Annotated in this window: 56 protein-coding genes (2 of these 56 running past the window's edge); 18 read left to right on the forward strand and 38 right to left on the reverse strand. The window is 69.1% G+C overall.

The genetic code is table 11. From position 1 onward, the window contains the following. From C882_RS11350 to C882_RS11360, 4 genes are all read left to right on the forward strand, one after another. Window positions 1-251, forward strand: partial view of a glutamine synthetase family protein gene (locus C882_RS11350; RefSeq protein WP_009540747.1) — the 3' portion only. It extends 1120 nt beyond the left edge of the window; 251 of the gene's 1371 nt are visible here — the last part of the coding sequence; its start codon lies off the left edge, out of view; it ends in the stop codon at window positions 249-251. 110 nt (window positions 252-361) lie between these two features. Then, complete coding sequence (locus C882_RS11355; RefSeq protein ID WP_009540748.1) at window positions 362-601, forward strand: type II toxin-antitoxin system CcdA family antitoxin; 240 nt, start codon at window positions 362-364, stop codon at window positions 599-601. 4 nt (window positions 602-605) lie between these two features. Next, a complete protein-coding gene (locus C882_RS23995) occupies window positions 606-923 on the forward strand; it encodes a CcdB family protein (protein ID WP_160166787.1) in 318 nt (105 codons plus the stop codon). Between the two features lie 88 nt (window positions 924-1011). After that, on the forward strand, window positions 1012-1251 hold the full coding sequence (locus C882_RS11360; RefSeq protein ID WP_009540750.1) for a hypothetical protein: 240 nt from the start codon (window positions 1012-1014) through the stop codon (window positions 1249-1251). A 16-nt stretch (window positions 1252-1267) separates the two neighbouring features. Here C882_RS11360 and C882_RS11365 read toward each other — a convergent pair whose 3' ends face one another. The 14 genes from C882_RS11365 to C882_RS11430 form a co-directional block, all read right to left on the reverse strand. After that, complete coding sequence (locus C882_RS11365; RefSeq protein ID WP_009540751.1) at window positions 1268-2425, reverse strand: acetoin utilization protein AcuC; 1158 nt, start codon at window positions 2423-2425, stop codon at window positions 1268-1270. A 52-nt stretch (window positions 2426-2477) separates the two neighbouring features. Further along, entirely contained in the window at window positions 2478-3500 is a 1023-nt protein-coding gene (locus C882_RS11370) for an ABC transporter substrate-binding protein (protein ID WP_043645096.1), read from the reverse strand. 86 nt (window positions 3501-3586) lie between these two features. Further along, on the reverse strand, window positions 3587-4297 hold the full coding sequence (locus C882_RS11375) for a DUF4336 domain-containing protein (protein ID WP_009540753.1): 711 nt from the start codon (window positions 4295-4297) through the stop codon (window positions 3587-3589). An 18-nt stretch (window positions 4298-4315) separates the two neighbouring features. Next, entirely contained in the window at window positions 4316-5119 is an 804-nt protein-coding gene (locus C882_RS11380; RefSeq protein WP_009540754.1) for a glucose 1-dehydrogenase, read from the reverse strand. 6 nt (window positions 5120-5125) lie between these two features. Then, a complete protein-coding gene (locus tag C882_RS11385; protein ID WP_009540755.1) occupies window positions 5126-5548 on the reverse strand; it encodes a sensory rhodopsin transducer in 423 nt (140 codons plus the stop codon). Then, window positions 5548-6561 carry a polysaccharide lyase gene (locus tag C882_RS11390; protein WP_009540756.1) on the reverse strand — a complete coding sequence of 338 codons (1014 nt, stop codon included), beginning with the start codon at window positions 6559-6561 and terminating at the stop codon, window positions 5548-5550. The genes C882_RS11385 and C882_RS11390 overlap by 1 nt, the downstream gene beginning before the upstream one ends. A gap of 65 nt (window positions 6562-6626) precedes the next feature. Beyond that, the gene (locus C882_RS11395; RefSeq protein ID WP_009540757.1) at window positions 6627-7916 is read right to left on the reverse strand and encodes a M20 family metallopeptidase; all 1290 of its coding nucleotides are present in this window, start codon (window positions 7914-7916) and stop codon (window positions 6627-6629) included. 2 nt (window positions 7917-7918) lie between these two features. After that, complete coding sequence (locus C882_RS11400; protein WP_009540758.1) at window positions 7919-9055, reverse strand: NAD(P)/FAD-dependent oxidoreductase; 1137 nt, start codon at window positions 9053-9055, stop codon at window positions 7919-7921. 155 nt (window positions 9056-9210) lie between these two features. Beyond that, on the reverse strand, window positions 9211-10197 hold the full coding sequence (locus tag C882_RS11405; protein ID WP_009540759.1) for a BKACE family enzyme: 987 nt from the start codon (window positions 10195-10197) through the stop codon (window positions 9211-9213). 5 nt (window positions 10198-10202) lie between these two features. Next, window positions 10203-11594, reverse strand: a complete 1392-nt coding sequence (locus C882_RS11410; RefSeq protein WP_009540760.1) for an aminotransferase family protein — start codon at window positions 11592-11594, stop codon at window positions 10203-10205. A 29-nt stretch (window positions 11595-11623) separates the two neighbouring features. Continuing rightward, window positions 11624-12748, reverse strand: a complete 1125-nt coding sequence (locus C882_RS11415; RefSeq protein ID WP_009540761.1) for an ABC transporter ATP-binding protein — start codon at window positions 12746-12748, stop codon at window positions 11624-11626. A 103-nt stretch (window positions 12749-12851) separates the two neighbouring features. Next, entirely contained in the window at window positions 12852-14015 is a 1164-nt protein-coding gene (locus C882_RS11420) for an extracellular solute-binding protein (protein ID WP_009540762.1), read from the reverse strand. 195 nt (window positions 14016-14210) lie between these two features. Beyond that, a complete protein-coding gene (locus tag C882_RS11425; RefSeq protein WP_083875816.1) occupies window positions 14211-15116 on the reverse strand; it encodes an ABC transporter permease in 906 nt (301 codons plus the stop codon). A gap of 5 nt (window positions 15117-15121) precedes the next feature. Continuing rightward, entirely contained in the window at window positions 15122-15988 is an 867-nt protein-coding gene (locus C882_RS11430; RefSeq protein WP_009540764.1) for an ABC transporter permease, read from the reverse strand. A gap of 188 nt (window positions 15989-16176) precedes the next feature. On the opposite strand from C882_RS11430, the gene C882_RS11435 reads away from it, so the two are divergent. Continuing rightward, on the forward strand, window positions 16177-17211 hold the full coding sequence (locus C882_RS11435) for a LysR family transcriptional regulator (protein WP_009540765.1): 1035 nt from the start codon (window positions 16177-16179) through the stop codon (window positions 17209-17211). Between the two features lie 7 nt (window positions 17212-17218). On the opposite strand, the gene C882_RS11440 is transcribed toward C882_RS11435, so the two are convergent. Beyond that, window positions 17219-18217 (reverse strand): DUF3179 domain-containing protein, encoded by a 999-nt coding sequence (locus C882_RS11440; protein ID WP_009540766.1) that lies wholly within the window; start codon window positions 18215-18217, stop codon window positions 17219-17221. Between the two features lie 138 nt (window positions 18218-18355). Between C882_RS11440 and C882_RS11445 the strand changes: the two genes are divergently transcribed. Then, window positions 18356-20221, forward strand: coding sequence for a sensor histidine kinase (locus C882_RS11445; protein ID WP_009540767.1), 1866 nt, complete (start codon window positions 18356-18358; stop codon window positions 20219-20221). 215 nt (window positions 20222-20436) lie between these two features. Here C882_RS11445 and C882_RS11450 read toward each other — a convergent pair whose 3' ends face one another. From C882_RS11450 to C882_RS11475, 6 genes are all read right to left on the reverse strand, one after another. Next, window positions 20437-21534, reverse strand: coding sequence for an SDR family oxidoreductase (locus C882_RS11450; RefSeq protein ID WP_009540768.1), 1098 nt, complete (start codon window positions 21532-21534; stop codon window positions 20437-20439). Next, window positions 21531-22751 carry a zinc-dependent alcohol dehydrogenase gene (locus C882_RS11455; RefSeq protein ID WP_009540769.1) on the reverse strand — a complete coding sequence of 407 codons (1221 nt, stop codon included), beginning with the start codon at window positions 22749-22751 and terminating at the stop codon, window positions 21531-21533. Before C882_RS11455 ends, C882_RS11450 begins: the two co-directional genes overlap by 4 nt. A 139-nt stretch (window positions 22752-22890) precedes the next feature. Beyond that, a complete protein-coding gene (locus C882_RS11460; protein ID WP_009540770.1) occupies window positions 22891-23574 on the reverse strand; it encodes an SRPBCC family protein in 684 nt (227 codons plus the stop codon). A gap of 110 nt (window positions 23575-23684) precedes the next feature. Further along, complete coding sequence (locus C882_RS11465; RefSeq protein WP_009540771.1) at window positions 23685-24869, reverse strand: vWA domain-containing protein; 1185 nt, start codon at window positions 24867-24869, stop codon at window positions 23685-23687. Between the two features lie 22 nt (window positions 24870-24891). Further along, complete coding sequence (locus C882_RS11470; protein WP_009540772.1) at window positions 24892-25503, reverse strand: SEL1-like repeat protein; 612 nt, start codon at window positions 25501-25503, stop codon at window positions 24892-24894. A gap of 49 nt (window positions 25504-25552) precedes the next feature. Continuing rightward, window positions 25553-26398: an AAA family ATPase gene (locus C882_RS11475; protein ID WP_009540773.1), complete on the reverse strand. Its 846-nt coding sequence runs from the start codon at window positions 26396-26398 to the stop codon at window positions 25553-25555. A gap of 202 nt (window positions 26399-26600) precedes the next feature. Between C882_RS11475 and C882_RS11480 the strand changes: the two genes are divergently transcribed. Further along, complete coding sequence (locus tag C882_RS11480; RefSeq protein ID WP_009540774.1) at window positions 26601-26867, forward strand: hypothetical protein; 267 nt, start codon at window positions 26601-26603, stop codon at window positions 26865-26867. A gap of 6 nt (window positions 26868-26873) precedes the next feature. Here C882_RS11480 and C882_RS25460 read toward each other — a convergent pair whose 3' ends face one another. From C882_RS25460 to C882_RS11500, 4 genes are all read right to left on the reverse strand, one after another. After that, entirely contained in the window at window positions 26874-27689 is an 816-nt protein-coding gene (locus C882_RS25460) for a DnaJ domain-containing protein (RefSeq protein WP_009540775.1), read from the reverse strand. A gap of 13 nt (window positions 27690-27702) precedes the next feature. Next, window positions 27703-28419 (reverse strand): hypothetical protein, encoded by a 717-nt coding sequence (locus C882_RS11490; protein ID WP_009540776.1) that lies wholly within the window; start codon window positions 28417-28419, stop codon window positions 27703-27705. 303 nt (window positions 28420-28722) lie between these two features. After that, on the reverse strand, window positions 28723-29574 hold the full coding sequence (locus C882_RS11495) for a division plane positioning ATPase MipZ (protein WP_009540777.1): 852 nt from the start codon (window positions 29572-29574) through the stop codon (window positions 28723-28725). Between the two features lie 41 nt (window positions 29575-29615). Beyond that, window positions 29616-31691, reverse strand: coding sequence for a molybdopterin-containing oxidoreductase family protein (locus tag C882_RS11500; protein WP_043645198.1), 2076 nt, complete (start codon window positions 31689-31691; stop codon window positions 29616-29618). A 223-nt stretch (window positions 31692-31914) separates the two neighbouring features. On the opposite strand from C882_RS11500, the gene C882_RS11505 reads away from it, so the two are divergent. The 3 genes from C882_RS11505 (at window position 31915) to C882_RS11515 (ending at window position 34697) form a co-directional block, all read left to right on the forward strand. Beyond that, window positions 31915-32433, forward strand: a complete 519-nt coding sequence (locus tag C882_RS11505) for a queuosine precursor transporter (protein ID WP_009540779.1) — start codon at window positions 31915-31917, stop codon at window positions 32431-32433. A gap of 72 nt (window positions 32434-32505) precedes the next feature. Beyond that, entirely contained in the window at window positions 32506-33609 is a 1104-nt protein-coding gene (locus C882_RS11510; protein ID WP_009540780.1) for an NAD(P)/FAD-dependent oxidoreductase, read from the forward strand. Next, window positions 33606-34697, forward strand: coding sequence for a hypothetical protein (locus C882_RS11515; RefSeq protein WP_009540781.1), 1092 nt, complete (start codon window positions 33606-33608; stop codon window positions 34695-34697). Before C882_RS11510 ends, C882_RS11515 begins: the two co-directional genes overlap by 4 nt. Here C882_RS11515 and C882_RS11520 read toward each other — a convergent pair. The 5 genes from C882_RS11520 to C882_RS11540 all read right to left on the reverse strand — a co-directional run bounded on the left by C882_RS11520 (window position 34690) and on the right by C882_RS11540 (window position 36954). Then, entirely contained in the window at window positions 34690-35034 is a 345-nt protein-coding gene (locus tag C882_RS11520) for a type II toxin-antitoxin system RelE/ParE family toxin (RefSeq protein WP_043645100.1), read from the reverse strand. The genes C882_RS11515 and C882_RS11520 overlap by 8 nt on opposite strands. Continuing rightward, a complete protein-coding gene (locus tag C882_RS11525) occupies window positions 35031-35297 on the reverse strand; it encodes a type II toxin-antitoxin system ParD family antitoxin (RefSeq protein WP_009540783.1) in 267 nt (88 codons plus the stop codon). The genes C882_RS11520 and C882_RS11525 overlap by 4 nt, the downstream gene beginning before the upstream one ends. Before the next feature lie 71 nt (window positions 35298-35368). After that, a complete protein-coding gene (locus tag C882_RS11530; RefSeq protein ID WP_009540784.1) occupies window positions 35369-35602 on the reverse strand; it encodes an FmdB family zinc ribbon protein in 234 nt (77 codons plus the stop codon). A gap of 84 nt (window positions 35603-35686) precedes the next feature. Then, complete coding sequence (locus C882_RS11535; RefSeq protein ID WP_009540785.1) at window positions 35687-35983, reverse strand: hypothetical protein; 297 nt, start codon at window positions 35981-35983, stop codon at window positions 35687-35689. Window positions 35984-36021: 38 nt separating this feature from the next. Then, window positions 36022-36954 carry an NAD(P)H-dependent flavin oxidoreductase gene (locus tag C882_RS11540; RefSeq protein WP_009540786.1) on the reverse strand — a complete coding sequence of 311 codons (933 nt, stop codon included), beginning with the start codon at window positions 36952-36954 and terminating at the stop codon, window positions 36022-36024. A 158-nt stretch (window positions 36955-37112) separates the two neighbouring features. Between C882_RS11540 and C882_RS11545 the strand changes: the two genes are divergently transcribed. Then, complete coding sequence (locus C882_RS11545; protein WP_009540787.1) at window positions 37113-38753, forward strand: acyl-CoA synthetase; 1641 nt, start codon at window positions 37113-37115, stop codon at window positions 38751-38753. Window positions 38754-38828: 75 nt separating this feature from the next. Here C882_RS11545 and C882_RS11550 read toward each other — a convergent pair whose 3' ends face one another. Beyond that, a complete protein-coding gene (locus tag C882_RS11550; RefSeq protein WP_009540788.1) occupies window positions 38829-39089 on the reverse strand; it encodes a hypothetical protein in 261 nt (86 codons plus the stop codon). A gap of 260 nt (window positions 39090-39349) precedes the next feature. Between C882_RS11550 and C882_RS11555 the strand changes: the two genes are divergently transcribed. From C882_RS11555 to C882_RS23210, 3 genes are all read left to right on the forward strand, one after another. After that, window positions 39350-40393 carry a Fe(3+) ABC transporter substrate-binding protein gene (locus tag C882_RS11555; RefSeq protein WP_043645103.1) on the forward strand — a complete coding sequence of 348 codons (1044 nt, stop codon included), beginning with the start codon at window positions 39350-39352 and terminating at the stop codon, window positions 40391-40393. Between the two features lie 435 nt (window positions 40394-40828). Beyond that, window positions 40829-41782, forward strand: coding sequence for a lytic transglycosylase domain-containing protein (locus C882_RS24385; RefSeq protein WP_009540790.1), 954 nt, complete (start codon window positions 40829-40831; stop codon window positions 41780-41782). A gap of 652 nt (window positions 41783-42434) precedes the next feature. Further along, window positions 42435-43082 (forward strand): DUF4870 family protein, encoded by a 648-nt coding sequence (locus tag C882_RS23210; RefSeq protein WP_009540792.1) that lies wholly within the window; start codon window positions 42435-42437, stop codon window positions 43080-43082. Window positions 43083-43141: 59 nt separating this feature from the next. On the opposite strand, the gene C882_RS11575 is transcribed toward C882_RS23210, so the two are convergent. Both C882_RS11575 and C882_RS11580 read right to left on the reverse strand, forming a co-directional pair. Continuing rightward, window positions 43142-45205: an elongation factor G gene (locus tag C882_RS11575; protein WP_009540793.1), complete on the reverse strand. Its 2064-nt coding sequence runs from the start codon at window positions 45203-45205 to the stop codon at window positions 43142-43144. A 178-nt stretch (window positions 45206-45383) separates the two neighbouring features. Then, the gene (locus tag C882_RS11580) at window positions 45384-46805 is read right to left on the reverse strand and encodes a hypothetical protein (RefSeq protein ID WP_009540794.1); all 1422 of its coding nucleotides are present in this window, start codon (window positions 46803-46805) and stop codon (window positions 45384-45386) included. Between the two features lie 191 nt (window positions 46806-46996). Here C882_RS11580 and C882_RS11585 point away from each other — a divergent pair, with 191 nt between their 5' ends. Continuing rightward, on the forward strand, window positions 46997-47587 hold the full coding sequence (locus C882_RS11585) for a histidine phosphatase family protein (protein ID WP_009540795.1): 591 nt from the start codon (window positions 46997-46999) through the stop codon (window positions 47585-47587). A gap of 3 nt (window positions 47588-47590) precedes the next feature. Then, a complete protein-coding gene (locus tag C882_RS23215; protein WP_009540796.1) occupies window positions 47591-48391 on the forward strand; it encodes a gamma-glutamylcyclotransferase family protein in 801 nt (266 codons plus the stop codon). Here C882_RS23215 and C882_RS11595 read toward each other — a convergent pair. Together C882_RS11595 and C882_RS11600 are read right to left on the reverse strand one after the other, a co-directional pair. After that, entirely contained in the window at window positions 48379-48843 is a 465-nt protein-coding gene (locus tag C882_RS11595; protein WP_009540797.1) for a hypothetical protein, read from the reverse strand. The two genes, C882_RS23215 and C882_RS11595, sit on opposite strands and share 13 nt — an antisense overlap. A gap of 12 nt (window positions 48844-48855) precedes the next feature. After that, window positions 48856-49224 (reverse strand): DUF6152 family protein, encoded by a 369-nt coding sequence (locus tag C882_RS11600; RefSeq protein ID WP_009540798.1) that lies wholly within the window; start codon window positions 49222-49224, stop codon window positions 48856-48858. 91 nt (window positions 49225-49315) lie between these two features. On the opposite strand from C882_RS11600, the gene C882_RS11605 reads away from it, so the two are divergent. Continuing rightward, a complete protein-coding gene (locus tag C882_RS11605; RefSeq protein WP_052000133.1) occupies window positions 49316-50512 on the forward strand; it encodes an alpha/beta fold hydrolase domain-containing protein in 1197 nt (398 codons plus the stop codon). Here the strand turns inward: C882_RS11605 and ccoG are convergent. Then, window positions 50448-51875 (reverse strand): cytochrome c oxidase accessory protein CcoG, encoded by a 1428-nt coding sequence (gene ccoG / locus C882_RS11610; protein WP_083875814.1) that lies wholly within the window; start codon window positions 51873-51875, stop codon window positions 50448-50450. The genes C882_RS11605 and ccoG overlap by 65 nt on opposite strands. A 196-nt stretch (window positions 51876-52071) precedes the next feature. On the opposite strand from ccoG, the gene C882_RS11615 reads away from it, so the two are divergent. Further along, the gene (locus C882_RS11615; protein WP_043645109.1) at window positions 52072-53880 is read left to right on the forward strand and encodes an O-acetylhomoserine aminocarboxypropyltransferase; all 1809 of its coding nucleotides are present in this window, start codon (window positions 52072-52074) and stop codon (window positions 53878-53880) included. Window positions 53881-53895: 15 nt separating this feature from the next. Here C882_RS11615 and C882_RS11620 read toward each other — a convergent pair whose 3' ends face one another. Together C882_RS11620 and C882_RS11625 are read right to left on the reverse strand one after the other, a co-directional pair. After that, a complete protein-coding gene (locus C882_RS11620; RefSeq protein WP_009540802.1) occupies window positions 53896-54219 on the reverse strand; it encodes a hypothetical protein in 324 nt (107 codons plus the stop codon). 216 nt (window positions 54220-54435) lie between these two features. Beyond that, window positions 54436-55175: the 3' portion of a pyruvate carboxylase gene (locus C882_RS11625; RefSeq protein ID WP_009540803.1), read on the reverse strand. 2734 nt of this gene lie beyond the right edge of the window; only the last 740 of its 3474 coding nucleotides appear in the window; its start codon lies beyond the right edge, outside the window; its stop codon occupies window positions 54436-54438.

A 55175-nucleotide genomic window follows, 5' to 3' on the forward strand; every position in this document is an offset into this window, starting at 1 on the left:
TGCGCCACGGTCTGAAGGAAGGCCTCGCCCCGCCGCCGGCGGTGGATGGCAACGGCTACGACCAGCCGGGTGCGCCGCTGCCGACCTCGTGGGCCGACGCCGTGGCGCTGTTCGAGCAGTCGGCGGTTCTGCGGCGCGCCTTCGGGGACGATTTCGTGCGCATGTTCGCCTGCGTGAAGGCGCAGGAGTGCAACACCTTCAACACCGAGGTCTCCGACCGCGACCTGACCTGGTACTTGCGCGATGCCTGAGGGGGGAGACGCTGGCGCGCGGAACCTGTCACGTCGGCGGAAGGCGTTGACCCTACGCACAAACGGGCGCATCTTATGCGCATGGTTCATGCGCATGAAAGGTCTGCGCCATGCCCTATGACGGCAACGCGCCCAAGAAGGCGGTCAACCTGAGCATCAACGCCGACCTGCTTCGCGAGGCGCGGGCCCTGGGGCTGAACCTGTCCCGCACCCTGGAAGAGACGCTGGAGCAGGCCGTGAAGGCGGAACGGCTGCGTAAGCGGCAGGAAGAGCTGCGCCCTATTTATGAAAGCCAGAACGCCCACTTCGCACGGGTTGGGTATATCTCGGACGAGTGGAACAACCTCTAGCAAGATGCGGCAGTTCGACGTCTTCAGAAATCCCGGCCGGAGTGCGCGCGATATTCCCTATCTTGTCGTGGTGCAATCAAGTGCTCACAGACATTGGGCGCAACGTGTCGTAGTTCCGCTCGTGTTGACGAGCCCCGCCCTCATCCTTGAAAAGCGTGTCCAGCCCGTCTTGAGGGTGGAGGGGAAAGACGTGTTTCTGAACGCTTTGGACATCACGAACATCCCGAGCGGCGCCCTCCGGGACCACGTGACCAACCTCTCCGACCAGGCCGAGGCCATCATCGCGGCCATCGACGAGGTCATCACGCGCGCCTACGACTGATCGGGGCACCTTCGGCGTCCAGGCGGCGTTTCCTCCGAACCCCGACCATTCGGCCGGGGCGCCAAGAGGAAGCGAACGGAGGCCGATCATGGCGAAGCATCAGATCGAACCCTGCCCCGCCTGCGGCGGCGAGATGCGGCCCGTCGGCGAGAGCCAGGACATCCAGGGCTCCCCGGCGACGGTGGAGAGCCCCTCGGACACCGCCGTCACCACCCAGACCTGGAAATGCACCGACTGCGGGGCGACCGTCGAGCACACGGTGGACGCCGAAACGGTCGACGACACCGGCATCACCGACAGCGAGTTGCGGGACCGCGGGATGCCCTGAGCCGCGGCGCCCGCCCCTACTCCGCCGCCCACCGCCGCGCCCGGTCCGGTGCGTCCAGCACCGCGCGGGCGACGGAGCGCACCTCCTCGCGCACGGCGCCGGTCTTGGGCGCATCGGCGAGCGTCGTGAACCAGTGCTCCGGCGGGTTGCGGCCGCGCCGGTGCGCCCACCACAGTTCGCGCAGCAGGCTCTCGGCCGGCGCCGGCAGGACCTCGGGAATCGGACGGCCGTTGAGGGTCGCCCAAACGCCCGACCAGCAGCGCGCCACAGCCCAGGGATTATAGCCGCCACCGCCCAGGACGATGACCCGCGGCGCCAGCCCCTTGAGCACCGACACCGCCTGCCAGTATCCCCGGTTCGACAGCGACAGCCGCGCCTGCGGGTCGTCCTCCAGCCCGTCGCAACCGCATTGGATCATGATGGCCGCCGGCATCAGGCGCTCGGCCAGCGGCACCACAGCGTGCTCGATCAGGTAATCCAGTTCGCTGTCGTTGAAGCCGCGCGGCACCGGCAGGTTGCGCGCCGCCCCGCCGGCACGGTCCTCCACCGGGCCCGTGCGCGGCCAGCGGTTGGCTTCGTGGATGGAGATGGTGAATACCCGGTCGTCGTCGTGAAAGGCATCCTGCACGCCGTCGCCGTGGTGGGCGTCCAGGTCGACGTACAGCACCGGCGCCACACCCAGGTCCAGAAGCCGCAGCAGGCCCAGGACCGGATCGTTGAAGTAGCAGAACCCGCTCGCCCGGTCGGGCCGCCCGTGGTGGGTGCCGCCCGGCGGATGGTGAACGATACCCCCATCCTTCACCAGATCGGCGGCCAGGATCGAGCCGCCGCAGGCCGTGGCGGGACGGCGGAACACTTCCGTGTAGATGGGATTGTTGTTGATGCCGATATTGTGCCGCGCCTTCACGTCGGCCGGAGCGTCCTGATCCTCCTCCGCCCGCTTCAGGGCGGCAACGTAGGCGGGATCGTGAAACCGCGCCAGTTGCTCCGGCGTCGCCATCGGACTGTCCACGTACTGCGCGTCGGGCAGCCAGTCCAGCGCCCGGCACAGGTCGACCACCGTCGAGACGCGCGGGATGGACAGCGGGTGCGTGGTCCCGTAGCGGGACTTGCGGTAGATCTCGTTGGCGATGAGCAGCGGCGGGCGCGGCATGGCGTCGGTATGGGTCATCATGCCGCGAAGATGGGCTTCGCCGGCCGCCGGCGCAACGGCCGCGGGATGACGGCTACCGCAGGGCCGTCTGCAGGTATTCGCCGACGATCACCTGGCCGGACCGGTCCGGGCCCTGGATCAGCCCGGCGCGGCGCAGCAGGCGGTCGTGGTGGGCCACGGCCCGCTCCAGCGGTCCGCCCTGGGTGAACAGGAAGCGCTGCTCGGCCGAGCGCAGGATGCGGATGTGCGCTAGGCTTTCGGCGAAGGCACGGGTGGAGACGCCTTCGCGGGCGGCCATGACGGCCTCCGCCTCGCCGGCGTTCTCGCGCCAGTACTCCACGGCGCGGTCCCAGGCCCGCACCAGGGCGGCCACGGCCTCGTCCCGGTCTTCCGCCCAGGCCGGGGCGACGGCGACCACGTCCACCACCTCGCCCTCGATGTCGGCCGACGAGAAAATGGTGCGCAGACGCCCGGTGCGGGCAAGCTCCAGCGCCACCGGCGGATAGGTGGCGACCGCGTCCACCCGCCCGGCGCGCACGGCATCGGCCATGTCGGCCTGGGGCATCTGCACCACCTGGACATCGGCGAAGGACAGTCCCGCGGTTTCCAGCGCGCGGGACAGCAGGAACATGGTGGCCGTCCCGTCCTCCACGGCGACGCGCCGGCCGCGCAGGTCGGCGGGCGAGCGCAGGGGCGGCACCGCCATCAGCACGTCGGCGCCGTCGGAATAGTCGGCGGCCAGAACCACGCGCGGGCAGCGGTCGGGGAGTTCGTCGCAGGTGCGCAGGACCTCGGTCAGCGTCACCGTCATGGCGTCGGCCTCGCCGGCCACGAAGGCCGCCCTCACCCCGCCCAGGTCGGGCCGCTCCACGAAGTCGACCTTCAGGCCCTCCTCGGCCAGATAGCCGCGTTCCCGCGCCAGGTAGAGAAATTCGTAGCCCGGCCAGGGATTGATGGCCAGGCGCAGGACGTCGCCGTCGTCGCCCGAATCGCAGCCGGCCAGCGCAGCGGCGCCGATGCCGGACAGCAGCACCGCCGCCACGGCCGCCAGACGCCGCGCGCCCCTGCGCGCCGCCCGTTCCGCCCATGCAGACATGATCCCCCGCACCTCTACCGCTGTTGCCACCCACACGGCGGAAGCCTACCACTTTCCGGCGTGCGGGACATCCTTTTGCTCTCGCCTTAGGTCGCATGACCGAAGGCAGGGGACACGCGGGACAGGGCGTGGCGCAGGGCTGGCACCACACCGTTCGCCATGGGATCGCCATGGGCGACCACCAGCTGCTGGGGGTTCCGGGCGACGGCGGCGTTCAGGCTGGCGGCCAGGGCCTCGTCATCGGCAACGAGCAGCCGCAGCCACGCGGCGCTGCCCACCCGTCCGCTGGCGCCGGCCCCGTTGAGGCGGCTCCAGGCGCGCAGGAACCAGGGCTGCCGCGCCCCGACCCGCGCAGCCAGATCGGTGACGATCAGGGTGCCGCTGGGGCGGTGGAGGAACCAGACCTCGGACAGGCGCGGCATGCCGGCGATGGGCAAAGTGGCGAGCACCGGGTCCCAGGGCGGGGGCTGGCGGCCGAGACGGGCGTCGAAGAACAGGTCACGGCGCTTGTCCTCCAGCCCCGGCGCGGCCCACAGACGGGCGCTCGGCCAGGCCTCTTTCCAGTCGCCGGCGAACAGGTGATGGAAACGGTTGGGACAGACGATGTGCGCCGGCCACCCCAGCCAGTCCACGGCCTCGCGCAGGGGCCGGTCCAGGCGCGGCGGGTTGATGACCACCAACCCGCCGTCGGGCAGGCGCACCAGCGTCCCGCGCGAGGACACCGGAAGCCCCATGGTGCGGAACCGGCGCTCCACGGTCCACAGGCCGTCCGCCAGGGGTTCGGGCAGGCCGCTCACTGCCGCGCCCCGCCGGCCTCAGCCGCCCTCGCGGAAGGAGGGATAGAGCTTCATGCCGCCGTCGATGACCAGCGTGGCGCCGGTGATGTAGTCGCTGTCGTCGGACGCCAGCCAGACCACGGCCTCGGCCACGTCCTCGGGCTCGCCGATGCGCTGGTAGGGAATCATGCCCATCAGCTTCTCGCGGCCTTCCTCGGACTGCCAGACGTCCTCGTTGATGGCGGTCTTGATGGCGCCGGGGGCCAGGGTGTTGACGCGGATCTTGCGGGGTGCGAACTCCTGGGCGATGCTCTCCGCCAGCAGGTGCACGCCCCCCTTGGCGGCGGCGTAGTTCACATGGCCGGCCCAGGGGATGAACTGGTGGACGCTGGACATGCAGATGACCTTCCCGGCGGCCTTGGACACGCCTTCGCGCACGCCCTGCGCGCACATGACCTTCAGGCATTCCCGCGCACACAGGAACTGGCCCGTCAGGTTGACGGAGATCACCGCCTGCCAGTCCTTCAGGCTCATGTCCAGGAAGTCGGCGTCCTTCTGGATGCCCGAATTGCTGAGCAGAATGTCGACCGTGCCGAATTCGGACCGCGTGCGGGAGACGATCTCCGTCACGTCGCCCTCTTCCGCCACGTTGCCCTGAAGGACCTGCGCGCGCCCGCCGGCCTGCTCGATGGCGTGGGCGGCCTCCTCGCCGCCCTCCCTGTTGCCGTGGTAGACGACGGTCACCGCCGCCCCTTCCCGCCCCAGCGCGATGGCGGATGCCTTGCCGATGCCGGAACTGCCGCCGGTGACGATGGCGGCCTGGTCACGAAGCCTGTCGCTCATGGCGGGTCATCCTTCCGAAAAGGCGACGGTGGACAGCAGAGCCAGCTCCGCCTGCCGGCTGTCGAGCCGGGTGTGCTGGCAGACGATGGGCAGATCGCTCTCGATGATGCTGGCGAACCCCAGGCCCTTGGGGATTTCGGGGTTCTCGAAGCTGTTGAAGCGCACATGCACCGTCCGCCGCGCCGGCACCTCCACGCCGTAGGGGCCGACGGGGTCGCGGTCCTCGAAGAACAGGGTGATGCGCACCGCGGCCGGGGCATCGTTGGCGTTGAGGATGCACACCGTCTCGTGGCTCTCGAACTCCGGCCCCTCGCCGGTGGAGCCGGGCGGGATGAAGCCTTCCGCGATGGCCCAGCGCCGCTTGCCGATGGGGCCGGCCGGGGCGGCATCGGGGTTGGGCCGGATGGGATGGTCGACGCCGCCGGCCATCAGTCGTCACCCCCGCCCTGCGGCGTTTCCTGGCCGTAGCCGGAGCCTTCACCGTCGCCCTCGCCCCACTGCTTGCGCTCCTCGGCGGTCTGGCCGCCGGTGCCGCCGGCATAGAGGCGGATGTCGGTGAAGTAGAGACGCTCTTCCTCGGGCGTGGAGATGTTGGCCTTGCGGTCGTCGAAGAACACCTCGAACAGCAGGCCGTCGATCATGGTGTCGCCGGACTGGCGGAAGACGATATCGGTCTGTTCCACCATGGGCTGGCCGTCGACCCAGACGCGGGCGATGCCGTCCGGCTTGCCGGGTTCGTTCAGCACCACTTCCTGCTCCACCGTGTGCCAGCGCCCGGTGTCCCACATCCAGCGGTCGGAGCCGACGGAGAGGCCGTAGCGCGCATCGGCGCCGCCGTTGACGATGTATTCCACCAGTTCGCCCTGGCCGTCCTCGCGCCAGGCGGTGCGCAGGGTGAAGCCGCCCGACTCCTGTTCGTTCGCGCCGGTGGTGGCCGACCCGCCGTAGAGGCCCGGCAGACGGCCGCCGTTGGTGAAGCCGAAGGCGTCGGGGAAACGGACCTTGTAGTGCAGGCAGGCGCGATCCGCGCCGCCCTCGAACATGGGTGCGAGGAACCCGCCGCCGGCGCGCGGCGCGACGTCGCCGGCCGTGCCGGTGGGGTTCTGCGGGAACTTGACGCGGATGACGGGCTGGTCGGCGGGGTCGAGCGGATCGCCCTCGGGCTCGGTCACCACCGCCAGCGTCTCGCCCAGCGCCCAGGCCTGCGAGGGATTGAAGGCCTGCTTGATGGCCTCCTCCACCGGCTTGTCGGCCTCGGGCACCGGGTGGGCGACCTGCTCATAGCGCGTGGAGCACGGCGTCAGGCCGCTCTGCGGGTCGGTGGCGCGCAGGTTGGTGATGGGGTAGTCGGTGCTTTCGGGATAACTGGTCGCCGCACCGGCGGTGGCGGCGGGAAGGGCCACGGTCGCGGCGGCGGCGGCAAGAACGAGTCGACGGCGCATGAACCTCTCCGGCTTGGATGTCTCGTTGCCGGAGAAACGGCCCATGCGCCGCCGGTGTTGCCGGGTCAGCCGATCCGCTCCAGTCCACACCAGCGCGCGATGAACAGCGCCAGCACGCGGGAAACCGTCGCCATGCTCTCCAGGCCGACGCTTTCATCGATGCCGTGGATGCTGTCGGCTTCCGGGCCGTAGCAGGTGGCGGGCGTGTCGCCGTAGAGGACGAAGAACCGCGCGTCCGTGGTGGCGGTCGACGCCAAGTGCTCGATGGGCGAGCCTGCCACCGCCTCGTGGACGGCCGCCAGTTCCTTCATCATGGGCCAGTCGGGGTCCATCACCGCGCCCTCGGCCTGGAAGCCGCGGTAGGAGATGGTCACGCCCATGCCCTCGGGCGCGTGCTGGCGGATGGCGGCCTCCACCTCGGCCTTCACCTGGTCCATGTCGGCGCCGGGGAAGAAGCCGACGCGCAGGTCGAAGCGACAGGTGGCCGGCACCGAAGACGGCCAGTCGCCGCCCTGAATGCGGCCCAGGTTGAAGTTGATGGGGTGCGCGTGACCCTCATAGGCCGGATGGCGGTGCGTCGGTTCGTTCCAGCGCGCCTCAAGCTCCTTCAGCCCGCGCAGGATGGGATGCACGGCCTCGATGGCGTTGGAGCCCGCCGAGGTGTCCAGCACGTGCGCCGGCTTGCCCGCCAGGTCCACCGTGAACCACATGACGCCCAGCTGCGCCGTCATCAGGCTGTGGTTGAAGGGTTCGGGGATGATGGCGGCGTCGGCGCGGTAGCCGCGATGCAGGCACGACAGCGCCCCGTTACCGGTGCATTCCTCCTCGATCACGCTTTGCAGGAACACATCCGCCGCCGGGCGATAGCCCAGCCGCGCCAGCGCCCGCATGGCCGCCACATAGGCGACGATGCCCGCCTTCATGTCGCCCGAGCCGCGCCCGTAGAGCCGCCCGTCGCGCACCACTGGATGGAACGGCGGGTTGCTCCAGGCGGCCTCGTTCCCCACCGGCACCACGTCGATGTGGCCGTTGAGGATCAGCGACCGTCCCTTGGCTCCACCGGCCGGACGGCTGATGCCGACGACGTTCTCCCGCCCCGAATAGTCCACCAGCGGCGGCGAGAATCCCGGCAGGTGGGAGATCGCGTTCAGGTCCACCTCGAAGCGGTCCACCGTCAGGCCCAGCGATCCGAAGACGCCCGCCATGATGTCCTGCGCACCGCCCTCGTTGCCGAGCGTGGAGGGCTCGCGCACAAGATCCTTCAGAAGCTCCACCGCCTCGGCCTGTTCGGCATCGGCGGCGGCCAGGATGTCGGCGTCGGTGGGCAGCGTGTCGGCGGTGGGGGTGTCGGTCATGGTCAGGCGATGCGCTCCGGCGAAAGAGTGTCCTTGGTGATGCCGCGCTCGGCGATGTGGTCCGGCACGGGCTTGCCCTGGGCGAGCGCAGCGGACAGCGCGCCCATGGCGGCACAGGTCTGGATGCCGTACCCGCCCTGCCCGGCCAGCCAGAAGAAGCCCGGCTCGGCGGCGCGGAAGCCCACCACCGGCACGCCGTCGTCGACAAAGCTGCGCAGGCCCGCCCACTTGTGGTCGATGGTGCGGACATCGATGTTCAGCGCCGTCATCAGGCGGTCGATGGCGATGGCGACATCCATCTCCTCTGGCTGAACGTCGTGGGGCGGGACGGGTGTTGCGTCCGCCGGGCTGACCAGCAGCTTACCCGCATCCGGTTTGCAGTAGAAGTTTTCTTCCGCATCCAGCGTCATGGGCCAGCCGCTCGGGTCCATGCCCTCGGGCACGGAAACGAGGCACGCCGTCCGCCGCTTGGGCTGGATGCCGATGGGCGTGATGCCGGCCAGCTTGGCGACCTCGTCGGCCCAGGCCCCGGCGGCGTTGATGACCACCGGCGCGGTAAAGGCGCGGCCGTCGCGGCAGGTGACGGTCCAGTCGCCCGAGGCGCCGTCGCGGGCCAGGCCTTCCACCTCCGCGTGGGTCTCCACCACGCCGCCCTCGCGCTTCATCAGGCGCAGGAAGCCCTGGTGCAGGGCGTCCACGTCCAGGTCCTTGGCGCCCTCTTCCAGAAGCGCGCCCACGAGCCCCTCGCGGCGGAGCAACGGCTGCATGGCGCAGGCTTCATCGATGGAGATTTCCTTGAGCGGCGCCCCGGCGGCGCGGCCTTCCTCGGCGCACTTCTCCAGCGCCGCCTCCTGGCCCTCGGGGCAGAAGAACAGCACGCCGCGGTCGACGATGAGCGGATGCTCGCTCATGCCCTCCGGCGGGTTCTCGAAGAAGGCGCGGGAGGCGATGGACAACGCCCGGATGGCGCGCGGCCCGTAGTTTTCCGTAAAAAGCGCGGCGGAGCGGCCGGTGGAGTGGTATCCGGGCTGGGCCTCGCGCTCCAGCACCACCACCCGCTTGCCGTCGCGGGCGAGGAAATATCCCGCCGAGGCCCCGGCGATGCCGCCGCCGATGATGATGAAGTCGGTGTTGGTCATGTAACGGTCCCCCGGTGACTCTTTGCGTTCTGGCGCGGAGCGCCAGAACTTGCGTTCAAGCGCCACGCAGGCTCACGCGCCTGACCGGCGCGGGGTCGCAGTCGCGACCCTATTCGCGGTTCCCGTCCACAGGCGTGGCCGGAAACCGCTCCGCATTAAAAACTCACGGCATCGGCGCCCTTGAGCGCCAGCATCTCGCGGGCCTCGGCCGGCGTCGCCACCTCCAGCGACAGTGCCTCCAGCAGCCCGCGCACGTGGCGTACCTGAGCGGCGTTGTCCGGCGCAAGAACTCCCTTGCCGAGAGACAAGTTGTCCTCCAGCCCGACGCGCACGTTGCCGCCCATCACGGCCCCCATGGTCGCCAGGCCCATCTGGTGGCGTCCGCCGCCCAGCACGCTGAAACGATAGTCCTCGCCGAACAGCTTGTCGGCGACGGATTTCATGTGCGTCAGGTTGTCCGGGTCCGGCCCGATACCGCCCAGGATGCCGAAAATGAATTGCAGGAAGAACGGCGGCTTCACCAGCCCCTTGTCGACGAAATGCGCCAGCGTATACAGGTGCCCGACGTCGTAGCACTCGAACTCGAACCGCGTGCCGCAGCCCTCGCCCAGGTCCTTCAGGATGCGTTCGATGTCGCCGAAGGTGTTGCGGAAGATGAAGTCCTTGGAGCCTTCCAGGAACGGCTTTTCCCAGTCGTGCTTCCAGTCGGTGTAGCGCTCCGCCAGCGGGTGCAGAGCGAAGTTCATGCTGCCCATGTTCAGCGAGCACATCTCCGGCTGGGCGCGAAGCGCGGCCTGCATCCGGTCCTGCACCGTCATGCCCTGGCCGCCGCCGGTGGTGATGTTCACCACGGCATCCGTCTGCTGCTTGATGCGCGGCAGGAAGCGCATGAAGACGTCGGGGTCCGGCGTCGGGCGGCCGGTTTCCGGGTCGCGGGCGTGCAGGTGCAGGATGGACGCGCCGGCCTCCGCCGCCGCCACCGCCTGCTCGGCGATTTCGTCGGGCGTGATGGGCAGATGCGGGCTCATGGTGGGGGTGTGGATGGAGCCCGTCACCGCGCAGGTGATGACGACCTTGCCGCGCCCCTTCTTCCGGGGTCGTTCCGGCGCCGCCGTGGGGATGGACGTTTCCGCGAATGCCATTGTGTTCAGTACCTTCCGGCCAGTTCCTTGCGGAGCGCGACAAGGCTGTCCCGCAGGCGCTCCAGCAGGGTGTCGACCTCTTTGTCCGTGATGGTGAGCGGCGGGGTGACCATGATGTGGTCGCCCGACTGCCCGCCGCGCGTGCGGCGGAAATAGACGATGAGGCCCTTTTCGTAGGCGATTTCAACCAGCCGCGCCGCCGCGTTCAGCTCCGGCGGCAGGACGCGCATGGTCTCGCGGTCGGCCACGAACTCCACGGCCTGCAACAGCCCGAGGCCGCGCACGTCGCCGATGAAGGGGAATTCCTCCTTCAGCGCCCGCAGGCCCGCCATCTGCCGCGCGCCCATGATGCGGGCGTTGGCGGACAGGTCCCGTTCCACCACCTCGCGCACCACGGCGCGGCCGGCGGCGCAGGCGATGGGATTGCCCGCATACGTATGACCGTGGGCATAGCCGCCCGCGTCCAGCACCTTCGCCACCATGCGGCTGGGCGCGATCATGGCGCCCAGCGGCGCATAGCCGGCGGCGAAGCCCTTGGACATGGCGATGAGGTCCGGCACCACCTTCCAGTGCTCCGACGCCAGGAAGGCGCCGGTGCGGCCGACGCCGGTCATCACCTCGTCGTGGATGAGCAGGATGCCGTACTTGTCGCAGATTTCGCGGATGCGCGCGTGGTAGGGCGCGCCCGGCACCACCGCGCCGGTCGACGCCCCGCCGACGGGCTCCACGATGAAGGCCATCACCGTATCCGGCCCCTCGCGCAGGATCGCCTCTTCCAGCATGTCGGCGTGGCGGAGCGCGTAGGCGTCTTCATCCTCAGTCCCGCCGTCCAGGTAGTGGCGCGGCGTGGCGATCTTGGGCATGGGGCGCATCATGGGGTCGAAGGGGGCCGACAGCGGCGTGTAGCCCGTCACCGCCAGCGCGCCGAGCGTGGAGCCGTGATAGCTGGGATGCCGGCTGATGACCTTGTAGCGGGTGCCCTGCCCCGTCGCGATCATGTACTGGCGGGCGAACTTCAGGCAGCTCTCCACCGCCTCGGACCCACCGGAGACGAAGAACACCCGGTCCAGGCCGGCAGGCATGAGGTCGACGATCTCGGCCGCCAGCCCTTCCGCCGCCTCCGACTGGAATTGCAGCCGGTAGGCGAAGGTGGCGCGCTCCATCTGCTCGCGCATGGCCTTCAGCACGCGCGGGTTGGAATGCCCGACATTGCAGACCATGGCGCCAGAGGCGGCGTCCATGTAGGTCTTGCCGTCCTGGCCGTGCATCCAGATGCCCTCGGCCCGGTCGATGAAGGGCCGCGTGCCGTGGGCCTGGTAGAACAGGTAGCTGTCCGCCGGCGCCTGATGCGCGGCGCGCTTGATGCCGGGGGGAAGGGTGTCGACGCCGGTGGTCATGTTCGGGCGGTCTTTCGTCGTCAGGGGGATCAGTGGTGGACGTGGCCGGTGTCGTCGAGGATCACCGCGTCCTCGCTGCGCAGATGCAGCGTCACGCGGTCGCCCTCGCGGGCGGGGTGCTGGTCGATGGGGTTGATGACCTGGAGCTTCTGGCCGCCGGCTTCCACAAAGTAGCGGGCGTTCAGGCCCTGGTAGTCCACGTTGGTCACCACGCCCTCGAAGGTGTTCATGGGGCCGCCCCGGCTTTCCGGCGCGCGGCCGATGCACAGGCGTTCGGCGCGGATGACGATCTGTACCGCCTCTCCCTTGCGGAACCGGCCGTTGGACGCGATGGACAGGCGGATGGGCATCGCCCCGCCCTCGCCCGGCTTGACGGCCAGGGTGACGAGGCCGTCCGTCACATCCTCCACCGTCGCGCCCAGGAAGTTGGAGTTGCCCAGGAACGACGCCACGAAGCGGCTGGTGGGGCGGTTGTAGACGTCTTCCGGCGTGCCGATCTGCTCCATCTGGCCGTCGGACATGACGACCACCTTGTCGGACATGGCCAGCGCCTCCCCCTGGTCGTGGGTGACGAAGACGGTGGCGATGCCAAGCTCGCGCTGGATGCGCTTCAGCTCCACCCGCATGTCCTCGCGCAGGTTGGCGTCCAGCGCCGACAGGGGCTCGTCCAGAAGCAGCACGTCGGGTTCGATGACGATGGCGCGGGCCAGCGCGATGCGCTGCTGCTGGCCGCCCGAGAGCTGGCCGGGGAAGCGGTCCTCCACATGCGGCAGGCGGACCATCTGAAGCGCCCGGCGCACTTTCTCCCGCGCGTCGGTCTTGTTGAGCTTGCGGTACTTCAGCCCGAAGGCGACGTTGTCGGCGATGCTCATGTGCGGGAACAGGGCGTAGTTCTGGAACACCACCCCCAGGTTCCGCTTGTGGATGGGCACCTCGTTCACGCGCCGGCCCTTGATGGCGATCTCGCCGGCCGTGATGCTCTCCAGCCCCGCAATCATGCGCAGCGTCGTGGTCTTGCCGCAGCCGGACGGGCCGAGCAGCGTGACGAAGCTGCCTTCGGGGATGTCCAGCGTCATGTCGCGGACGGCCTGGAAGCTGCCGTAGTTCTTTTCCACGTCGGTCAGGCGGACGGCGATGTCGCGGGTCTCGGCCATGGGGCGGGTCCTCAAAGCGCGGTACGAAAGAAAGAGAGAGCGGCGGGCCGTCGCCCAGAGGGCAAGGGGCGATGGCGACGGCCCGCCGGGACCGAGAAAGGGCTTAGTAGCCCTTCTCGATGCGGCCGAACATCTTCGACCATTCCTGCTCGTGCCCGTTCCAGTAGGCGGGCTTGGCGAACGTCAGGCCGTCCAGCGTGCCGGTCGGGTCGAAGGCAGGCAGCTTGGGGATCTTCTCGCCCAGGTCCACCTTGTTGGGGTCCAGCGACGGCGGGTAGTTCTGGCCTTCCGCCACCGCGATGGCCACTTCCGGCTCCAGCATGAAGTTGACCAGTTCCTCGGTCGCCGCCATGGGGCTGCCCTTCAGAACCATCAGGCATTCCTGCCAGGCGAACCCGTTCTTGGGATCGTGGTAGCCGATGTTCTCGCCCTGCTGCTGGAGCGCGGCGACGCGGCCCGACCAGGCTTCCGTCAGGTAGATTTCGCCGGACGCCAGCAGGTTCATCAGCTCGGCACCCGAGGTCCAGTACTTCAGCAGTCCCTCGCGGTGCTCGCGCAGGGCCTCCCACACGGCGTCCATGTCCTGGATGTTGTTGGGGTCCTGGCCGGTCTTCAGCGCGCCGTACCAGATGCGCGTGCGCCAGTCGTTCCAGCCGCCGATCTTGCCGGCGTACTTGTCCGACCACAGGATGGCCGCGCCCAGTTCCTTCACCTCTTCGTCCGAGACATGGTCGCGGTTGTAGGCGATGCCGGTGGTGCCGTAGTCGTAGGGCACGGCCGACAGGGTGCCGTTGGTGACCTCGCGGTAGGGCGCCTGGAGGGCCGGCATCACCAGCTTGAGGTTGGGGATGTTGTCCTCGTTCAGCGTCACGCCGTAGCCGAGATCGGTGTAACGCGCGTAGTCGAAGACGCCGGACGCGTGGAACAGGTTGTACTCGCCCGGCTGGCCCGCCTTCACGCGGGTCAGGAACTCGTCGCCCGAGGCAAAGGTGCCTTCCACGACCTCGTTGCCGGTCTTCTGTTCGTAGGGGTTGAAGGCGTGCTTGCGGAAGGCTTCCGACACCACGCCGCCCCAGCCGTCGAAGCGCACCTGGACCGGATCGGCGGCCGCGGCGGCCATGGCCTGGCGGCCGGCGGCGGTCAGGCCGGTGCCCATCACGCCGGTGGCGATGCCCGCCACGCCCAGAAGCCCGAAGAAGCCGCGGCGGGAGATATCGCCGTCGCGGTACCGCTGCAACAGCCGTTCATAGCGCTTGGTGTCGTCCATGGGTTCCTAGCCTCTCTGTCCTGTAGTGTTGTTTTGGCGGTTCTTGTTGTTGTCCTTGGTAACACCGGGCGACGCCTGAAATCGTACAGTTGTCGCCCGGCAAGGCCGACCGGCCGCCGCGCCTTATGGCGCGTGAGCCTGCGTGGCGAGTGAACGCAGCGCCGACGATTTCAATCGGCGGCGCGTAAACCAGCCTCAGCCCCGCCCGCCCCGCGCGAACCAGCGGGCAAGGCCGCCGGCGATGAGGGGCAGGGATACGGTCAGCACGATCATGACGGTGCCGAGCGCGTTGATTTCCGGGCTGATGGAGTTGCGCAGCATGGCGAAGATCTGGGTGGGCACGGTCTCGGTGCCGCCCGACTTCCAGAACAGCGTCGCCGTCACGTCGTCGAAGCTGATGGTGAAGGCGAACAGCATCCCCGCAAACACCGCCGGCATGAGCAGCGGCAGGGTGACGCGGAAGAACGTCTCCCACGCATTGGCCCCCAGCGACTTCGCGGCTTCCTCGTAGACCGGCTTGATGGCCGTCAGCCGCGCCTGCACCACCAGCACCACAAACGGCAGCGTGATGAGAACGTGGCCCATGAGCAGCAGCAGGAAGCTCTTGGGAATGCTCAGCCAGCGCAGGAACAGCAGCAACGCCACGCCCAGCACCACCTCGGGCACCAGGATGGGCGTGATGAGGGCGGTGTTGATGAGCCCCTTGCCGGGGAAGTCGTAGCGCACCATCGCCAGGCTGGCCGCGATGCCGATGGAGGTGGAGATGATCGCCGTCAGGAAGCCCAGCACCAGCGAGGTCTGGAAGGCCGAGACGATGGCGTCGTTGGCCCACAGCGCCTCGAACCAGCGGAAGGAGAAGCCCTCCAGCGGGAAGGTGCCGAAGCGGCTGGAGTTGAAGCTCAGCAGCACCACCACGGCGATCGGCGCAAACATGAACACATAGACCAGGATCGACGCCAGCCGGATCAGGCTCCAGCCCGAGGGCCGGGGAATGCGCACGCCCGGCCGGCGGCGGGTGGCGACGCCCCCCCCGGCGGCGGCGGCGCGTTCTGCAGCCTCGGAGGCGACGGGGGTGGCGCGGCTTTGCGTGGTCGTCGTCATGGTCGTCACCCGAAGCTCTTGGAAATCTGGTTGAGGCCCATGAGGCGGCCGTAGACGGTGACAACGGTCCCCAGCACCACCAGCAGCACGATCGAAAGCGCGGCACCCAGCGGCCAGTTGAGCTGGATGATGATCGCCTCGAAGATCAGGTTGGCGAACATGGCGTTGGTCGGGCCGCCCAGGATCAGCGGGGTGATGTAGGTGCCCGCGCCCAGTACGAAGCACAGCAGGCTGCCCGCCGCCAGGCCCGGCATGGAGAGCGGCAGCGTCACCTTCAGGAAGGCCCCGAAGGGCGTCGCGCCAAGCGTCCGGGCGGCGGCCACCAGGTTGCCGTCGATGCCCGACAGGCTGACGTAGACGTTCAGGATCATGAACGGCAGCAGGTAGTGCATCAGGCCCAGGATGACCGAGGGCTCGTTATAGAGCAGCTGCAGGGGCTCGTTCACGATGCCCAGCTGCATCAGCACGTAGTTCACCGCGCCACCGGTGCCCAGGATGTTGATCCACGACAGGGTGCGGATGATGTAGCTGATCCAGAACGGCAGCATCAGCAGCAGAAGCAGCAGCGCCTTGTTCTTCATGCGCGTGTTGGCGATGAAGTAGGCCGGGATATACCCGACAACGGCGCACAGGATCGTGGTGATCAACGCCACGCGCACCGTGTAGAACAGGATGTCGTGATAGAAGGCGTCGGTGAAGAACTCCACCCAGTTGTCCAGGTGGAAGCCGCCCATGTCGGCGCCGGTGGCCGTCCTCAGCCAGAAGCTGTAGACGACGATGAACCCCAGCGGCGCGACCAGGAGGAAACTCAAGGTCCCCAGCGCGGGGGACAGCAGCAGCCACGGCCGCCTGCTTTCTGCCAACGTGCTCACGGGTGCGGACCCTTCGTGCCAGCCTGTTCCTGTTCGGGCGACGCGGGACGGTGTCCGCCTCTCCGCTCCGGCGATGTGGGCCGGGCGGTGGTCGCCTGTTCGTTGAGGAGAAGTCTACGCACGGGACTCGACATTTCACGAATAGATAATGACAATCCATCCCATAGCCTGACGGAATGGAGCGTCGCGTGCCCGACACACCTGAAACCGCCGCCCCGTCTTCCGGCGATGCCCACGACCGCCTGGCGGCGCTGGAGCGGTTCGCGCGGGAGCTGGACTGGAACCTGTTGCGCACCTTCATGGTGATCGTGCAGGAGGGCGGCATCACGCGGGCCGCCGACCGCATGCTGCTCAAGCAGCCCACCGTCTCCAACCGCCTGAAGCGGCTGGAGGAACAGCTCGGCCGCAAGCTGATCGAGCGGGGATCGGGCGCCTTCCGCGTCACCGCCCACGGCGACCTGCTCTACCGCGAATGCGTGGAGATCCACGGCAACATTTCGCGGCTCAGCGTGCTGCTGCGCGACATCCGGGAGGAGATTTCCGGCCATGTCTCCATCGCCATGGCAAGCCATGTGGTCAGCCCGCTGCTGGACGACGTGCTGGCGGATTTCCACGACCGCCACCCGCGCGTGACGTTCTCCATCGACGTCGACACCTCCATCGCCGTGGCGCAGGCCGTGCAGCACAAGCGGGCGAGCCTGGGGGTCTGCCTGGTCTACGACCGCCTCCCGGGGATGCGCTACGAGTCGATCTTCCGCGAGCACTTCCAGTTCTTCTGTGGCCGCCGCAACCCGCTGTTCGGCCGCACCGACCTGACGGTCGCCGACCTGCGCGACCAGCCGCTGGTCAGCTTCAAGACCGACCAGCTTTCCGGCGTGCTGCGCCCTGTCGCCCTTCTGCGCACGCAGGAGCGCATCGAGGGCCGAGTGGTGGGCACCTCGTCGAACCTGGAGGAAGTGCGGCGGATGATCCTGGCGGGGCTGGGCATCGGCCCGCTCCCCATGCATGTGGTGGAGCCCGACGTGGCGGCCGGGCGCCTCTGGCCCCTGCCGCCCTATGACACGCCGCCGACGGTGGACGTTCACATGGTCACCAACCCGGCGACCCAGCTCAACCGTGCGGAAGCAGCCTTCGTGGAGGCCATGCGCGAGAAGATCGCCGCCACACCGGCCCGGGCGCGCATCTATCCCTACCCGCTGCCGGGAAGGCCCAAAAAGGGGTGACCCGACGTCAGCCGCCGCCGCCGTCCTCCGCCCGCACCACACCGTCCAGCGTATGCAGCACCCCGTCTGGGCGGAAGGCGAAGAACACAAAGGCGAACGTCACGTCATAGGGCACGTCGCGACCATCGCGCGACACCAGCACGGTGCCGACGTCGCGCCCCTCCGCCACGCGCGCGGCGTCCAGGGCGGAGGCCTGGCCGGCGCGCCAGGTGATGAGATGACCGCCGTCCGTCTCCACCCGGCCGCGCTCGCGCACCAGCGGCAGCGTCCAGGCCTCGTCGTCGAGCGCCACGACGCGCATCATGGGCTCCACCCCGCCCGGCGTCTCGCCGGAGTACAGGAAGGGCCGCGCCGCCGTATCGTAGCCGGCATAGGGGTTGCGGCCGTAGTCGCGCGCGGCCGGATCGGTCGGCACCAGAACCGGCGCGTCCGCCGGGGCGCGCTCCTGGAACTCGGCCCAGCTTTCCAGGCGGCTCGGCAGGACATCCAGCTCGGTGCCCGTCAGCGCGCCGACGATGCCCTCGCCGGTGAACTGCTGCCACCAGGTTTCCGTCTGGCGGTCGTACATGACGAGGTCGGAGTGCCGCAGCTTGCCCGTGGTGCCGAACTCCAGCACCCGGTCGCCGACGCGCCGGTCGAAGACGATGGCGGCGTTGCACAAGGGGCAGTAGGTCACCGCCACCGGAACGCCGCCGACCGTGTCGTTGACGATCTCGTGCCAGTGCAGGATGCGCAGCGGGTAGGCCCGCGTCTCGCCGTTCACCGTCAGGCCGATGACGGGCTCGCGCGGGGACAGGTCGGTGATCGCCGACGCCGGCTTGAACCGCGGGTCGTCGATGCTGGGGATGCCGTCGCGCGGCGGCCCGCCGGACATGATCTCGTCCAGCGGCACGGCGGCGTTGGAGAAGTCGGTGGCGGGAAACTCGCGCTCCCACGCGCGGGGGACCTCGGCGGCGGCCAGGGGCAGCGCGGCCACCAGCAGCAGGACGGCGAGCAGGACGGGCATGGCGGCACCTCCGTTGCTGATCCACTCACCGTGCCACGTCGGACCCCCGCGTGGCAGGGGTCGCGCTCCGGGCTCGCGGGATCGTGACCGCGTCCGCGGATGATGCTACAAGACACAAGGACTATCCGGACCCTGCCCATGCCCCTGCCCGCCCTACTCCGCCCTGCCGCCCTTGCCTGCGCCCTGTTCCTGGGCAGCGGCGCGCCGGCCGGCGGGGTAACGCCCGAGGGCGAAATCCGCATCGGCGTGCTGGCCTTCCGCGGGGCCGAGCAGGCGGTGGAGACCTGGACCCCCACCGTCACCGCCCTCGCCCGCGCCCTGCCGCGGCACGACGTCGTCCTGGTGCCGCTGGACCTGAACGAGATGCGCGAGGCGGTGGCCGAGGCGCAGGTGGATTTCGTCGCCACCAACCCCGGGCACTACGTGGAGTTGGAGGCCGCCCACGGCATCACGCGCATCGCCACGCTGGAAACCACCGATCGGGGCACGCCGCGCGCCGCGGTGGGATCGGTCATCTTCACCCGCGCCGACAACCCGGCCATCCGCACGCTCGGCGACCTGAAGGGCACCGTGTTCGAAGCCGTGGACGAGCGTGCCTTCGGCGGCTTCCAGATCGCGTGGCGCGAAATGAAGGCCGCCGGCGTCGACCCCTTCGACGACCTGGACCTTCTGCGCTTCACCGGCTTTCCGCTGGACTCCATCGTCCTGCACGTGCGCGACGGCCTGGCCGACGCCGGCACGGTCCGCGCCTGCCTGATGGAGGAGATGGCGGCCGAGGGCAAGATCGACATGGCCGACTTCCGCATCCTCAATTCGCAGCCGGTGGCGGACTTTCCCTGCGCCCTGTCGTCGCGGCTGTACCCCGACTGGCCCTTTGCCAAGCTGCGTCACACGGACCGGGCGCTTGCCAAGCGCGTCGCCATCTCCCTGCTCCGCGAGGGGCTGGAGGCGTCGCCGGCCGACCGCGCGCCGCAATGGACGGTGCCGCTGAACTACCAGCCGGTCCACGACCTCTACTTCGACCTGCGGCTCGGTCCCTTTGCCATGGAGCCCGGCGACGTGCTGGCGGACATGGCGGCGGAGTACTGGGAATGGCCGGCGGCCCTGGCGATCCTGCTGCTGTTGGCGGCGGCAGCCCATGTGCGGACCGAGCATATGGTCACCCGCCGCACCGCCGAGCTTCACGCCGAAATGGAGGAACGCCGCCGCGCCCAGGAAGAGGCCCAGTTGCGCCTGGCGGAACTGGCGCACGTCTCGCGCCAGTCCACCATGGGCGAACTGGCCGCCGGCCTGGCGCACGAGATCAACCAGCCGCTGGCCGCCATCACCAACTACGCCAACGGATGCATCCGGCGCATGGAGCAGCAGGGCGCACGGCCACACGATACCGCCGAAGGGGCGCTCGCCCTGCGCACGGAGAACGCGGAAATCCTGGCCGCCATCCGCCAGATCGTCGCACAGGCGCAGCGCGCCGCGGGCATCATCCAGAACATCCGGGCCTTCCTGCGCAAGGGAGAGGCCGCCCGCACGCCCATCGACATGAACCGCATCCTGCGCGACGCCGCCGCCCTGCTGGCGGTGGAGGCGCGGCACAACGGCGTCACGCTGCGCCTGGACCTGGGGGAAACGCTGCCCGACGTGCTGGCCGACCGGGTACAACTGGAACAGGTGGTGGTCAACCTCATGCGCAACGCCATCGATGCGCTGAAGCAGGTTCCGGAAAAGGAACGCCGCCTGGACCTGCGCTCGGCGGTGGAGGAGGACGGCGCGACCGTTCTGGTGTCGGTGCGCGACACGGGACCCGGCCTGCCGCCCGAAGTGCGCGGCCACCTGTTCGAGCCGTTCTTTACCACCAAGGCCACCGGCATGGGTCTCGGCCTGTCCATCAGCCAGAACATCGTGGAGAACCACGGCGGCCGGATCGGCATCGACAGCGACCCGGCGGGCACGGGAACCACCGTCGCCTTCACCCTGCCGGCGTGGCCGCCGGCGGCAGGCGGATAGGTTTTCCGGCGTGCCTGGGTCCCTGCTTTCGCAGGGACGACGGGCATCTTTTAAGTTATTATCTTAGATAATAACTTTTCCGTCATTCCTGCGAGAGCAGGAATCCACGTCCGCTGCTAACCATCCTGCCGCGCTGCCTCCGGTGCACGTCCACCGATGTCCCGACAGCCTTGAAAGCGGGAATCCACAACCCCCGCCAAACACCAGCGCCTCGGTCACCAAAGGCGCCGCCGCCGGTGCTTCCGCCGCCGCCTCGGCAGGTGCCAGCGGCTGCGGTGGCGCTCCCGCTCCCGCCGCTCGCATTCCCGGTTGGCGAGCCACGCCAGGCCGGCGGCGGCAAGCAGGCCGACGAAGATGCTTGTCTTGTGCTTCTGCCAGAATAGGTAGGTGCTGAACCGGCGCACGTAGGCCTCGCTGGTGTTGTGCACCCGGCCGCGGCCCACCGGACGGAACAGGCCCTGGTGACGGCCGCCGCCGCCGCGCGGCACGTCGGTCACCTGCAGGTCGCCGAAGACCTTCGCGCCCACCAGGTCGGACAGGCCGGGGAACAGGTGGCGCGTCAGGGTCATCAGCCGCGCCCCGCCGCCCACCGACAGAACCCGCGTCCGGTGCGTCGCCGCGTGCAGGATGGCGTCGGCCACCAGGTCGGCGTCGTAGACCGGCGGCGGGTTCGTCGGCTCGCGGGTTAGGTGCGCGGCGGCGTGGTCCTTGTAAGGGGTGTCGATGCTGGTCGGCTTTATGAGCGTGACCGAGATCGGAGCCCCCTCGCGCAGAAGCTCCATGCGCAGGCCGTCGGTGAAACCCTTGACGGCGTGCTTGGCGGCCGCGTAGGGCACCTGCAGCGGAATCGCCCGGTCCGACAGCACGCTGCCGACGTTGACGATCACCCCGCCTTCCTGCCGCCGCATGACACGCGCCGCCGCCAGGCTGCCGTGCACGACGCCCCAGAAATCGGTCTCGAAGATGCGGCGCTGCTCGGCCAGTGGAATGTCGGCGAGCGTGCCGTAGGCGGAAATGCCGGCGTTGTTCACCCAGGTGTCGACGCGGCCGAAGGTGTCCACCGCCGTGGCCTCCAGGTGGCGCACCTGATCCTCGTTGCCGACGTCGCAGACCACCGCCCTGGCCTCGTGACCCTTGTTGCGCAGCACCTCGGCGATGCGCTCCAGCGGCTCGCGGTTGCGGGCGGCGAGCACCAGCCGCGCCCCGGCGTCGGCGGCCCGCATGGCGGTGGCGAGCCCGATGCCGCTGGTCGCGCCCGTGATGACCATGACCTGGGCGCGCAGCGGGCGGAGACGGATGCGGCCCATGGTCATGCCGGACCTCCCGCACCCAGATTGTTGGCGCCGGGTCCCGCCGACAGCGTCGGGTCGAACACCACCCGCAGGCAGTCGTCGGTCTTGTGCTTGAACATGCCGTAGCCCTCGGCCCCGCGGTCCAGCGGCCAGCGGTGGGTCATCAGATACGACGGGTCGAGCCGGCCCTCGCGGATATGCTCGAACAGCGTCGGCACGTACCGCTGGCCGTGCTGCTGGCCGCCGCGCATGGTCAGCGCCTTGTTCATCAGCGCCCCCATGGGGAACGTGTCGACGAACCCGCCGTAGACGCCGATGACGCTGACGGTTCCGCCCTTGCGGCAGGCACGCACGGCCTGGCGCAGCACGGTCGCACGCCCGGTCTCCAGCCGCAGGGCCTGCTTGGCGCGGTCGTAGAGGTAGCCGGGGCCGGTGCCGTGCGCCTCCAGCCCGACGGCGTCGATGCAGCGGTCGGGGCCGCGCCCGCCGGTCATGTCCATCAGGGCGTCGTGAACATCCACCTTCTCATAGTTGACAATCTCCGCGCCGGCGTGGGCATGGGCCTTCTTCAGGCGGTCGGGGAAGCGGTCGATGGCGATGACGCGCTCGGCCCCCATGATCCGTGCGGCCGTCATGGCCATGAGCCCGACACCGCCGGCACCCCACACGGCCACCACGTCGCCATCCTGAACGTCGGCCAGGTCGGCGGCCATCCAGCCCGTCGGCACGGCATCGGAGACGAACACCGCCGTCTCGTCCGACACGCCGTCGGGCACCTTGAACACGTTGGTCTCCGCATAGGGCACGCGGATATACTCCGCGTGGCTCCCGGCATAGCCGCCGAAGGCATGGCTGTAGCCGAAGATGCCCGCGCCGGCATGGCCGTAGACGGTTTCCTCCATTCCCGGCGTGGCGTTGGAGTTGTCGCACAGGGAATAGAGCTGGTTGTCGCAGAACCAGCAGTGGCCGCATCCGATGATGGAGATGACGATGACGCGGTCGCCCTTGGTAAGCTTCGATACGCCGGCGCCGGTCTCCACCACCTCCCCTAGGAACTCGTGCCCCAGGACGTCGCCCGAGCGCATGGCGGGCACGTAGCCGTCCAGCAGGTGCAGGTCGGACCCGCACACCGACGACAGTTTCACCTTCACGATGACGTCGCCGGGGTCGAGGATTATCGGGTCGTCTATCGTCTCGACCCGCAGGTCGTTGATGCCGTTCCAGCACAGGGCGCGCATGGCGGTCTCCTGGTGTTGAGCGTGTGTCGGGGACGGCGGTTGCCAGGCGGCTGTAGAGTCCTGCTTTCGCAGGAATGACGGGTATTCAGGAAACCTGCGAAAGCAGGGGTCCACCTCCGTCCGTTACCATCATGCAGACTCACCGGCTGCCGTGCGGGCGGGGCTGGGAGCTGGTGACGTGGCCCGTCTCAAGGATCTGCTTCAGCCGCCGCAGGTCGTCGTGGGCCTGGCGGTCGGGCTCCTCGCCCATCAGCCTGGCGACCATCGCACCCAGCTTGCCGCCCGGCGCGTCGTAGGTGACTTCCAGATGCACCTCCGTGCCGCGCCCGCCGGGCGCGTCGGCGAAGGTGACGGAGCCTTCGTTGACGATGTCCGCGCCCGGCCGGGCGCGCCAGCCGATGTGCTGGTTCTCGCGGATGTCCACCAGGTCGGCGTCCCACTCCATCGCCGTGTGCAGCGGCCCGCGCACCACCCAGTGGTGGGCGTCCGGGCCGATCTCGCGCACGTCCTCCACATGCGCCATGAAACGCGGGAAGTGGGTGGGATCGCGCCAGTAGGCGAAGACCTCGGGCCGCGGCTTGCCGATGGTGATGGAGCGCCTGACCGTCAGCGGCGCGCGCGGGATGACGTGGGTGGGCGGCTTTCCGGTCTTGTTGCGCCAGGTCTGGTAGGCCCAGGCCCCGCCCAGCGCCGCGCCCACCAGCCCCAGCGTGCCCATGCGCCGCAGGGCCAGGGCGGCGATGACGCCGACGGCCAGTGATCCGGGCGTGAACAGGTCGGCGGCGAGGTCGTCCTTGCTGGACCGCGAACGCTGGTAGGCCATGACACTCTCTCCCATGACGGTTCAGGCGGCGATTGCCACCGCAGAACGTCAGGCGGAAAGAGCCCGTTCAGGGCGCGGAAGTGGCAGGGTCCCGGCGCGGGAATCCGTGCCTACTTGTTCAACTCCTGCATCGCCTCGTCCAGCCCGCCCAGGGTGAGCGGGTACATGCGGCCTTCCATGATCTGGTTGATCATCTGGATGGAGTGCGTGTAGGGCCAGAACCGCTGGTCCGAGGGGTTCAGCCACACCGCATGCGGCCAGACCTGGAGCATCCGGCGCAGCCAGACCTCGCCGGCCTCGTCGTTCCAGTGCTCCACCGCGCCGCCGGGATAGGCGATCTCGTAGGGGCTCATGGAGGCATCGCCGACGAAGATCAGCTTGTAGTCCGAGCCGTAGGTGTGCAGCACGTCCCAGGTGGGAATGCGGTCGGCGTGGCGGCGGGTGTTGTCGCGCCAGACGTATTCGTAGACGCAGTTGTGGAAGTAGTAGTGCTCCAGGTGCTTGAACTCGCTGCGCACCGCCGAGAACAGCTCCTCGCAGGTCTTCACGTGGTCGTCCATGGACCCGCCGATATCGAGGAACAGCAGCACCTTCACCGTGTTGTGGCGCTCGGGCACCATCTTGATGTCGAGCATCCCGCCGTGATGGGCGGTGGAGCGGATGGTGTCGTCCAGGTCCAGTTCGGTCGCCGCACCCTCGCGCGCGAAACGGCGCAGGCGACGCAACGCGACCTTGATATTGCGCGTGCCCAGTTCCACCGTGTCGTCCAGGTTCTTGAACTCGCGCTTGTCCCAGACCTTGACCGCGCGCCGGTGGCGGCTTTCGTGCTGGCCGATGCGCACGCCTTCCGGGTTGTAGCCGTAGGCGCCGAACGGGCTGGTGCCCGCCGTGCCGATCCATTTCGATCCGCCCTGGTGGCGCTTTTTCTGCTCCTCCAGCCGCTGTTTCAGCGTTTCCATCAGCTTGTCGAAGCCGCCCAGCGCCTCGATCTGCTTCTTTTCCTCCTCGGACAGGAACTTCTCGGCCAGCTTGCGCAGCCATTCCTCGGGGATGTCGGCGGTGATCTCGTCAGGATTGGTGGGTTCCTCCAGCCCCTTGAAGACATGGCCGAACACCCGGTCGAAGCGGTCCAGGTGGCGTTCGTCCTTCACCAGCGTCGCGCGCGCCAGGAAGTAGAAGTCATCCACCGAAAAATCCGCGCAGCCCTTTTCCACCGCTTCCAGCAGCAGAAGGTACTCGTTCAGGCTGACCGGGACGCCGGCCTTGCGCAGCTCGTAAAACAGGGTGACGAACATGGGGCTCCGAAAATCAGGGACATCAGAACGGCAGGCGGGCGGCCTGCTGCTGGTCGCGCGACATGGACTTGTAGACCGCCACCGCGTTCTCCCGCGCGTTGGGCACGCCCAGCTTGTGGGCCTGGGCGTAGAGGCGGAAGGCCTTGGGCAGGTCCTTGGCGACCGCCACGCCGTTGGCGCGCATCCAGGCCAGAAGCTCGACGGCGTCGCCCTGGTCCGCTTCCGCGCGGCGCTCCACCTCCGCCACGTGCTCGGGCCGGGCGTCGTTCTGGGCGATGGCGGTCACCACCTCCTCCCACGGCGGCGGAGGCGGCGGCGGTTCTTCCTCGTAGACGATCTGCGGCGGCTCGAACCCCGGCGGCGGGGGCGGCGGGGGCGCGGCGGGACCCAGAAGCCGCACGCCGTCCTTGTTCAGCACGTAGCCGGGGAGTTCGCCGGCGTTCTCGCGCTTGAGGCTGTCGCGGAACAGATCGTCCAGCGTGGGGGCGAGGATCGCCTCTTCCTCGGCCTTCTGCGCGGCGTCCTGCACGCGGGCCTCGGCGGCGACGGGAACGGACGGCAGCACGGCACCCGCCGCCAGCGACAGGATCGCCGTCGTCGTGATGGTCCGAAAGAGCGCACTTGCCTTGCACATGGTCGGTCGCCTTTTCGCTCCGCGCCGGTCGCCGGTCAGGGCGCCGCCGTCAGCGCCCTTCCCGCTTGGCCAGGAAGGCCAGCCGCTGCAGAAGGTGGACGTCCTGCTCGTTCTTGAGCAGCGCCCCGTGCAGCGGCGGCAGCAGGGTCTTCACGTCCTTGGCCCGCAGGGCTTCCGGCGAGATGTCGTCGGCCATCAGCAGCTTCAGCCAGTCCAGAAGCTCGCTGGTCGACGGCTTCTTCTTCAGCCCCGGCACGTCCCGCAGGTCGTAGAACAGGCTCATGGCCTCGCGCACCAGGCGGGACTTGATGTCGGGGAAGTGGACCTGGACGATGTCGGCCATCGTGTCCTCGTCCGGGAAGCGGATATAGTGAAAGAAACAGCGGCGCAGGAAGGCGTCGGGCAGTTCTTTTTCATTGTTCGACGTGATGATGACGATGGGGCGCGTCCTGGCCGAGACCATCTCCCCGGTCTCATGCACGTAGAATTCCATGCGGTCGAGTTCCAGCAGCAGGTCGTTGGGGAACTCGATGTCGGCCTTGTCGATCTCGTCGATCAACAGCACGCAGCCGCCGTCGGTGGTGAAGGCCTCCCACAGCTTGCCGGGCTTGATGTAGTTGCGGATGTCGTGCACCCGGTCGTCGCCCAGCTGGCTGTCGCGCAGGCGGCTGACGGCGTCGTATTCATACAGGCCGTGCTGCGCCTTGGTGGTGGACTTCACGTGCCAGGAGATCAGCGGCAGGCCCAGCGACGCGGCCACTTCCTGCGCCAGCACCGTCTTGCCCGTGCCGGGCTCTCCCTTCACCAGAAGGGGGCGTTGCAGGGTCACGGTGGCGTTGACCGCGACCTTCAGGTCCTCGGTGGCGACGTACCGCTCGGTGCCGGAGAACTTCATGGGATACCTTGCGCTGTTTCACCCTGGGGTCGAACGAGTTGCGACCAAAGTCGCTTATAGCATCATGCCGCCGATGGAGCGGCACCCCACCCTTTTACCCGTTGCGGCGGCGCAATGCGAGTCTTCGGCGGTTGCGAAGGCGCGCCGGCCGGGGCATGATCCGCGCCGCTTCCCCTGCCCGCCGTGAAGGATGCCCGCCGCCATGCCCCGTCGCGCCGCCGCCGCCCTGATGCTCTGCCTGCTCGCCCTGCCGCTCGCCGCCTGCGAGCCCAGCAAGGCCGACCTGCTGGACAAGGCCGAGGGCGTCACCACCAAGCAGGGCCTGCGCGACGCGCTCGGCCAACCCGACGACATCGCCAAGCTGGGTCCCATCGAAACCTGGACATATCACGCCGACAACGGCGCGGTGACGTTCCTGATTGCCGGCGATGCGGTGACCCTGAAGACCGCCGGCGGCACCGCCCAGTAGCAGCCGCTAATCCCCCAGCAGCACGCGCTTCGCCTCGTTGACCTTGGCGGCCATCCAGCTTGATCCGCCGTGATCGGGATGCGCGCTCGCCATGACGCGGCGATAGGCGCGCTTGATCTCGTCGGCCGTCGCCCCCTCCTCCAGTTCCAGGATGCGCAGGGCCTCCGCCCGGGTCATGGCCCCGTCGGCAGAGCCCGCCGCGCTGCGGTCGCCGCCGCCATGGTGGCCCGCAGCCTCTGCCCGGTCGCGCCAGTCGGGGTCGTGGCGGTCGAGCCAGGCTTCATAGACGCGCGCACTGTCGGGATCACCGCGCACCTGGCGCCACAGGTCCAGGCGCTCCACCGGGTCGAGGTCGTCGAGCTGGCGGCCGGCGAAGGGCCCCGTCAGCACCTCGCCGCTCATCTGGCCGGAGGCGTGGTGGAGCGTCATGCGCAGATGATCGGTGGCGACCTCCGACGTGCCGGGGCCGGTCTGCCGCCCCTGCCCGCCACCGGGCATGCCGAAGCCGAAGCCGCCGGACCCGCTGCCCGGCGTGTGGAAGCCCGACGGCCCGCCGAACAGGCCCATGCGGCGCATGATCTGGCCCATCATCAGCAGGCGGAAGATGCGCCCGGCCCACGGCGCCATGCCGGCCAGCGCCGCCAGCGCCCAGCCGAGGCGCCCCGTCGCCGCCAGGCCGACGATGACCATCAGCACCAGCACCACGCCGGCACGTTTCAGGCCCTTGGCGACCTGCGCCGGGCTCGCATTGACGAACCACTGCCCGATGAGCATGAAGGCGACGATCAGTCCGACGCCCAGGATGACGGCCCCCAGAAGCATGATGCCCGCGCCCTCAGCCGCCCATCTGGTGGGTGAGTTGCAGCACCGCCCGGTTGCCGCTGGACTTGCCGTAGTCGGCCAGCGCCTTGCGCCCGCCGGCGGCGAAGACGGCCACCGCGCTCAGCAGGTCATGCAGCTCCTTGGGGCTGTTGGCGTCGAACCGGCAGCAGGCCCCGCCCGACAGCTTGGCGACCTGCTGGAAGACCTGCTGGGCCTGCCGGTCGTCGCCCTCGTGGAACATGAAGGCCGGCAACCCGTTCAGCCCCATTTCGCCGGCCAGGTGGCAGAGCGTGTCCGGGTTCTCCTCCAGGCAATCGCCGACGAAGACCAGCGCCGCCACCTTCTGCTTGCGGGTCTCGTTCAGGGCATGGCGCAGCACGCGCTCGATCTGGGTGTGGCCGCCGATGCAGGACACCTTCTTCATGCGGCGGAGAAGATCATCGCCGTCGGTCAGCCATTGGGTGGCGCGGAATTCCCCGAAGCCGCGGTAGAACGCCACCTGCATCTCCAACCCGCCCAGGCCGGCGGCGACGGAGAACATCTCCATCTGAAGCTTGGACGCCTGGGCCCAGGTCGGCTGGCGGCTGGCCGTGGCATCCAGCGCGAACAGAAGCCGCCCCTTCCGGCCGGCCTCCGGGCGCGGCGCGGGCGTTGCCGCAACCTTGTTCAGGAAGGCGTCGACGTCCGATCCGGTGGAGCGCGGCGCCGGCGTGTTCTTGTCCTGGCTCATGAGCAATCCGCTTCCTCAAGTCTTCCAGGGAGATAGGAGGGCGGCGCCCGTTTTTCCAGATTGCCGGGCGGGGTAATCGTGGGGCCTGGGTCCGAAGGTTATTTTAAACCACCAAGACACCAAGGCACCAAGACAGCGCGCGAAGGCGCCATCTTTATTCCGGTTGCCACTGTCGCCGGGTATTCGACATGGTAATGAATAAGGAAACGAGGGAGCACGAGGGAGCCCGTGGCTCCCTCTTATTCACATTCCGGCGCAGCCGGAAAACCTTGGTGTCTTGGTGTCTTGGTGGTTCACCAAGAATCACGCACTCCGCTGCGCCAGTTGCTTGATGTTGATGGCGTCCAGAAGGGCGCGGAGTTCCTGGCGGGCGGCGACGTGGCTCATGCTCATTTCCACCTCGATGCCCGAATGCCTGAGATCGAGAAGCGTCAGGCCCTGCAGAAACAGCTCGCGATAGATGACGCGCTCGCCCAGGCCCGGCGCGGTGCGGAAGCCGATGCGCGTGGAAAGCTGGCCGACCAGGTCTTCCATCTGCCGTTTGATGCGGCTGTCCAGGTGGGACAGACGGTTGCGGATGACGATCCAGTCGACCGAGCCGCCATCCTTCAGCGCCCGGTTCTTGCGCGTCTCCCAGATGCTTTCGGCATAGTGGCTGGGACCCGCGATCTTCATGGTGTTGGGATCGACGCGGGCGATGACGTCCAGGTCGATGAAGCTGTCGTTCAGCGGCGTGATCAGCGTGTCGGCGAAGACGTGGCCGGCGCGGGACAGGTAGTTGTCGGACCCCGCCGTGTCGATGACCATCACGTCGCAGGTCTTGGTGTGCTGGTTCACGGCGCGCAGCAGGGTGCGCAGGTCCTTGTCCTTGTCCTCGCTGACCTTGATGGGCACGTGGGCCGGGCGCGGCAGGTCGACGTTGAGCTGCTCGCACAGGCGCTCGCGGTTTTCCACGTAGCGGGTCAGCGTGCCCTGACGGGCGTCCAGGTCGATGGTGCCGACGCGCAAGCCCTCGTACAGCAGGCTGACGATCAGGTGCATGGCGATGGTGGACTTGCCCGTGCCGCCCTTCTCGTTGCCGAGAACGATGACATGGCAGCCCTCCGCGCCCTGGTTCCAGTTGCGGCGTGCCGCGCTGGGAGCGTCTGCGTTCATGCGATGGCTCTCCCCCTGCCCTTCCATCCGGCCGAACCCGGTCACGCCGCGTCGTCCGCCGCGATCCAGACCGCCGTGTCGTGGAACACGGCGCCGCCGGCTGGCGGCGGCACGTCGGCGCTGGTCAGCGTGTTGATGCCCTCGCCCCCCGCGAAATCGGCGTTGGGCCAGATACTTTCCACAACCAATACACCACGGGGCAGCCCGTCGAAAAGCACCGCATGAAGCCGCACCCGGCCGCGCCCGTTGCCGATGGCCACCGCCCGCCCGTCGGTGATGCCGTGAGCGGCGGCGTCGTCGGGGTGGATCATCACCGTCGGGCGCTTTTCCTGCTTGCGACTGGTGGGCGTTTCCGTGAACGAGGAATTGAGGAAGTTCCGCGCCGGCGCCGCCACCAGACGGAAGGGCCGGTCATCGTCCACCTCGTCGATGATCGCAACATGGTCGGGCGCGCTGGGCAGCATGGCGCCCAGCGGGCCGAGCGCCTTCCAGTCCGGGTGGAAGTGGAAGCGGCCGTCGGCCTGCGGGAAGCCGCTGTGGAAGCAACCGCCGTCGCCGTGGTCGTTGCGCGACGAGACGTCGATTCCACCTGCCGCCCAGACCTCTTCCGCGCCGGGCCAGTCGCTGCGGCGGAGCGTCTCGTCGATCAGGTCCCACGCGCTCATGTGCATGGCCGGATGATCGGCGCCCAGGCGCTTCATCAGTTCGTTGAGGACCCAGTGGTTCTCGCGGGTCTCGCCGGGGCCGTCGATGATCTTGCGGCCGACCTGCAGCCACGTGTGGCCGCCGGCCTTGTAGAGGTCGTCATGCTCCAGGAACATGGTGGCGGGCAGCACCACATCGGCGTGGCGGGCGGTTTCCGTCATGATCTGCTCGTGCACGCAGACGAACAGGTCCTCGCGCGAAAAGCCCTCGCGGACCTTGCGGTGCTCGGGCGCGACCACGACGGGGTTGGTGTTCTGGATGAGCATGGCGTGCACGCCCGGACCGTCGCCGAGCGCATCGCGCTCGCCCGTCAGGATGGGGCCGATGCGACACATGTCCAGGCCGCGCACGGACGGGTCCGCGTGGTCGGACGCCATCACCAGCGACTGGTCCACGTGGAAGCCGCCGGAGTAGCTGTAGAGCCCGCCGCCGCCGCGCACGCTCCAAGCGCCGGTCACGGCCGGCAGGCAGGTGGCGGCGTGCATGGCCGCCGCGCCGTTGCGCTGGCGGGTGAAGCCGTAGCCGAAGCGGATGTAGGCCCGCTTCGTCGAGCCGTAGAGCCGCGCAAACGCCTCGATCTCTTCCGCCGGAATGCCGGTAATCCGTTCCGCCCACTCCGGCGTGCGGTCCTTCAGGTGGGCTTCGGTCGCCGCGCCGAAGTCGGTCATGCGGGCGAGGTAATCGCGGTCCGCCATCCCGTCGCGCAGCAGCACGTGCATCACGGCACACGCCAGCGCGCCGTCGGTGCCGGGGCGAAGCATCAGGTGCTGGTCGGCCTGCTTGGCCGTAGCATTGCGGTAGGGGTCCACCACCACGACCTTGGCGCCGTGCGCCTTCCGCGCCTTGGCGACGTGGGTCATCACCTGCACCTGGGTGTGCACGGCGTTGGTGCCCCAGAGCACGATCACTTCCGCGTCGGCGATCTCCAGCGAGGACGTGCCCGTCTTCTCGCCCACGCCCGCGAACCAGCCGGGGTCGGCCGTGCCGGTGCAGATGCTGCCGGTCTGGCGCGAATAGCCCAGAACATGCGTCAGCCGGTCGATGCCATCGCGCTGGATCAGCCCCATGGTGCCGGCGTAGTGGTAGGGCCAGACGCTTTCCTTGCCGTGCTTCGCCTCGGCGGCCTGGAAGGCTTCCGCCACCGTATCCAGCGCGTCATCCCACGAGCATTCCTCGAACCGGCCCGCGCCCTTGGGCCCGACGCGGCGCAGGGGCCTGGTCAGGCGGTCGGGGTTGTGCACGCGCTCGGCGTAGCGGGCGACCTTGGCGCAGACGACACCGTCGGTGAAGGGATGCTCCTTCGCGCCGTGCACGCGGCCGATGCGGTCGGAGCCGAGACGCTCCACCGACAGGGCACAGGCCGAGGGACAATCGTGGGGGCAGACGGAATACGCGAGGTCTGCGGAAGTCATGAACACCGATTTTTCACACGTTGGTCCTGTGCCGACTGTAGCGGGGATACCCGCCGCTGCCCACCGAAACCTTCGAGTCGCGGACCATGCGGCCAAGGCCGGCGTTGCGGCTTGAGCGGATTTGCGTTATCTGAGCCCCTGTTTCTCGCCCGGGCGGTGGTCGCCCTGGGTCGTGCCGGTCGCCTTTCAGCGACGCCTGGCCGAAGAAAGGATCTTTTCACCGATGAACCGCCTTGTCCTGCCCATCGCGGCGATGACCGCCGTCGTGGTCGCGTCCAACGTCCTGGTCCAGTACCCCATCAACGACTGGCTGACCTGGGGCGCGCTGACGTATCCGTTCGCCTTCCTCATCACCGACCTGACCAACCGTGCCGCCGGAGCCCCCGCCGCGCGGCGGGTGGTGACGATCGGCTTCCTGATCGCCGTCGTCATGTCCGCCTTCCTGGCGACGCCGCGCATTGCCGCCGCGTCGGGCGCGGCCTTCCTGACGGCGCAGCTTCTGGACGTCTACCTGTTCGACCGCCTGCGCAACGTGGGCAAGTGGTGGACCGCGCCGCTTTTGTCTTCCTCGGTGGGCTCGGCGCTGGACACCGCCGTCTTCTTCGCCGGCGCGTTTGCCTTCACGGCCGTGCCGTGGGTCACGCTGGGCCTGGGCGACTACGCCGTTAAGCTGGGGCTGGCGCTGCTGATGCTGATCCCCTTCCGTCTGGCGATCAGAACGGTCCTGGCGAAGCCCGCCTGAGACCGCATATAAAGGGGGCGGCCTTCTTCCGGAGGCCGCCCTTTTTGTGTCCGGTTTCAAGAGGATGGGAGCATGACGGAGCGCGTGGACTGCGTGGTGATCGGCGCCGGCGTCGTCGGCCTTGCGATTGCCCGCACGCTGGCGATGGCAGGGCGCGAGGTGATCGTGCTGGAGGCGGAGGACGCCATCGGCACCATCACCTCCAGCCGCAACAGCGAGGTCATCCACGCCGGCGTCTACTACCCCACCGGCAGCCTGAAGGCGCGCATGTGCGTGCGCGGCAACCGCATGCTGCACGCCTACTGCGACGCCCGCGCCGTGCCCTACGTCAACTGCACCAAGCTGATCGTCGCCACCGAGCCCGACGAGGTCGACGGCCTGAAGGGCATCCAGGTCAAGGCCGGCGAGAACGGCTGCCGGCTGGACTGGATGTCCGGCGCCGACGCCCGCGCGCTGGAACCAGCCCTGCGGTGCGAGGCCGCGCTGCACTCCCCCACCACCAGCATCATCGACAGCCACGCGCTGATGGTTTCCCTTCAGGGGGAGCTTGAGGACGCCGGCGGCATGGTCGCCTTCCTCTCGCCGGTGCTCGGCGGCCTGGCGATGGACGGCGGCCGGGTGCGGCTGAACGTGGGCGGGGCCGAACCCATGACGCTCGACGCCGCCACCGTCGTCAACTGCGCCGGCCTGGGCGCGCAAGAGGTCTCGCGGCGGATCGAGGGGTTGAACCGCGCTTCGGTCCCGCCCCTGCACTATTGCAAGGGCAACTACTTCACCATGACCGGCAAGGCGCCCTTCGAGCGCCTGATCTATCCCATGCCGACGGCCGCCAGCCTGGGGCTGCACTACACCCGCGACCTGGCCGGCCAGGGCCGGTTCGGCCCGGACGTCGAATGGATCGAGACGCTGGACTACAGCGTCGACGAGCAGCGGGCCGAGATGTTCTACGGCGCCATCCGCCGCTATTGGCCGGACCTCAAGGACGGTCAGCTGGCGGCCAGCTATTCCGGCATCCGCCCCAAGATCCAGGCAAAGGGAGAGCCGGCCCACGACTTCGACATCCAGGGCCCGGCACGCACGGGTCTTGCGGGGTATATGGCTCTTTACGGAATAGAAAGCCCGGGACTGACATCCTGCCTGGCAATCGCGGATTACGTGTCGGAGATGCTCTCGTGACCACCTGGCGGACGGCGGCGGCCCTGGCGGCCCTGGCTTTCGGACTGGCCTGCGCGCCGCTGGCGGCATCGGCGCAGGCACCCGAGGACATCATCATGCCGCAGCGCTCCTTCCCGCCGCAGCGGCCGGACACGCCGCTGGTCGAGGTGATCGAGGTTCCCGACTGGCGCGGCCGCGCCCGCGACATGATCGCCACGCTGGCGGAATACGGCCACGGCCGGGCGCCCGCCTTCACGCTGATGATGCGCGGACAGCCCGACCTTCTGTTCCAGACGCAGAAGGACGACGCCCTGGCGGAGCTTCTGCGCGCGCCGTCGGCGCTGGAGGACCTCGTGGGCGACGGCCCGCCGCCGGTCGGCAGCATGGACCGCCAGTTCGCCCGCACGCTGGACGCCATCGTCGCCGACAATCTCTACTGCGGCACAACGCCGCCGCTGACGGAGGAGCAGATCGCCGAGGCCGAGGATTTCGGCCTGCCGGTCTTTTCCATCGAGCGCTGCACCGACGCCATGACCGTGCAGCAGGCCCGCCGCTGGACGGAGGAGCACGGTGTCGTCTCGCACGTCACCACCGACGAACGCCTGAACAGCGTGCCCACCGGCCGGCTGCGCGATGCCAATCCCGAGATGGTCCAGGCCGCCGGCGAGGCGCAGAACGTGCTGTTCGTGCTGCACAACCGCCGCTATCCGGCCAAGGTGGACTGGCTGAACGCCCTGCGCGGCACCAACCACGACATGCTGGTGATCGCGCCGTTCTACAAGGGCGACACACCGCTGTCGGCCGACGAGGTGTATTCGCTCAAGTTCAAGAAGATGGGCAGTCCCCGCCTCGTCATCGCCCGCCTGCCCCTGACGGAGGCGCGCGACACGGCCTGGTACTGGAAGGAAAGCTGGAAGGTGGGCACCCCCGCCTTCATCAAGGCGCGCGGGCCCGAGCCCGGCACCTACATCGTCGACTTCGCCGACCCCGACTGGCGCGCCATCGTGGGCGAAACCTTCGCCGGGCTCATGGATTTGGGCTTCGACGGCATCATGCTCGACGGCCTGGAGGCGGTGGACGCCCTGACGGAAGACGGGCTGCTCAACTGAGGACGGTGGTGGGGTCCATCCGCTCGTGCAGGATGCGCACGATGATGATGCCATCCTCATCATCTTCCATTGTGTAAATGAGGACGTGACTCGCGCCTTTCGTCCGGCCCGTTACCAGTCGCACCGGATACATCGCCAGTCGAGGGCTGATATTGTCGGGGCTCGTCGAGCCGATCGGATCGGGACTTGCAGCAACAGCAAGGCAGGCGGCCATTATGTAGTCGCGGTATCTGGTTGCCTGCTGTCGACCGAACTCCCGTGTCGTATGGCGGAATATCGCCCGAAGATCCACCACGGCTTCCGGTGTGAAACGGTAGCCGCCGGCGGATGCCGTCACTCGCCATACTCCTCGCGCATGACGTCATCGAAGATTTCCTCGACGGACTTTGTGCTGAACCGACCGGCTCGCACGTCGGCAAGGCCCTTCTCAACCTCCTGACGCAGAATCTCCATCCGGCGATCGTACTCTGCCTTGCGCTCCCGCAGCTGCCGGATCGCGTCGCTGACGACGGCGCTGTCGTCCCCGTAATCCCCCCGGGCGACCTGCTCGCGGACGAATTCGGCAAGGCGGTCCGGCAGTTCGACGGTTACAGTCGCCATGAGCGATCTCCTGAAAATCACGGGGAAGAGATGAGCCCGGCCGCCCTTGCCGTCAAGAACGGCGTGCCGGGCTACACCTTCCCCTTGGTCTCCGATTTCGAATAGTTGCTGAAGTGCCCCTCCCTGGCGGCGGCCGCGCGGCCGCTGGCGAGGATGCGGCCCGACTTCATCTGCGGGGCGGGCGTCGACAGCAGGCGGTCCAGGGCCCCGCTCCCGCAGGACGGGCACGACGGCGTCTCTCCCGAGCGCACGAGCGTCTCGAAGGCGGCATCGCAGGCGGTGCAGCGGTAGGAATAAAGCGGCATGGGTCCCCTCACGTCAGGACGGTGTCACAGCGTGTTCCGGGGGCAGGAGTAATCCTACCACGCCCCATGCCGCCGCGACAGCCCTCAGCGGCCGGGCTTCTGCTTCTGCCCCTGGTCGGCGTCGCGCTCGCGTTCCTCCACCAGTTCCTCGTGAGCGGCGTCCTGGATGGCCGGGTAGTCCTGCTCCAGCGCCGGCGTGGCCTGGATCAGTTCGCCGATCACCTGTTCGGCGCGGCCTTCGTCCAGCGTCAGCCGGTGGGTCTTGGACAGGAACTCGTCGATGGGCAGGTCTTTCTCCGCCTGCTTGACCTCGTCCATGTCCATGCGCGCGCGCAGAAGCTGCTTGATCCAGTGCTTGAGTGTCGCCTGTTCCGGGGTCATGCCGTTCAGCCTCCCTGTGTCGTGTCAAATCAGCGGCATTAGAACAACGCGGTCGTCTCGGCGAAGGCCGCCTTGTATTCGTCCTCCAGCCGCGCAACCAGCTCCCCGGCGTGGGGAACGTCGCGGATAGAAGCGACGCCGTGGCCCGCCGACCAGATGTCGCGCCATGCCTTGGCCTCGCCGGCCATGTCCAGGTCCTTCTTGGGCGGCAGGTTCTGGGGGTCGAGGCCCGCGCGGATAAGGCTCTCGCGCAGGAAGTTGGCGTTCACGCCAGAGACCGAGTCCGTGTAGACGATATCGGCGACCTGGGCGTCGTGGATCATCTGCTTGTAGTCCTCCACGGCGCGGCTTTCGGCCGTGGCGATGAAGCGGGTGCCCATGTAGGCCAGGTCGGCCCCCATCATGCGCGCGGCTGCGACATGCCGGCCGGTGGAGATTGAGCCAGCCAGGATGATGGTGCCGGAAAAGAACGATCGCACTTCCTCGATCAGCGCAAAGGGGCTGGCGGTGCCGGCATGGCCGCCGGCGCCGGCACACACCAGGATCAGCCCGTCGACGCCCGCCTGCGCGGCCTTCTTTGCGTGGCGCAGCGTGATGACGTCGTGGAAGACCTTGCCGCCGTGGGCGTGGACCTTCTCCACCAGGTCGGGCACGGCGCCCAGCGAGGTGATGACCAGCGGCACCTTGCGCCGGGACACGACGTCCAGGTCGGCCTCCAGGCGCGGGTTGGTCTTGTGGACGATCAGGTTGACGCCATAGGACGCGCAGGCGCCGTGCGCGGCGCGGGCGGCCTCGATCTCGTCGATCCAGGCCTCGAAGCTTTCGGTGGAGCGGGCGTTCAGCGCCGGAAAGGTGCCGATCATGCCGGCCTTGCAGGTCTCGATCACCAGTTCGGGGCCGGAAACCAGGAACATGGGGGCGGCGATGGCAGGCAGGCGGAGGTTTTCGCGCAGGGGCGCCGGAATAGGCATGGACGGATGAACTCCTGTTGGATCGGTCAGGCGTTGACTTCCTCTGTTGCGGCGCCGCGCCCGGACCCTCCACCCCTGGCAGCTTGCGCCTGTCCGTGCTGGCGCCGTAACGTCAAAAAATACAACACAATCAACACGCCATGGGAAGGATACGCACCATGCTCCCCGATTCCCCGACGTCCTGGGCCGACGCCCGCGCCCGTTTTCGGTGGGATATCCCGGCCCGGACGAACATCGGAGTCGATGTCTGCGACCGCCATTGCACCGCGCCCGACGGGGCCGAACGGCCCGCGATCATCGTCGAGGACGCCGACGGCACCGTCACCACGACCAGCTTCGGAGACCTCAAGGACCAGTCGGACCGCCTCGCGGTGGCACTGGCCGCGCGCGGCGTGCAGCGAGGCGACCGCGTGGCGGTGCTTCTGCCGCAGTCGGTGGAGACCGCCGTGGCGCACATCGCCGCCTACAAGCTGGGATGCGTCGCGGTGCCGCTGTTCGTGCTGTTCGGGGAAGACGCACTGGAATACCGCCTGGCCGACTCCGGCGCCCGCGCGGTGGTGACCGATGCCGCCAACGTGGGGCGGGTGCTGGACCTCAAGGCTCGCCTGCCGGACCTGTCCTGCGTGCTGACCGCCGGCGGCGCCACCGGCGCGGCGGAAGACCTGCACGCCGCCATGGACGCCGCCGACCCGTCAGGTTTCAGCCCCGCCGACACCGCGGCCGACGACCCGGCCGTCATCATCTACACCAGCGGCACCACCGGAAAACCCAAGGGCGCCCTGCACGCCCACCGGGTTCTGCGCGGCCACCTGCCGGGCGTGGAAATGCCGCACGAGTTGTTCCCCAAGGAGGGCGACCTGTTCTGGACGCCCGCCGACTGGGCCTGGATCGGCGGCCTGCTGGACGTGCTGCTGCCCGCCCTGTTCCACGGCGTGCCGGTGCTGGCGCATCGCGCCCGCAAGTTCGATGCCGAGGAGGCCTTCTGCCTCATGGCCCGCCACAAGGTGCGCAACGTGTTCATGCCGCCGACGGCGCTGAAGATGCTGCGGCAGGTCAAGGACCCCGCCCGCTTCGGCGTGCGCCTGCGCTCCATCGGATCGGGCGGAGAGACGCTGGGGCGGGAGTTGCTGGACTGGGGCCGCGACGCCTTGGGCCTGACCATCAACGAGTTCTACGGCCAGACCGAGTGCAATCTGGTGCTGGGCAACTGCGCGGGGCTCGGCGAGGTGCGCGAGGGCAGCATGGGCCGCGCCATTCCCGGCCACACCGTCGCCATCATCGACGACACGGGCACCGAACTGCCGGCGGGCTCGGACGGGCACATCGCTGTGAAGGCGCCCGACCCGGTGATGTTCCTGGGCTACTGGAACAAGCCGGAGGCGACGGCGGAGAAGTTCATCGGCGACTGGCTGGTGACCGGCGACACCGGCCGCATGGACGATGACGGCTGGTTCTGGTTCCTGGGACGCGCCGACGACGTCATCACCACGGCCGGCTACCGCGTCGGCCCCGGCGAGGTGGAGGACGCCCTGATCCGCCATCCGGCCGTGCGGCTGGCCGCGGCCGTCGGCGTTCCGGACCCCGACCGGACGGAGATCGTCAAGGCTTTCATCGTGCCGGCGGACACCGCGGTCCTGGACGATCCGGACCGGCAGGAGGCGCTGGCGGCCGAAATCCAGGAGTTCGTTAAAACCCGCATGGCGCGGCACGCCTACCCACGGCGCATCGAGTTCGTCGCCGACCTGCCCATGACGACGACGGGCAAAATTCAGCGCAAGGTGCTGCGCGAGCACGGCTAACCCCTCGGCATCACGGGTGCAAACGGCGCCGCGCCAGGCCTGCCCCGGCGCGGCGCCATGCTGGCCGGCGGCTGCTCAGATGCTGAACGGCAGCTTCTCGACCCCGGTCACCACGAAGCCCTCGCTTTCGGGATGCTGCTCCAGAACCTTGGCACGGGCTTCATCCGCTGTGTCGGCGACCACTTCCACGTTACGTTCTTCCGCCCATTTTTCGTCGTAGACGTCATAGGGGCGGTTTTCCTTCAGCGCGTCGCGGGCGTTGGCGTTGTAGATCGCCACGGAAAACTTGCAGCAGCCCTGGCGCGGAACATTGAGCGGATCGGCGTGTTCGGTCATGGGTATCTCTCACCTTCGGTCGCATCGGTCGGTCTGGGCGGTGGTCGTCCCACCTACATAGATATCGACGCCCTTGGACCCGGCAGCGGTTGCGTCACCGGCTTCCTCAACCACATCAAAAATAAGGTGTTTACAAAAGGGCCGGCCTCTGCTAGCTCTTCAACTGAGACGCATTCTCATTTGCAGATTTTTTGCCCGGGGCGCCCCAGGCCCGGGCCGTTCCACGGACGATCGATAACGCTATCGGGAGCATAGTGACCATGACGCACCGCCTTCGCGGCCTCGGCCGCCTCACCGTCGCCGCCTTTGCCCTGGCCGCCCCGTCGGCCCTGTTCGCCGCCGACGCCGATGCCGCCGAAGTCAACCTGTACTCGGCCCGCAAGGAAGAGCTGATCCGCCCCATGCTCGACATCTTCACCAAGGAGACGGGCATCGAGGTCAACGTGCTGACCGCCAAGGCCGACCAGCTGGTGGAGCGCATCAAGGCCGAGGGCGAGAACAGCCCCGCCGACGTGCTGCTGACGGTCGACGCCGGCAACCTGGTCCGCGCCAAGGAGGCCGGCATCCTGGACACCGTCGAGTCCGAGGACCTGACCAGCCACATTCCGGCGCACTTCCGTGACGAGGAGAACCAGTGGTTCGGCCTGTCCCAGCGCGCCCGCGTGATCTTCTACGCCGAGGACCGCGTCGATCCGGCCGAACTGTCCACCTACGAGGCGCTGGCCGACGAGAAGTGGAACGACCGCATCTGCATCCGCTCCTCGGGCAACATCTACAACCAGTCGCTGATGGCCAGCCTGATCTCGCACCACGGCCAGGAAAAGGCCGCCGAGTGGGCCGAAGGCATGGTCGAGAACATGGCGCGCAAGCCGCAGGGCGGCGACCGTGACCAGATCAAGGCCGTGGCCGCCGGCGAGTGCGACATCGCCGTGACCAACACCTACTACGTCGTCGGCATGCTGCAGTCCAGCGACGAGAACGAACTGGCCGCCGCCGAGGCCGTCAACGTCTTCTACCCCAACCAGGACAGCACCGGTGCCCACGTCAACATCTCCGGCGGCGGCGTCGTGAAGGGCGCGCCGAACCGTGACGAGGCCGTGACCCTGCTGGAGTGGCTGGCCAGCGAGACGGCCCAGGAGATGTACGCCGAGGTCAACGGCGAGTACCCGGTGCGCCCGGGCGTCGAGTGGTCGGAAATCCTGCAGGCCTGGGGCACCTTCAAGGCCGACGACCTGCCCATGTCCACGCTGGGCGAGCTGAACGCCGAGGCCGTCAAGACCTTCGACCAGGCTGGCTGGCGCTAACACCGCACCACCGCCAAAGGCTTACCGCACGGCCTTATGCCTTTGGATAGCGCCACACGGTCATGTTGTGGCGCAACGCGGCGAAGTGCTAGACCTCGCGCCAGCGAGGCATTCTCTGCACCTCTCGCACCTCTCGACCCCCGGCACCCCGGTGCCGGGGGTTCTTTTTGCGCAAACGCGACCAGTTGCCGCTGCTGTAAAGCCCCCCGACATGCGCCGATGGGTGCAGAGCGGCCGTCGACGGGCGCCGTCGGCGCAGGCCAACGGCGGCACGGCGGCGGCTCAGCCTTTCGCGCCGGGGCGTGCCGCGGCGGTCCTGATGTCGGAATTCCTGACACCGAAGTCCGCCGTCGCCACGACCAGCCGCGCCTTTCCGCTTGGCCCGCCGCTTGCTCCTCCTCTGCCACCAGCCACGACGGAGGGAGCGGAGTCGCCATGCGGACGAGCGCCATCGGGAGGACCCGGACCACCACCAGCACCACCGCCGCCATCGCCTGCGCCCTGGCCCTTGGTGCCGTGTTCCTGGGCTCCACGGGCGGCGTGCCGCAAGCCGCCGCCGCCACCGGGGCGGCGCAGCGCGCTTTCGACCGCGCGGTGCAGCACCATCATGGCGAGGGCGCCGCGAAGAACCTGGCACGCGCGCAGCGGCTTTATTGCCAGGCCGGGCGCAGCGGCCACGCGGAGGCCGCGTTCACCATCGGCTGGATGTTCCTCAACGGCCGCGAGACGGCTCAGAGCGACGCTCAGGGCGCCGCCTGGATGGCCGCTGCCAAGCGCGCGGGCCATCCGACGGCCGGCAACGTGCTCAAGATGCTGGGCGGGGTGGAGACGGCGCGCGTGCGCCACTGCCCGACACCGCGAAGCGACACGGCCGTCGCCGGCGCCGGCGCCGGAGCGGGCGGCGGGGCGCGAGCCATCGAGACCTCCCGCCTGCCGCTGCGGCCACCGCCGGAAATCGACGCCCTGGCGCGTCGGGTCGCGGCCGAATACGAGGTGGCGCCCGAGTTGGTGCTGGCGGTGATCGCCGTGGAAAGCGCGTGGCGGCCGCACGTCGTCTCCCACGCCGGCGCCCAGGGCCTCATGCAGCTCATCCCGGAAACGGCCGCGCGATTCGGCGTCAGCGACCCCTTCGACCCCGAGCAGAACGTGCGCGGCGGCACCCGCTACCTGCGCTGGCTGCTGTCCCTGTTCCGCGGCGACGTGACGCGCGCCCTGGCCGCCTACAACGCCGGGGAACGGGCGGTTCTGCGGTACGGCGGCATTCCGCCCTACGAGGAGACCCAGAACTACGTGGTCAAGGTGCGGCGCTACTACCAGGCGGCGCGCCACCCCTACGACGCCGCCCTGGTCGGCCCGGACGTGCGCCTGCAGATTGCCCAGACGAACTGATCTTTGGGCGAGGTCGTACGCTTTCGGCAAGCTTTTTCAACAGGCGTACCTGGGGTATATACGTCCGGAACCACGACAAAATTGTGACGCGACGAAAGTATTACGGTGGTCTGTGACGGCGTGGTGTTTCAGGAAAGTCACAGGTGACGCAGTTTTCTCACTTGCTCATCCACTTTCCCGTTGACCGGGCTCACCCGAAAGTCCCTAATACCCAAGTCGCAGGTAGCTCGGGACCACCCAGGTTCCGCCGGTTTCACCCCCAACAGAATGTTCGGCCATGACGATCCATCGCACTGCTTCCGCTTTTGACGCATCCTCCGCAAACGTTTGCGCCGAGGTGTTCGCGGCCAATGATGATGACATCTGGCCGATGGACGACACCGCAGAGGCCCTGCGCCACCTGGGCCGGGATATTCTGGACGAGCCGGTGCCCGAGTTCCTGCTGAAGGCGCTGGAAGGCTGACGCCGCGCGCGTCACACCAGCGTCACAGCCGCCCGATTCCGGGCCTGAACGATCCAGGGGGAGCGCCGCGCGCTCCCTTTGTCGTGTCAGGCGACAGGCATCCGACTCGATCCCCGGCTCAACGAAGGCCCCGCCGCGCGTGTTGGTGTTCAGAGACGACACCGACACCACCGCAAAGGAGGCAGCCTCATGGCACAGGATGAGTCCGACCGCCGCCCGCCCGATCGCCGGCCACCGCCGGAAAACCGGGCCGACCGCGATCCGCCGCCCTCGCCGCGCGATCCGCACGCCCCCCATGCCGACACCAGCGACGTTTCCGCCGCCACCGACACCGGCCCGGGGCCGGCCCACCATCCGCCGCCGCCGACCGACGACTCCGGCCCGCCCACGCCGCGCGGAGCCCACGGGCCGCACGCCGGCCGCCCGGCCGGAGAGGCGAGCCGCGGCGCTGTCAGCGGCACGGTGAAGGCCGTCTATATCCTGTATTTCGTCGGCGTGTTCGTTGCGCTGGCGGTGATCATCGGGGCGTTGATCGCCTTCTTCAAGCGTCAGCCCTCCACCCGCGTGGAGCAGACCCACTACGATTTCCAGATCCGCACCTTCATCGGCAGCGTCGTGGCCTGGATCGTGGGCGCCGTCGTCCTGTACCTGGGGCCGGCCTTCATGCCGTTCGCCTGGGCGATCATGCTGCTGTGGGCCTTCTGGATCGTCATCCGGTCGGCCAAGGGCCTGAGCTGGGCCGGGCGCGGCGAACCGGTGCAGGACCCTGACAACTGGCTGTTCGGCGGCGGCGGCACCCAGCGCGCCGGCGACGTCGACCGTCGCCCGCCGCCGTAAACCGGTGGGCGGCGCAGCCCGCGCGCGGCAGCCCGAAGGCCGCCGTCGCGCCGGCGCCGTCAGGCGGTCGCCAGGGCCGCCTTGCGCCGCTCCACCACCTCGTCGGCGGTGCGGCCCTGCACCTCCTGCAGGCGTTCGAAGCGCCAGTGGAAGGTGCCCACACCCATGGTGACGCTGCGCAGTTCCACGATCAGGTCGTGCATCTCCGCCTGGGGCACGCAGGCGGTCACGGTGTCCCAGTTCTCCCAGCCGTCGCGGCGGTCGAATCCCAGGATCTGCCCGCGCCGGCTGGAGAGCGCCCGCTGCGCCTTGGAGGTGTACTCGTTGGGCACGTTGACCTCCACCGTCAGCATGGGCTCCAGCAGCAGCGGGTCGCACTGGGGCAGGCCCTCGCGCATGGCGATCTGGCCGGCGGTCTTGAAGGCCGCCTCGGAACTGTCGACCACGTGATAGCTGCCGTCGAACAGCTCCACCGCCACATCCACCACGGGGAAGCCCAGCGGACCGCGCTGCAGGTAGTCGCGCACCCCCTGCTCCACCGCCGGGATGTACTGGCGCGGCACCACGCCGCCGGTGATGGAATCCTTGAAGGCGAAGCCCTCGCCGCGCGGCAGCGGCCTGATGCGCACATGAACGTCGCCGAACTGGCCGTGGCCGCCGGTCTGGCGCTTGTGCCGGCCCTGCACCTGGGCGGTGCCGCGAATGGTCTCCTTGTAGGGCACCTGCGGCTGCGTCGTCTCCACCTCAACGTGATAGACCCGCGCCAGCCGCGCCAGAGCCACCTGCAAGTGGATGTCCCCCTGCCCCCACAGCAGAAGTTCGCCGGTGTCCTCGTCGTGGGCGACGGACAGGCTCGGGTCCTCCAGCGCCAGGTCCTGCAGCGCGCCCGACAGCTTGACGTCGTCGCCCTGCTTGGCCGGACGCAGCGCCAGGGCGAACAGCGGCGGCAGCGGCTGCGGCCAGGGATGGGCGGCTTCCTTCGCCGGAGCGTCACCGATCAGCGCGCCGGTGGGTACCGCATCCAGCCGCCCCAGCGCCGCCACGCCGCCGGCCTCGACCGCGTCCGACTTGCGCGTCTCGCCGCCGAACAGGGTGAACAGTCCCGTCACCTTGCCGCCGGACGCCGGCTCGCACGCCGTCTTGAGCGCCATGCCGTCCTTGATCGTTCCTGACCATACGCGCACGTACGACAACATGCCGGCGTGGGCGGCGTGCACGGTCTTGAAGACGGTCGCCAGCGGCTTGCCCGCGGCGGACTCCAGGTCCAGGCCAAGGCGCATCGCCGCCTGTTCGTGGCCCGGCACCTCGTGCCGCAGGGCCTTGAGCAGGCGGCGCACGCCTTCGTTCTTGTCGGCGGAGCCGAAGAAGACGGGGACGATCTTGTCGTCCTCCAGGTCGCGGGCGAGGTCGGCGTAGATTTCCTCGCGCGGGGGGACCACGTCTTCCAGCACCTTTTCCATCAGGTCGTCGTTGAAGTCCGCCAGGCTTTCCAGCAACTCCTGCCGCGCGACCTCCTCGATCTCCTTGGCGCTGTCGGGAATCTTGATGAGGTCGGAGGCCTGGCCCGGCTGGTATTTGTAGGCGCGCTCGGACACCAGGTCGATGTAGCCGATGACGTCCTCGCCCTCCTGGATGGGCACCTCGCGCAGCACCAGCGGCCGCGCGGAGTGGGCCTGCAGGGCCTCAAGCGCCGCGCGGACGTCGACGTTGTGGTGGTCCACCTTGTTGATGAAGACCATGTGCGGAATGTCGTGGTCGTCCAGCAGCTTGAGCACCGGGGCGACCATCACCGCGCGCTCGGGCTCGGGGTCGACCACCACCACGGCCACGTCGGCCACAAGGGCCGGGCCGATGGTTTCCTGCGCGAATTCGTTGGACCCGGGGCAGTCGAGGAAGGTCCAGGGCTCGTCCAGCCAGGCGCAGGAGGCCACGTTGACCTCCACGCTCATGTCCCGGTCGCGCGCCTCGGGGCTGGCGTCGCCGACGGTGTTCTTGTCCTTGATGGTGCCCTGCCGGTGCGTGGCGCCGGCTGCATTGAGAATGCTTTCGAGAAGCGTCGTCTTGCCGCCCATGTAAGGCCCCACGAGGGCCGCCACGCGGGGCGTTGATGCCTTGCCGGCCATGGCACCGTCTCCTTCTCTCCGTTCATCCGGGAGCCTTCATGGTCCCACCGGATCAAGCGGGGCGGCAACACAATTCGACGGCCGATGAAGGACATGACCGGCGCCCGAAAACGAACCGCCCGCCGCCCCGAATCGGAGCGGCGGGCGGCAGGCCGGGCCGGTGGCGCCAAGCGCCGCGTCAGCGGGTTTCCACGGTCAGGTCGAGGGCACCGCCGCGACCGCCCGAAGCCATCACCTCGCGCATGGACAGGCCGCGGGGATTGTCCAGCGACACGTCAAGCTCGGTCTTTTCCGTCAGGAAGGCGCCGATGCCTTCGGCCAGGGCCCCGGCGTCCTCACGCCCGACGACGGCAGCCGCACCCATGGCCGCGACCATGCCCAGCATGGCCGCCTGCTGTTCCGCCGCGCGCGGGCCGCCGGCGTCCTGGCGGATTGCCTCGTGCACCCACCCGGTGTGGGAGACCGTCAAGCGGAAGTCCGTGGCAACGGCGCCCATCGCGGCGTTGATCAGCGCCTCGCGCTGCGCGTCGGCCGGCACGTCGGTGACCGCCGCCGGGTCCAGCTCATAGCCGGTGCCGGCGGCCGACATCTCGATAAAGCCAAGGCCGTCGGCGTCGAACCGCATGGTTTCCAGCGCGAAGGCGCCGTCGTCATAGGTGCTGACGGCGCGGCCCGAGATGGCGAAGGGCTCCTCGGCCGCCGGCCCCAGCACGTCGGCCAGCCGGGCCAGTTGCGCCGATCCCATGTTCTGGCGCTGGTCGATGGCCAGATCATCAAGGATGAAGGTACCCGCCATGACCACGTCGCCCACGTGCACCGGGTCCTCCAGCGCAAAGCGGCCCAGACGGAAGATCTCCACGCCGTCCTCCACGGCCGAGACATCGGCCACCTCGAAGGCGCCGTAACGGGTGACCGCCATGATGTCTTCCTCGTCGGCCCCGCGCAGGGCGGCGGCGACCGCATCGGCCACTTCCACGCCCTCCACCGAGAAACGGCCCAGGCTGGCGGCGTTGTCCCGCTTGGCGAAGGCGCCATCAGTCAGCCCGAACCGCCCGACCGTGCCGTCGGCCACGTCGGAGATGCTCAGGCCGCCCAGGCTGAGCGTGTCGCCGTCTTCTGCCGCGGAAAGATCGCCGATGTCCACCGACTCCACCGACAATGCGCGCAGGGCCTCCACCGGATCGCTGTAGCCGCCGGCCTCGCCCCGCAGGGTGCGGGTCAGGCGCTCGAAGTCGGGATGCGAGAGACCGCGGACGCTCAGGGTCTCGGCCGTGACCGTGAGGTCGTCTTCCGAAAGCGCCAGATCCGCCATGTCCACGGCGTCCACGCGATCGGCATCCCCCGACGCAGAAGCCGCACCGCCGCGCAGGGTCGCGCCGTCGGCCAGCGTCATGGTGAAGCCGTCGACGCTGACCGAGCCCAAGGGCGACGCGGAAAGACCGTCGACCGTCAGCGTCGCGCCCGGCGGCAGTTGCGCCCGCACGTCCTCCAGCGCCTGCTCGGCGTGCGCCGTCGCCACGCTGCCGGCGTAAATCCAGCCGCCGCCCGCCACCACGGCAAGCACCGCCGCGCCGATCCCGATCCCCACGCCCTTGTTCATGATGTCGTCCCTCCTGTGCGGCGCGCCAACAGCCCCTCGGGCGCGAAAACGGTGAGCACTGTGTTTCATCGCCGCCAGCAAGTCCATGAAAAGTTTGGCGACACCCGACGGTCCGCGCCGCGCTGGACAACCCGGCCCGCAATGGACCAGTCTGGCGTCACCGCAACGCTCAGGCCGCCCGCCCCAACGCCATGCCCGACGCCGTCCTGCCCCGCCGCTTCATCTTCCTGCGCCACGGCCGGTCGGCCTGGAACGCGCGGGGTCTGGTCGCCGGGCAGGAGGACGTGCCGCTGGACGACCAGGGGCGGGCCGAGGCCGAGGCGGCGGCCGACGTGATGGCGGACGTGCCGCTGTCGGGCGCCTGGTGCAGCCCCCTCAGCCGCTGTCGCGATACCCTGGCACCGCTGCTCCGCCGCCGGCCGGACCTGCCGGTGACCGTCGTGCCCGACCTGATGGAGCGGCACTGGGGCGTTTACCAGAACGGCCCCGTGAAGGCCCGTCCGCCCCGGGCCGAAACGCCCCGGGGCGGCGAGCCGGCGGCGGCCTTCCACGCCCGCGCCCTGGCCGCCATCGCTTCGGCCGGGACAGAGCACGTCGGGGCGCCGCCGCCGCTGATCGTGGCGCACGCGGGCATCTTCCGCTGCCTGATGGACCACCTGGGCCTGCCGGGCGCGGACGCCACGGTCGCCAACGCCATGCCCCTTCTGATCGAGCCGGCCGCACCGGCGCCCCGCCGCGTCCGGCCGCTGCATCCGCCCGTTTCCGCCCCCGTCGAGAGGTAATCCGTGCCCGAAGCCACGCTCTATTTCGCCTACGGCTCCAACCTCAACGCCGAGGACTGGGGACGCTGGTGCGCCGCCCGCCCCGGCACCGCCGATCCGGCCTGCATGACGCCGGTGGGCGCCGCCATGCTGCCCGACCATGAACTGGCGTTCTCCCGCCATTCCACGGGGCGGAAGGGTGGCGTGCTCGACATCCGCCCGCGCTCCGGCCATGCGGTGGAGGGCGTGCTGATGGCCGTATCCCCGGCGGGGTGGGAGCTTCTGGACATCAAGGAAGGCGTCGGCTTCGCCTACGAGCGCATTCCCGTCCGGGTGCGGGACCACGGCGGCCTGTGGCGCGACGTCACCACCTATCGCGTCCTGCCCGAGGAAGCCCGGCCGCACGTCCCGCTCCACGAGCACTATGTCTCCGTCTGCGCCGAGGGATTGCGCCGCCACGGCCTGAGCCCGGCCCGCCTTCTGGACGCCGCCGCCGGCCGCCCGGCCCGCTCCGCCGCCGACGGCCTGTTCATCCCCGACGGCCTGCGCGAGGCGCTGGACCGCGCGCTCACCGATGCCGAGCGCCAGACGCTGACTGCCGCGACGGCGGGCGCGTCCGTTCACGACAGCGGCGCCCTTGGGCCCGGCGATGGACAGGCGGCCGGTGCCTTCCTGCCGAGCGAGGCGCTGGAGGACCTGGTGGCCCGCATCGATCCGCTGGCCGGCTCCGGCCCCTACCGCTTCGCCCGCGACCTGCTGACCGTCACCACCGGCGACGGTGCCTCCGCCCGCGCCTGGGCCTATGTGGTGCCTCAGATCACGTAGCCGATGAACCGTCCCGCCGCGAGGGCCGTCGGCCAGCACAGCAGGGACACCGCCGCGAGCAGCTTCTCCAGCCCCGGCCGTCCGCCTCCCCGTCGGCGCAGGGCGAGCGCCGCCAGGGCATTGGCTGCGCCCAGCACCACCAGCGCCATCTTGGCCTGGAACAGGCCGAGGGAGGCATAGTCCCGCGCCTGCACGGAAAACAGCAGAAGCCCCGTGACGATGGCCGTTGCCAGCCCGACCGCCGCCACGGGAGCCAGAAGGCGCTCCACATCCCGTCGCGCCACCGCCGGCCACAGGCCCAGCAGCTTCAGGTCCAGCGGCACCACCGCTCCGACCAGAAGCGCGAGCCCGAGAACGTGACCGGCGTTCACGGCCGGATACGTCCAGCGGGAAAAGCGCAGGTGCGTGGCGATGCCGGACGCCTCCAGCGCCGCCAGGACCGTGTCCAACACCGGGCGCGGACGTCAGTCGCGTTCCGGATAGAGCACGTGTTCCGTGCCGTCGATGATGACCCGCTCGGCCTTGATGACCTTGCGGTCGGCGTCGGCGGCAGTCTCGCCGATGACCGTCATCTCGACACCCTCCACCAGTTTTTCGGGCGTCAGGCCGGCGCGGTCGTTGCGCCAGGGCTGGCCGACCTCCACCAGCCAGGCGGTGCCGGCGACGTCGAGCGTCACCTCGCCGTGCGGATTGCCGAGCTTTACGGCGGTGATGGTGCCGGTCAGGCGGGTGTTTTCGCCCTCGGTCCAGCGCCAGCCGTGATGCGCCGTGGCGGCGGCGGGCATGGCGGCGGCCAGGACGGCGGCGGCGAGCAGGGTGCGGGCCAGGCGCATGGCATTGTCCTCCATAAGCGGCGTGACCACGTTGATGTGTTGTCGGCCATGCCCGGCCTCAACGCCTGCCCACCGACCGGAGGCACCGCCCATGCCGCTGCCCGCCATCCGCGCCCTGGTTCCGATGCTCTGCCTGATGGTGCTGGCCGCCTGCTCGCCCGGCCGCACGGTTGAGGCCGTCGACCTGCTGACCGACCTGGCCGACCCGCCGCCGCTGCCCGAGGCGCTGGCGGCGGTGGAGCGGCAGGAGATCGCCGGCCCCGCCGACCTGTACCGCGCGACAGATGTCGCGCCCGAGGCCGCCCTGGTGGTCGTGCCCGGTGCGGCGGAGGAAGGCCGCCGCGATCCCCGGCTGGTGCGGTTCGCCGCCACGCTGGCGGATGCGGGGTTCCTGGTGTTGGTTCCGGGTCTGGCGGGCGACGATCCCCTGCGCCTCTCGGCCGGCGACGCCGATGCGGTCGCCCGCGGGGTACAGCGCCTGACCGGGACGGCGGCGGTGGCCGAGGTGGGGCTGGTCGGCATCTCCTACGCCGCCGGGCCGGCCCTGCTGGCCGCCCTGCGGCCGGCGGTGCGCGAGCATGTCGGGTTCGTGCTGGTGATCGGTGGCTATCACGACATCACCGCCGCCATCACCTACATGACCACCGGCGCCTACCGCGTCGCTCCGGGCGCCGGCTGGCGGACGGGGCCGGTGGACCGCCAGGCCAAGTGGCGTTTCCTGTTGGCCAACGCCGGGCGCGTCGGCGCGGGCACCGATGACGCCGAGACTTTGCGCGCCATCGCCCGCCGTCGCCTCGCCGCGCCCGGTGCCGGGGTTGCGGCGCTGACGCAGGCCCTGGGGCCGGAGGCGCGGGCGGTGTGGCGGCTGCTGTCCAACGACGATCCCGACCGGGTGCCGGCTCTTATCGACGCCCTGCCGGACGCGCTGCGCACCGAGATCCGGGCGCTGGACCTGTCGCGCCGCGACCTGGACCGATTGACGGCCGAGGTAATCCTGATCCACGGCCGCGATGATCCCATGGTGCCGTGGACCGAAAGCCGCGCCCTGGCCGAGCGCATCGGGCCGGATCAGGCGCGGCTGTACGTGGTCGACGGCCTGTACCACGTCGACATGGGTGACCTGAGCGCCGGCGACGGCCTCGCGCTGCTGCGGGCGGCCTACCGCCTGCTGAAGGCGCGGGACGAAGCGCCGGCGCCGAGCGCGCCCGCCCCTGCCCGTTCCGTCACCTCGGCAGGGCGAACACGACGTCGCGGCGGACTTCCGCGCCGGTCGCGGTGTCGCGCATGACCAGCGTCATGTCCGAGACGTCGGCGTCCGGTCCGGGCACGGTGACGAACACCTTGCGCGAGACGTGCCGGCCGCCCTCCACCGCAAGCTCCACGCCCTCGCCCTCGCCCGAAGCATCCAGCGTCTCGATGCGGGCGCTGGGGTTGCCGGCGACCTCCAGCGCGAAACGGCGGTCCTGCTCCCGCTTGTTGAGGATCTTCAGGTCGTAGGCATTGCGGATGGACCCATCGGACAGGCGCACGTAAAGCGGGCTGCGCTCCTGGATGAGGGCCACCTCCAGGTCGCTGCGCATGAGGAACGTGCCCAGCACGCCCACGCAGATCACGCCGATCACGGCGGCGAAGGCGATGGTCCGGGGCCGCACGATGCGGCTGGGCTCGGCCCGGCCGACACGGCGGGCGCGGGCGTTCGCCAGGGAGTCGAACGCGATGAGGCCGCGGTCGAGGCCGACCTTGTCCATCATCGTGTCGCAGGCGTCGATGCACAGGCCGCAGTTGATGCAGTCGGCGTTGACGCCCTCGCGAATGTCGATGCCCATCGGGCACACCTGGACGCACTGCTGGCAGCTCACGCAATCGCCGAAGCCGGCGGCGCGGCGCTCCTCCCAGGTCTGCGACTTGCGCTTGGCCGCGCGGGCGTCGCCCCGGTCGTCGCGGTAGGTCACGACCAGGCTGTGCTCATCCAGCATGCAGGACTGCAGGCGCGGCCACGGGCACATGTAGTTGCAGAACTGCTCCCGCGCGAAGCCGGCCAGCAGATAGGTGGTCCCGCCCAGGATCAGGACCGTCGTCCACATCCACAGGCCCGCGTCCAGCGTCAGGTAGTCCATCAGCGCCGCCGGGGCGTCGGTGAAATAGAAGCTGAAGGTCGCGCCGAACGCCGCCGCCACGGCGATCCACGTCATGTGCTTGCCGCCGCGCCGCAAGAGCTTGCGGGTGCTCCACGGGGCGGCATCCATCTTCATGCGGGCGGCGCGGTCGCCTTCCCACATCTTCTCGATGCGGACGAAGATGTCGGTAAAGACCGTCTGCGGGCACGAGAACCCGCACCACACGCGCCCGGCCACGGAGGCGGTCATGAACAGCGCCACCGTGCCCAGCACAAGGGCCACGGCCATGTAGACGATGTCCTGCGGCCAGATGTTCATGTCGAACAGGAAGCCGCGCTTGTTGGCGATGTCCAGCAGAACCGCCTGGTCGGGAAGATCACCCGGCCGGTCCCACCGCAGCCACGGCACGATGAAGAAGACGGCCGCCAGCGTCCACCCGATGGCATCCTTCCACCGCCGGAACCGGCCGCGCACCGCCTTGGGATGAATCTTCTCGCGTGCCGCGTAAAGGGCGCCCGACGCCTCGGCCATCATCTGCTCCGCAAAATATGCAAATCATAGTCATATTATAGTGCGTGGCGGCGGCGGGCGACACCATGATTCTGAAGGCGGAGGATGTCTGGGGCATCGGCTGGCTCTGGCGCGTGGTCCGGCAACGCGGCTCTGGCTCTTTGGAGAACGACCGGTTATGCAGGAAGATGACCGGAAAAGACGAAGAGGACCCGTCCCCATGACCACCGCCCTCTCCTACCCCGACGCGCTGATCCGCAAGGTTCTTCAAGGCACTAAGACCATCGCCATGGTCGGTGCCAGCACCAACTGGAACCGGCCCAGCTACTTCGTCATGAAGTACCTGCAGGAAAAGGGCTATCGCGTCATCCCGGTCAACCCGGGTGCCGCCGGGCAGGAGCTGCTGGGCGAGGCCGTCTATCCCGATCTCAAATCCATCCCCGAGCCGGTGGACATGGTCGACATCTTCCGCCGGCCCGACCACGTGCCGCCCATCGTGGAAGAGGCCATCGAGATCGGCGCCAAGTCGGTCTGGATGCAGTTGGGCGTCGTCAACGAGGAAGCGGCAGCGCGGGCCGAGGCTGCCGGGCTGACGGTCATCATGGACCGCTGCCCCAAGATCGAGTTCGGGCGCCTGGGCGGCGAGTTGTCGTGGCAGGGGGTGAACTCCGGCATCGTGTCATCGAAGCCCCGCCGCGCCCCCGCCAGCGGCGCGCCCGCACAAAAGGCCGACACTGCCCAGGGTCCGCAGCGGGAGTACGGCTTCGAAACCCGCGCCATCCATGCCGGCTCGGCTCCCGATCCGACCACCGGCGCGCGCACGACGCCCATCTACCAGACCACGTCCTATGTGTTCGACGATGCCGACCACGCCGCCAACCTGTTCAACCTGCACACCTTCGGCTACATCTACTCGCGCCTGACCAATCCCACCGTCAGCGTGCTGGAGGAGCGCGTCGCCAGCCTGGAAGGCGGTCGGGCGGCGCTCTGCTGCGCTTCCGGCCATGCCGCGCAGTTCCTCACCTTCTTCACCCTGCTGGAGCCGGGCGACGAATTCGTCGCCTCGCGGAACCTCTACGGCGGGTCCATCACGCAGTTCGGGCTGTCGTTCAAGAAGCTGGGCTGGAACTGCCACTTCGTCGACCCGACGGACCCCGAGAACTTCAGGAAGGCCCTGACGCCCAAGTGCAAGGCCATCTTCCTTGAGGCGCTGGCCAACCCCGGCGGCATCGTGGTGGACGTGGAGGCCGTGGCGAAGATCGCCGACGAGGCCGGGATCCCGCTCATCGTCGACAACACCATGGCGACCCCCTACCTGATGCGCCCGATCGAATACGGCGCCGACCTGGTGGTGCACTCCACCACCAAGTTCCTGGGCGGCCACGGCAACGCGGTCGGCGGCGCGATCGTGGAAAGCGGCACGTTCGACTGGGCGCGCAACGACAAGTTCCCCTCGCTGGCGAAGCCCGAGCCCGCCTACCACGGCCTGACCTTCTACGAGACCTTCGGCGACTTCGCCTTCACCACCAAGGCCCGCGCCGTGGCCCTGCGCGATTTCGGCCCCGCGCTGTCGCCGCAGAACGCCTTCCTGACCATCACGGGCATCGAGACCCTGCACATCCGCATGCAGCGCCACTGCGAGAACGCCCAGAAGGTCGCGGAATTCCTGGAGAACCACCCGCAGGTGGCGTGGGTCAGCTATCCGGGCCTCGGCTCCAGTCCGTTCAAGGGGCTGGTGGAGAAGTACCTGCCCAAGGGCTGCGGCGCAGTGTTCACCTTCGGCGTGAAGGGCGGATACGAGGTCGGCCGCCGCGTGGTGGAGGGGACGGAGGTGTTCAGCCACCTCGCCAACATCGGCGACACGCGCTCGCTGATCCTGCACCCGGCGTCGACCACCCACCGGCAGTTGACGGAAGAGCAGCAGATCGCCGCCGGCGCCGGCCCGGACACCATTCGCCTCTCCATCGGCCTGGAGACGGTCGACGACCTGATCGCCGACCTGGACGCGGCGCTGACCGCGGCGGCGTGAGCCTGAGCGGCCGGATCAATGCAGGTCCGGCAGATAGAACGTGGTGAAGGGCGTGCGGTAATGGACGGCGGCGGCGAAGCTGTCGCGCAGCAGCGTCGCCAGCGCCGGCTGGCGGGCCATCTGCTCGGCGATGGTTTCCGCCAGCCGCCGCGCCTCGTCCACCAGGTCCCGTTCGCACTGCCCGTCCTCGGTGGTGAAGGCGGTGTCGAGAAGCTCGTCGATGGCGGCGTGGCAGCGGGCGACGGGTTCGCGGGCGGTGTCCAGGCTCCGGCAGCGCGCCATGAGCGCCTCGACCTTCAGGCGGCGGAACTCGTGGCGGTAGTCACGGTAGCTCCCCATGCAGGGCCTCCCTGTTGGCCGCGCGCCCGGCCGGGCGAGCGGAACGGATACGGGAGTCATTTCACGCGGCAGTCGTGTCCACGGTCAATTACCCCTGATGGCGAGGCTTCCACAGGCCTGGAAACGCAGGTGTCTCAAGGTCTTCGCGGTCGAAGGAGGTAGGGACGCGGGCGGCGGAAAGAGGCACCGCCCGCGTCGAACGGAGTCGCGATCGCGCTATTCCGCCACGTCGATGACCAGCAGCAGGTCCTTGGCCTCCACCTGCGAGCCGGCGCCGGCCTCGATCTTTTCCACCGTGCCCGAGACCTCGGCGTGCAGGCTTGTTTCCATCTTCATGGCCTCCAGCGTCACCAGCAGGTCGCCAGGCGCCACCTTCTGCCCGGCCGAGACCGCGACGGTGGACACCAGCCCCGGCATGGGCGCGGCCAAGTGGCCGGGGTTGTTTTCGTCGGCCTTGGGCCGGGCGGTGGCATCGCCCTTTCCAGCCTCCTTCACCCGCACGGTGCGCGGCTGACCGTTCAGTTCGAAGAACACCAGGCGCGAGCCGTCCTCGTGCAGGTCGCCGACGGCCTGGCAGCGGATGACCAGCGTCTTGCCGGGCTCCAGCGTGACCGACACCTCCTGCCCCGGCTGCATGCCGTAGAAGAACACTTCCGTCGGCAGCACGCTGGTATCGCCGAACTCTTCCCGATGGGCGGCGAAGGTTTCATAGACCTGCGGGTACATCAGGCGCGAGGCCAGGTCGGCCTCCGTCGCGCCCTCTTCCAGCTTGGCGCGCTCGGCGTCCAGGTCGCCGGGCGGAAGCTCCGCACCCGGTCGGTCGTGGCGCGGGGCCTCGTCCTTCAGGACCTTTTTCTGAAGCTCCTTGGGGAAGCCGCCCGGCGGGTGGCCCAGGTCGCCGCGGAACAGCGAGATCACGCTGTCGGGGAAGCTGATGTCCTTCTCGGGGCTGAGCA

Source organism: Caenispirillum salinarum AK4 (assembly GCF_000315795.1).
Taxonomy (GTDB): Bacteria; Pseudomonadota; Alphaproteobacteria; order Rhodospirillales; family Rhodospirillaceae; genus Caenispirillum; species Caenispirillum salinarum.

Excerpts from the sequence above, each read along its gene's own strand:
- C882_RS11555 (WP_043645103.1), top strand. The coding sequence starts at position 39,350 with ATGACGCACCGCCTTCGCGGCCTCGGCCGCCTCACCGTCGCCGCCTTT.
- C882_RS11500 (WP_043645198.1), bottom strand. The coding sequence starts at position 31,691 with ATGACTTCCGCAGACCTCGCGTATTCCGTCTGCCCCCACGATTGTCCC.
- C882_RS11615 (WP_043645109.1), top strand. The coding sequence starts at position 52,072 with ATGACCACCGCCCTCTCCTACCCCGACGCGCTGATCCGCAAGGTTCTT.
- C882_RS11385 (WP_009540755.1), bottom strand. The coding sequence starts at position 5,548 with ATGGCCGGCGGCGTCGACCATCCCATCCGGCCCAACCCCGATGCCGCC.
- C882_RS11535 (WP_009540785.1), bottom strand. The coding sequence starts at position 35,983 with ATGACCCCGGAACAGGCGACACTCAAGCACTGGATCAAGCAGCTTCTG.
- C882_RS24385 (WP_009540790.1), top strand. The coding sequence starts at position 40,829 with ATGCGGACGAGCGCCATCGGGAGGACCCGGACCACCACCAGCACCACC.
- C882_RS11410 (WP_009540760.1), bottom strand. The coding sequence starts at position 11,594 with ATGACCACCGGCGTCGACACCCTTCCCCCCGGCATCAAGCGCGCCGCG.
- C882_RS11585 (WP_009540795.1), top strand. The coding sequence starts at position 46,997 with ATGCCCGACGCCGTCCTGCCCCGCCGCTTCATCTTCCTGCGCCACGGC.
- C882_RS11525 (WP_009540783.1), bottom strand. The coding sequence starts at position 35,297 with ATGGCGACTGTAACCGTCGAACTGCCGGACCGCCTTGCCGAATTCGTC.
- C882_RS11355 (WP_009540748.1), top strand. The coding sequence starts at position 362 with ATGCCCTATGACGGCAACGCGCCCAAGAAGGCGGTCAACCTGAGCATC.
- C882_RS11605 (WP_052000133.1), top strand. The coding sequence starts at position 49,316 with ATGCCGCTGCCCGCCATCCGCGCCCTGGTTCCGATGCTCTGCCTGATG.
- C882_RS11415 (WP_009540761.1), bottom strand. The coding sequence starts at position 12,748 with ATGGCCGAGACCCGCGACATCGCCGTCCGCCTGACCGACGTGGAAAAG.
- C882_RS11550 (WP_009540788.1), bottom strand. The coding sequence starts at position 39,089 with ATGACCGAACACGCCGATCCGCTCAATGTTCCGCGCCAGGGCTGCTGC.
- C882_RS23995 (WP_160166787.1), top strand. The coding sequence starts at position 606 with ATGCGGCAGTTCGACGTCTTCAGAAATCCCGGCCGGAGTGCGCGCGAT.
- C882_RS11400 (WP_009540758.1), bottom strand. The coding sequence starts at position 9,055 with ATGACCAACACCGACTTCATCATCATCGGCGGCGGCATCGCCGGGGCC.
- C882_RS11380 (WP_009540754.1), bottom strand. The coding sequence starts at position 5,119 with ATGAGCGACAGGCTTCGTGACCAGGCCGCCATCGTCACCGGCGGCAGT.
- C882_RS11495 (WP_009540777.1), bottom strand. The coding sequence starts at position 29,574 with ATGAACGCAGACGCTCCCAGCGCGGCACGCCGCAACTGGAACCAGGGC.
- C882_RS11420 (WP_009540762.1), bottom strand. The coding sequence starts at position 14,015 with ATGGACGACACCAAGCGCTATGAACGGCTGTTGCAGCGGTACCGCGAC.
- C882_RS11445 (WP_009540767.1), top strand. The coding sequence starts at position 18,356 with ATGCCCCTGCCCGCCCTACTCCGCCCTGCCGCCCTTGCCTGCGCCCTG.
- C882_RS11480 (WP_009540774.1), top strand. The coding sequence starts at position 26,601 with ATGCCCCGTCGCGCCGCCGCCGCCCTGATGCTCTGCCTGCTCGCCCTG.
- C882_RS11405 (WP_009540759.1), bottom strand. The coding sequence starts at position 10,197 with ATGGCATTCGCGGAAACGTCCATCCCCACGGCGGCGCCGGAACGACCC.
- C882_RS11395 (WP_009540757.1), bottom strand. The coding sequence starts at position 7,916 with ATGACCGACACCCCCACCGCCGACACGCTGCCCACCGACGCCGACATC.
- C882_RS11545 (WP_009540787.1), top strand. The coding sequence starts at position 37,113 with ATGCTCCCCGATTCCCCGACGTCCTGGGCCGACGCCCGCGCCCGTTTT.
- C882_RS11575 (WP_009540793.1), bottom strand. The coding sequence starts at position 45,205 with ATGGCCGGCAAGGCATCAACGCCCCGCGTGGCGGCCCTCGTGGGGCCT.
- C882_RS11460 (WP_009540770.1), bottom strand. The coding sequence starts at position 23,574 with ATGGCCTACCAGCGTTCGCGGTCCAGCAAGGACGACCTCGCCGCCGAC.
- C882_RS11475 (WP_009540773.1), bottom strand. The coding sequence starts at position 26,398 with ATGAAGTTCTCCGGCACCGAGCGGTACGTCGCCACCGAGGACCTGAAG.
- ccoG (WP_083875814.1), bottom strand. The coding sequence starts at position 51,875 with ATGATGGCCGAGGCGTCGGGCGCCCTTTACGCGGCACGCGAGAAGATT.
- C882_RS11530 (WP_009540784.1), bottom strand. The coding sequence starts at position 35,602 with ATGCCGCTTTATTCCTACCGCTGCACCGCCTGCGATGCCGCCTTCGAG.
- C882_RS11425 (WP_083875816.1), bottom strand. The coding sequence starts at position 15,116 with ATGACGACGACCACGCAAAGCCGCGCCACCCCCGTCGCCTCCGAGGCT.
- C882_RS11470 (WP_009540772.1), bottom strand. The coding sequence starts at position 25,503 with ATGTGCAAGGCAAGTGCGCTCTTTCGGACCATCACGACGACGGCGATC.
- C882_RS11370 (WP_043645096.1), bottom strand. The coding sequence starts at position 3,500 with ATGTCTGCATGGGCGGAACGGGCGGCGCGCAGGGGCGCGCGGCGTCTG.
- C882_RS11390 (WP_009540756.1), bottom strand. The coding sequence starts at position 6,561 with ATGCGCCGTCGACTCGTTCTTGCCGCCGCCGCCGCGACCGTGGCCCTT.
- C882_RS11600 (WP_009540798.1), bottom strand. The coding sequence starts at position 49,224 with ATGCGCCTGGCCCGCACCCTGCTCGCCGCCGCCGTCCTGGCCGCCGCC.
- C882_RS11620 (WP_009540802.1), bottom strand. The coding sequence starts at position 54,219 with ATGGGGAGCTACCGTGACTACCGCCACGAGTTCCGCCGCCTGAAGGTC.
- C882_RS23210 (WP_009540792.1), top strand. The coding sequence starts at position 42,435 with ATGGCACAGGATGAGTCCGACCGCCGCCCGCCCGATCGCCGGCCACCG.
- C882_RS11455 (WP_009540769.1), bottom strand. The coding sequence starts at position 22,751 with ATGCGCGCCCTGTGCTGGAACGGCATCAACGACCTGCGGGTCGAGACG.
- C882_RS11440 (WP_009540766.1), bottom strand. The coding sequence starts at position 18,217 with ATGCCCGTCCTGCTCGCCGTCCTGCTGCTGGTGGCCGCGCTGCCCCTG.
- C882_RS11465 (WP_009540771.1), bottom strand. The coding sequence starts at position 24,869 with ATGTTCGTCACCCTGTTTTACGAGCTGCGCAAGGCCGGCGTCCCGGTC.
- C882_RS11490 (WP_009540776.1), bottom strand. The coding sequence starts at position 28,419 with ATGAGCCAGGACAAGAACACGCCGGCGCCGCGCTCCACCGGATCGGAC.
- C882_RS25460 (WP_009540775.1), bottom strand. The coding sequence starts at position 27,689 with ATGCTTCTGGGGGCCGTCATCCTGGGCGTCGGACTGATCGTCGCCTTC.
- C882_RS11360 (WP_009540750.1), top strand. The coding sequence starts at position 1,012 with ATGGCGAAGCATCAGATCGAACCCTGCCCCGCCTGCGGCGGCGAGATG.
- C882_RS11580 (WP_009540794.1), bottom strand. The coding sequence starts at position 46,805 with ATGAACAAGGGCGTGGGGATCGGGATCGGCGCGGCGGTGCTTGCCGTG.
- C882_RS11450 (WP_009540768.1), bottom strand. The coding sequence starts at position 21,534 with ATGACCATGGGCCGCATCCGTCTCCGCCCGCTGCGCGCCCAGGTCATG.
- C882_RS11505 (WP_009540779.1), top strand. The coding sequence starts at position 31,915 with ATGAACCGCCTTGTCCTGCCCATCGCGGCGATGACCGCCGTCGTGGTC.
- C882_RS11510 (WP_009540780.1), top strand. The coding sequence starts at position 32,506 with ATGACGGAGCGCGTGGACTGCGTGGTGATCGGCGCCGGCGTCGTCGGC.
- C882_RS11365 (WP_009540751.1), bottom strand. The coding sequence starts at position 2,425 with ATGATGACCCATACCGACGCCATGCCGCGCCCGCCGCTGCTCATCGCC.
- C882_RS11540 (WP_009540786.1), bottom strand. The coding sequence starts at position 36,954 with ATGCCTATTCCGGCGCCCCTGCGCGAAAACCTCCGCCTGCCTGCCATC.